The sequence below is a fragment of the Aquiflexum sp. genome, from assembly GCF_041751335.1.
Lineage (GTDB): Bacteria > Bacteroidota > Bacteroidia > Cytophagales > Cyclobacteriaceae > Aquiflexum.
In genome coordinates this window covers 1-40,847 of the sequence record NZ_JBGSXS010000058.1, presented here as the reverse complement: position 1 = coordinate 40,847, position 40,847 = coordinate 1, and the positions used below count along the sequence as shown (strand labels likewise).

At 38.9% G+C, this 40,847-nt stretch carries 37 protein-coding genes and 1 pseudogene; 18 read left to right on the top strand and 20 right to left on the bottom strand.

The window, feature by feature from the left end; translation table 11 throughout:
• Position 1: 1 nt before the first annotated feature.
• The 5 genes from ACEW8U_RS03485 (at position 2) to ACEW8U_RS03465 (ending at position 5,775) form a co-directional block, all read left to right on the top strand.
• Positions 2-1,951, top strand: a complete 1,950-nt coding sequence (locus tag ACEW8U_RS03485; RefSeq protein WP_373520641.1) for a prolyl oligopeptidase family serine peptidase — start codon at positions 2-4, stop codon at positions 1,949-1,951.
• Positions 1,948-3,231, top strand: coding sequence for a D-alanyl-D-alanine carboxypeptidase (locus ACEW8U_RS03480; protein ID WP_373520640.1), 1,284 nt, complete (start codon positions 1,948-1,950; stop codon positions 3,229-3,231). Before ACEW8U_RS03485 ends, ACEW8U_RS03480 begins: the two co-directional genes overlap by 4 nt.
• Before the next feature lie 267 nt (positions 3,232-3,498).
• Positions 3,499-3,894, top strand: coding sequence for a DUF2116 family Zn-ribbon domain-containing protein (locus ACEW8U_RS03475; protein WP_373520639.1), 396 nt, complete (start codon positions 3,499-3,501; stop codon positions 3,892-3,894).
• A gap of 92 nt (positions 3,895-3,986) precedes the next feature.
• Complete coding sequence (locus ACEW8U_RS03470; RefSeq protein WP_373520638.1) at positions 3,987-4,736, top strand: EcsC family protein; 750 nt, start codon at positions 3,987-3,989, stop codon at positions 4,734-4,736.
• Between the two features lie 418 nt (positions 4,737-5,154).
• The gene (locus ACEW8U_RS03465; RefSeq protein ID WP_373520637.1) at positions 5,155-5,775 is read left to right on the top strand and encodes a hypothetical protein; all 621 of its coding nucleotides are present in this window, start codon (positions 5,155-5,157) and stop codon (positions 5,773-5,775) included.
• A gap of 64 nt (positions 5,776-5,839) precedes the next feature.
• Here the strand turns inward: ACEW8U_RS03465 and ACEW8U_RS03460 are convergent, their stop codons facing one another.
• Complete coding sequence (locus ACEW8U_RS03460) at positions 5,840-6,607, bottom strand: DUF1080 domain-containing protein (protein ID WP_373520636.1); 768 nt, start codon at positions 6,605-6,607, stop codon at positions 5,840-5,842.
• Between the two features lie 126 nt (positions 6,608-6,733).
• On the opposite strand from ACEW8U_RS03460, the gene ACEW8U_RS03455 reads away from it, so the two are divergent.
• Positions 6,734-7,645, top strand: coding sequence for a DUF1684 domain-containing protein (locus ACEW8U_RS03455; RefSeq protein WP_373520635.1), 912 nt, complete (start codon positions 6,734-6,736; stop codon positions 7,643-7,645).
• 151 nt (positions 7,646-7,796) lie between these two features.
• Here ACEW8U_RS03455 and ACEW8U_RS03450 read toward each other — a convergent pair whose 3' ends face one another.
• A complete protein-coding gene (locus ACEW8U_RS03450; RefSeq protein WP_373520634.1) occupies positions 7,797-7,964 on the bottom strand; it encodes a hypothetical protein in 168 nt (55 codons plus the stop codon).
• Between the two features lie 137 nt (positions 7,965-8,101).
• Here ACEW8U_RS03450 and ACEW8U_RS03445 point away from each other — a divergent pair, with 137 nt between their 5' ends.
• Entirely contained in the window at positions 8,102-8,233 is a 132-nt protein-coding gene (locus ACEW8U_RS03445) for a DUF2256 domain-containing protein (RefSeq protein WP_373520633.1), read from the top strand.
• A 49-nt stretch (positions 8,234-8,282) separates the two neighbouring features.
• Here ACEW8U_RS03445 and ACEW8U_RS03440 read toward each other — a convergent pair whose 3' ends face one another.
• From ACEW8U_RS03440 to ACEW8U_RS03430, 3 genes are all read right to left on the bottom strand, one after another.
• Positions 8,283-10,748 carry a zinc-dependent metalloprotease gene (locus tag ACEW8U_RS03440; protein ID WP_373520632.1) on the bottom strand — a complete coding sequence of 822 codons (2,466 nt, stop codon included), beginning with the start codon at positions 10,746-10,748 and terminating at the stop codon, positions 8,283-8,285.
• A 62-nt stretch (positions 10,749-10,810) separates the two neighbouring features.
• The gene (locus ACEW8U_RS03435) at positions 10,811-12,910 is read right to left on the bottom strand and encodes a helix-hairpin-helix domain-containing protein (RefSeq protein WP_373520631.1); all 2,100 of its coding nucleotides are present in this window, start codon (positions 12,908-12,910) and stop codon (positions 10,811-10,813) included.
• Positions 12,907-13,734 (bottom strand): hypothetical protein, encoded by an 828-nt coding sequence (locus tag ACEW8U_RS03430; RefSeq protein ID WP_373520630.1) that lies wholly within the window; start codon positions 13,732-13,734, stop codon positions 12,907-12,909. The genes ACEW8U_RS03435 and ACEW8U_RS03430 overlap by 4 nt, the downstream gene beginning before the upstream one ends.
• A gap of 1,453 nt (positions 13,735-15,187) precedes the next feature.
• Between ACEW8U_RS03430 and ACEW8U_RS03425 the strand changes: the two genes are divergently transcribed.
• Positions 15,188-15,511 (top strand): nucleotidyltransferase domain-containing protein, encoded by a 324-nt coding sequence (locus ACEW8U_RS03425; protein WP_373520629.1) that lies wholly within the window; start codon positions 15,188-15,190, stop codon positions 15,509-15,511.
• A 323-nt stretch (positions 15,512-15,834) separates the two neighbouring features.
• On the opposite strand, the gene ACEW8U_RS03420 is transcribed toward ACEW8U_RS03425, so the two are convergent.
• Entirely contained in the window at positions 15,835-17,451 is a 1,617-nt protein-coding gene (locus ACEW8U_RS03420; protein ID WP_373520628.1) for a POTRA domain-containing protein, read from the bottom strand.
• Between the two features lie 63 nt (positions 17,452-17,514).
• Between ACEW8U_RS03420 and yidD the strand changes: the two genes are divergently transcribed.
• Positions 17,515-17,736 (top strand): membrane protein insertion efficiency factor YidD, encoded by a 222-nt coding sequence (yidD, locus tag ACEW8U_RS03415; protein ID WP_373520627.1) that lies wholly within the window; start codon positions 17,515-17,517, stop codon positions 17,734-17,736.
• Here yidD and ACEW8U_RS03410 read toward each other — a convergent pair.
• Genes ACEW8U_RS03410 through ACEW8U_RS03390 form a run of 5 tightly spaced genes read right to left on the bottom strand, consistent with a single transcriptional unit; the run spans position 17,733 to position 23,028 of the window.
• Complete coding sequence (locus ACEW8U_RS03410; protein ID WP_373520626.1) at positions 17,733-18,842, bottom strand: prolipoprotein diacylglyceryl transferase; 1,110 nt, start codon at positions 18,840-18,842, stop codon at positions 17,733-17,735. The genes yidD and ACEW8U_RS03410 overlap by 4 nt on opposite strands.
• A 40-nt stretch (positions 18,843-18,882) precedes the next feature.
• Positions 18,883-20,730 (bottom strand): NAD(+) synthase, encoded by a 1,848-nt coding sequence (nadE, locus tag ACEW8U_RS03405; RefSeq protein WP_373520625.1) that lies wholly within the window; start codon positions 20,728-20,730, stop codon positions 18,883-18,885.
• A 44-nt stretch (positions 20,731-20,774) separates the two neighbouring features.
• Positions 20,775-21,515, bottom strand: coding sequence for a ribonuclease III (rnc, locus tag ACEW8U_RS03400; protein WP_373520642.1), 741 nt, complete (start codon positions 21,513-21,515; stop codon positions 20,775-20,777).
• Between the two features lies 1 nt (position 21,516).
• Positions 21,517-22,770: a beta-ketoacyl-ACP synthase II gene (gene fabF, locus ACEW8U_RS03395; RefSeq protein ID WP_373520624.1), complete on the bottom strand. Its 1,254-nt coding sequence runs from the start codon at positions 22,768-22,770 to the stop codon at positions 21,517-21,519.
• Between the two features lie 21 nt (positions 22,771-22,791).
• Positions 22,792-23,028 (bottom strand): acyl carrier protein, encoded by a 237-nt coding sequence (locus ACEW8U_RS03390; RefSeq protein WP_008629501.1) that lies wholly within the window; start codon positions 23,026-23,028, stop codon positions 22,792-22,794.
• A 149-nt stretch (positions 23,029-23,177) separates the two neighbouring features.
• On the opposite strand from ACEW8U_RS03390, the gene ACEW8U_RS03385 reads away from it, so the two are divergent.
• The 6 genes from ACEW8U_RS03385 (at position 23,178) to ACEW8U_RS03360 (ending at position 29,323) form a co-directional block, all read left to right on the top strand.
• A complete protein-coding gene (locus ACEW8U_RS03385) occupies positions 23,178-23,606 on the top strand; it encodes an IPExxxVDY family protein (RefSeq protein WP_373520623.1) in 429 nt (142 codons plus the stop codon).
• A 14-nt stretch (positions 23,607-23,620) separates the two neighbouring features.
• A complete protein-coding gene (gene pyk, locus ACEW8U_RS03380; protein WP_373520622.1) occupies positions 23,621-25,051 on the top strand; it encodes a pyruvate kinase in 1,431 nt (476 codons plus the stop codon).
• A gap of 485 nt (positions 25,052-25,536) precedes the next feature.
• Positions 25,537-26,928 (top strand): fasciclin domain-containing protein, encoded by a 1,392-nt coding sequence (locus ACEW8U_RS03375; protein WP_373520621.1) that lies wholly within the window; start codon positions 25,537-25,539, stop codon positions 26,926-26,928.
• Positions 26,929-27,183: 255 nt separating this feature from the next.
• Positions 27,184-28,236, top strand: a complete 1,053-nt coding sequence (locus ACEW8U_RS03370) for a sensor histidine kinase (RefSeq protein ID WP_373520620.1) — start codon at positions 27,184-27,186, stop codon at positions 28,234-28,236.
• Entirely contained in the window at positions 28,187-28,957 is a 771-nt protein-coding gene (locus tag ACEW8U_RS03365; RefSeq protein WP_373520619.1) for a LytR/AlgR family response regulator transcription factor, read from the top strand. Before ACEW8U_RS03370 ends, ACEW8U_RS03365 begins: the two co-directional genes overlap by 50 nt.
• Before the next feature lie 3 nt (positions 28,958-28,960).
• Positions 28,961-29,323: a hypothetical protein gene (locus ACEW8U_RS03360; protein WP_373520618.1), complete on the top strand. Its 363-nt coding sequence runs from the start codon at positions 28,961-28,963 to the stop codon at positions 29,321-29,323.
• 30 nt (positions 29,324-29,353) lie between these two features.
• Here ACEW8U_RS03360 and ACEW8U_RS03355 read toward each other — a convergent pair whose 3' ends face one another.
• Genes ACEW8U_RS03355 through ACEW8U_RS03335 form a run of 5 tightly spaced genes read right to left on the bottom strand, consistent with a single transcriptional unit; the run spans position 29,354 to position 33,103 of the window.
• Positions 29,354-30,925 carry an NFACT RNA binding domain-containing protein gene (locus ACEW8U_RS03355; RefSeq protein WP_373520617.1) on the bottom strand — a complete coding sequence of 524 codons (1,572 nt, stop codon included), beginning with the start codon at positions 30,923-30,925 and terminating at the stop codon, positions 29,354-29,356.
• 2 nt (positions 30,926-30,927) lie between these two features.
• The gene (locus tag ACEW8U_RS03350; RefSeq protein WP_373520616.1) at positions 30,928-31,689 is read right to left on the bottom strand and encodes an MBL fold metallo-hydrolase; all 762 of its coding nucleotides are present in this window, start codon (positions 31,687-31,689) and stop codon (positions 30,928-30,930) included.
• Positions 31,686-31,964: a hypothetical protein gene (locus ACEW8U_RS03345; RefSeq protein WP_373520615.1), complete on the bottom strand. Its 279-nt coding sequence runs from the start codon at positions 31,962-31,964 to the stop codon at positions 31,686-31,688. The genes ACEW8U_RS03350 and ACEW8U_RS03345 overlap by 4 nt, the downstream gene beginning before the upstream one ends.
• A 6-nt stretch (positions 31,965-31,970) precedes the next feature.
• Positions 31,971-32,357: a response regulator gene (locus tag ACEW8U_RS03340; RefSeq protein ID WP_373520614.1), complete on the bottom strand. Its 387-nt coding sequence runs from the start codon at positions 32,355-32,357 to the stop codon at positions 31,971-31,973.
• Positions 32,354-33,103: a response regulator gene (locus tag ACEW8U_RS03335; RefSeq protein ID WP_373520613.1), complete on the bottom strand. Its 750-nt coding sequence runs from the start codon at positions 33,101-33,103 to the stop codon at positions 32,354-32,356. Before ACEW8U_RS03335 ends, ACEW8U_RS03340 begins: the two co-directional genes overlap by 4 nt.
• 50 nt (positions 33,104-33,153) lie before the next feature.
• Between ACEW8U_RS03335 and miaA the strand changes: the two genes are divergently transcribed.
• Entirely contained in the window at positions 33,154-34,083 is a 930-nt protein-coding gene (miaA, locus tag ACEW8U_RS03330) for a tRNA (adenosine(37)-N6)-dimethylallyltransferase MiaA (RefSeq protein ID WP_373520612.1), read from the top strand.
• Between the two features lie 7 nt (positions 34,084-34,090).
• On the opposite strand, the gene ACEW8U_RS03325 is transcribed toward miaA, so the two are convergent.
• The 3 genes from ACEW8U_RS03325 to ACEW8U_RS03315 form a co-directional block, all read right to left on the bottom strand.
• Positions 34,091-34,459 (bottom strand): hypothetical protein, encoded by a 369-nt coding sequence (locus ACEW8U_RS03325; protein WP_373520611.1) that lies wholly within the window; start codon positions 34,457-34,459, stop codon positions 34,091-34,093.
• A 9-nt stretch (positions 34,460-34,468) separates the two neighbouring features.
• The gene (gene pfkA / locus ACEW8U_RS03320; RefSeq protein WP_373520610.1) at positions 34,469-35,443 is read right to left on the bottom strand and encodes a 6-phosphofructokinase; all 975 of its coding nucleotides are present in this window, start codon (positions 35,441-35,443) and stop codon (positions 34,469-34,471) included.
• Positions 35,444-35,633: 190 nt separating this feature from the next.
• Positions 35,634-35,981 (bottom strand): single-stranded DNA-binding protein, encoded by a 348-nt coding sequence (locus tag ACEW8U_RS03315; protein ID WP_373520609.1) that lies wholly within the window; start codon positions 35,979-35,981, stop codon positions 35,634-35,636.
• A 280-nt stretch (positions 35,982-36,261) separates the two neighbouring features.
• On the opposite strand from ACEW8U_RS03315, the gene ACEW8U_RS03310 reads away from it, so the two are divergent.
• Both ACEW8U_RS03310 and ACEW8U_RS03305 read left to right on the top strand, forming a co-directional pair.
• Positions 36,262-37,767 carry a S10 family peptidase gene (locus ACEW8U_RS03310; protein WP_373520608.1) on the top strand — a complete coding sequence of 502 codons (1,506 nt, stop codon included), beginning with the start codon at positions 36,262-36,264 and terminating at the stop codon, positions 37,765-37,767.
• A 282-nt stretch (positions 37,768-38,049) separates the two neighbouring features.
• Positions 38,050-40,521: a carboxypeptidase-like regulatory domain-containing protein gene (locus tag ACEW8U_RS03305; RefSeq protein ID WP_373520607.1), complete on the top strand. Its 2,472-nt coding sequence runs from the start codon at positions 38,050-38,052 to the stop codon at positions 40,519-40,521.
• On the opposite strand, the pseudogene ACEW8U_RS03300 reads toward ACEW8U_RS03305, so the two are convergent.
• Positions 40,518-40,847 (bottom strand): annotated as a pseudogene (locus tag ACEW8U_RS03300) (hypothetical protein); the annotation flags it as partial. The gene ACEW8U_RS03305 and the pseudogene ACEW8U_RS03300 overlap by 4 nt on opposite strands.

Sequence of the window (40,847 nt, the reverse complement as noted above, 5' to 3'; positions counted from 1 at the left end):
AATGAATGAAAAAGGATTGAGAAACATCTATGTTGCGCAGTATCCGGACTTTGAGGCCAGAAAGATTACCTCGTTTGACAAAGATGATGGACAGGAAATCACTAGCCTGCAATTTTCCAAAGATTCTGAGTGGCTGGTGTTTGTAAGAGGTGGAGAACATGGGAGCAATTGGGAATATAATGTTGGAATCAATCCTACCCAAGAACCGATTATCCCAAAAGTCGAAATATGGAAAGTACCATTCAATGGAGGTGGAGAGCAGGTTCTGTCTATCGGAGATAATCCAAAATTATCCCCTTTGGATAATACCATTGCTTTTATAAAAAATAGACAGATTTGGAGCATCCCACTCTCTGGTGAAAAGGATTCTCAATTATTTGAAATTAAAGGAAGTACTACAGATTTTGAATGGTCGCCAGACGGGAAAAAGCTTTTGTTTTCGGTAAACAGAAATACCCATTCTTTGATTGGTGTTTATGAAGTAGGGTCAAAAGCCATCCAATATATTGAACCTTCTTTTAGTAGAGATGGCATGCCTAAATGGTCTCCGAATAGTGAACAGGTTGCTTTCATCAGGAGGCAGGGAGGTAAAGGAGAAGTCCATCCCATTCTGGAACCAAGGCATGTTCCTTGGGAAATATGGGTGGCAGACGTAAATACTAGTGAGGGGGAATTGAGATGGAAAGCACCTGAAACTTTAAGGGGATCAGTGCCTACTACACATGGGGGTTTCAATCTAAATTGGGCCAATGACAGTACCCTTGTTTTTCTTTCGTATCAAGATGGTTGGCCTCACATGTATGCCCTTAATTCCCAGTCAGGACTTCCAAGACAACTTACCAAAGGGGATTTTATGGTGGAACATGTCAGTTTGAGCCAGGATGGATCCTATTTGGTCTTTTCTGCCAATACCGGACCTGAAGAAGAGGATATAGACCGCAGGCATATATGCATGGTGCAAATATCAGGTGGTGAAATGGAGCTTTTGACCAAGGGGAAAGGGATAGAAGCAATCCCGATTGTGTTATCTGATAATGACCATGTAGCTTTTCTTTCTTCTACAGCTCAAAGACCTTTGCTTCCTGCAATTTCCCGCAAATCATCTGGGGAAATCAGGTTAATAGGTCAAAACCTGATCCCTCCAGATTTCCCGTCAATAGACTTGGTAACGCCAAAACAAATCAAATTTAAGACATCTGATGGGTTTACCGTGCATGGCCAACTCTTTGAAAAAGAAGGAGGTCCTGAAAAGAAACCCGCAGTACTGTTTGTACATGGAGGCCCACAGAGACAAATGCTACTCGGTTGGCATTATGGTGATTATTATTCCAATACTTATGCTGTTAATCAATATTTGGCCGAAATGGGATTTGTTGTGCTATCTGTCAATTTCCGATTGGGGATAGGTTATGGATATGAATTTCATAAACCTGCAAGGACCTATTGGCAGGGAGCTGAGGAATATATAGATGTTAAAGCTGCCGGAGATTACTTGGCAGGGTTGCCACAGGTAGATCCAAAAAGGATTGGAATTTATGGTGGATCTTATGGAGGCTATTTGACAGCCCTTGCTTTGGGCAAAGATTCAAAACTTTTTGCAGCCGGGGTGGATATTCATGGTGTTCATGAACTTTCAAGCAGACTTCAGATGCCCGAGGGCTATGAAAAAGCATCTGATTTTGATAAAGCCATGACAACAGCATGGTACTCGTCACCACTTGCTTATCTTGAAACTTGGAAATCACCTGTACTTTTTATTCATGGAGATGATGATCGCAATGTTCAGTTCAGCCATACTGTTGATTTGATCAGGAGATTTGAAGAAAAGAAAATGCCCTATGAATACTTGATCATACCCGATGATTCCCATCATTGGATGAAACACTCAAACTTGGTCAAGGTCAATAAGGCGACTGTGGAATTTTTAAAAAAACAACTTAATCCAAGATGAAAAAGACTTTTTCCATTTTGATAATTTTACTTTTTGCAATCACTGCCCAATCCGAAGCCCAAAAGCTAACAGAACGAAAGGTGCGCAAAATGTTCATGGGATCAGAAATTATGCAGGAACATTTTGTGGGTTTTATTCTTCAGGAAGAAGATGGCAAAATAGTTTATTCGCAACATGAGGATATCCATTTTGTACCCGCCTCCAATACCAAATTGCTTACCTTATATACAGCGATGAATATCTTGGGGGATTCCATTCCGGCTTTCAAATACACAATAGAAGGAGATTCGATGATTATTTGGGGAACTGGGGATCCATCATTTCTTCATCCAAAATTGGACAACCGTAGAACCTATGATTTTCTGGCAAATACTCCTTATCAGATTTTTCTGGCAAATGAACCTGATCTGGATTTTGAACCAAGCTATTGGAGATCAGATCTAAGTTATTTTCCTATGTACGGAAATCTTGCAACAATTAAATCCGACACCACATTGGGACTATCTGTTTTCCCAAAACCAATTTCTAAATATGTGGTGCAGGATTCGACAATAATCCCAACAAGGTTCAATATCAACCGATCAAAAACGGGAAAGGAATTGGTATATCCCAATATGGCAATTCCGGAGGATTTCCAAAGGGCCATACCGTTTCCGATGGATCTACAGGTGACACGCATATTGCTTCAGGATACGCTGAAAAAGGAGGTCAACATGATCATTAAGAAAAAGCCAATAGAAATTAGTACCTATTTCAGCATACCTTCTGACAGCCTTTATAGAAATATGATGCTGCCCAGCGATAATTTTTTGGCAGAGCAGATCCTTTTGCTTTGTTCGGGGATGCTATCAGACTCCTTAAATGTAAAAACTACCATTGCATTTGGATTGGAAAACCATTACAAAGATTTCAAAAATCCCCCAGTTTGGGAGGACGGCTCCGGACTGTCCCGATTTAACCTGTTCACTCCAAATACAGTTCTGGAAGTTTTGAATCTTTTGGAAACTCTAATTGGCGATATGGATAGGCTCAAATCATTGTTGCCAGTTGGTGGGGTGAGTGGCACACTTAGGACAGCCTATAAAACTGATAATGGCAAACCCTTTGTTTGGGCAAAAACAGGATCTTTGAGATACATGCATCTTCAGAGCGGATGGCTTGAGACCAGAAAAGGTAGCATATATCGATATGTTTTTATGAACAATAATTTTGTCCGCCCTACCTCAGAAGTAAGAAATGAAATGGTAAGGATCATGACGGAGATACATGAAAGGTATTAGGGAAATTTTTCATTTTTTGTCCATTCTTCTTCAATGTCATTGATCTCGGTGATATGTAATTAAATGCTTTTCAATGAAAAAATAAAATATCTGTATTAATAAATGATCAAGTTGAATTGTTCTGAATCTTTATAAAAGGCTAGTATAATTGATCGATTTTAATAATTTTTGGTAAAAAATACCCTGTTTACGGGATTGTTTGAAGTACTTTTAGTTGTTAAATTTGATTTGTAACAAGTATTTTCCGGTTTTTAAAATATCATTTTTATGTACATCGAGAGAAAACATTGTGAATACTGTGGCAAATTGGTTCATGGTAGATCAGATAAAAAATTTTGTGATGATTACTGCAGGAGCAGTTTCAATAATGAGCGAAGGGTCGTGGATTCAAAAGAGATGAGAAATACTATCAATATCTTGAAATTGAATCGAAATATCCTCGAAAGTATTGTTGCCGGAGGGGTTGAAAAGGTCAGGGTGCCAAAAGAAAAGTTACTTCGTTTAGGCTATAATTTCAGATACCACACAGAGACCTTTACCGATTGGAAAGGGAATTTTTACACCTATTGTTTTGATTATGGTTTCCTTCAATTGGAAAATGACTGGTTATTGGTTTTTCGGGTTATCAAAGATGAAAGCTACAATGAGGACGAAGAATCCTAAATGGACTTATTTTTGCTGGTGTTTTGTTCAATAATAGATTCGGGTACTTCAAATTATTTGAAGTATTTTGAATTTAGTTTTGACACAAACAAATGACCAATCCAAGATTAAAAATTACAGATTTATATGAAGAAATCGCATTTGCAGAACTCACTGCATGGTTGTACAAGATAAAACAAAAACCCTCCATATTAAATAAACTTACAAAAGGAACTCAAAGAAGAATTAATAATCTAATACCTGAAAAAGTACATAAGGTAATTACCTATGCTATAGAAAAAATGGTGAAGGGTGTCTTGTTCGGAACCAAGTTTCTTACCCCGAAGCCATTGCGTGAAAATCGGTTGGAGTTGCGGGAGGTGAAGGTCAATGAAATTATAAAGATTTATAGAAATTCTGCATCTGCTGAAGGCGCTATTACCGGTGCAGGGGGGATCTTAATGGGATTCGTAGATTTTCCAGCTTTTTTGACCATTAAAATGAAAATGCTTTTTGAAATATCGGCAGCATACGGTTTTGATGTCAAAAAATTAGATGAAAGACTATTTTTATTGCACATCTTCAAATTAACATTCTCAAGTCAGGAAACCAGGAAAAAAACTGTAGACATTATTGAGAATTGGAACGATTATGTACAGACAATTCCAAAAGATGCTGAACAATTTGATTGGAGGGAATTTCAATTGGAATATAGGGATTATATGGATTTGGCAAAACTTGCTCAATTGATCCCCATCATTGGTTCTGGAGTAGGGGCTGTTGCCAATTATAGTCTTGCTAACAAACTTGGGAAAACTGCAATGCAGTGTTTTAGGTTAAGGCATTTTAAACAAGATCATTGAGTTTAATTATGCTATCGTAGAAATTACAGCATCATAATTTTCTTCGCTTCTCAATTTAATTCCGTGGTAGGAACAGCATTCATTTAAAATCAACTAGTTAAAGTTGTAAAGGACCTTTAAATTGGTATATTTTTAAACACAATTAAATTTTGCTGTTTTTTTGCATTATTTTTGAAGATGTTTGAAAATTTTAGTCTTCGAATATTCTCTACTTAAAAATTTGGAAGATACTCTAACAAATGCCTATTGCCACCGTTTGATTTCATTTATTTAGGGAGAATTAGTCTTATTATCTAAAAGAGATTTAAAAGAATAAATTGACGGAATAAAAAAAAGAATTTAAAGGATAATTATAATTAAAATTTTATTTACTTTTGTACATCAAAAAACGTATTTTATTTAAACAAAAATGTATATCATGATTAAGAAATCAAATTTATCAATTCTCGCTATTTTAACATTATTTTGTTTTTCTTTAGTATTCTCTTCTTGTATCAAGGAAGAAGACCCTAAAGAAGTAATAGTTGGAGAGCCTTTTCAGGGTGGAGTAGTAGGTCATGTTTTCGGGCCTGGTGATCCGGGGTTTGTTTCAGGGGAGACTCACGGTATCATCATTGCTCCGGTTGAACAGGTATTTGAGGCACAATGGGGATGTCAGGGTTCAGCTGTTACAGGTACATCAACACAAGTAGGATTTGGAAGGAGTAATACTGAAAAAGTTTTGGCTTTTCATGATGCCTTACCTAATTTTTACACTAACCCTACGCAATGTCATCCAGATAATGATGGAACGGTTGCTGCAAGACTGACCATTAATTTTGAAAATGGAGGTTATAAGGATTGGTTTATGCCCAGTTTGGAGGAAATGAATTTTTTGTATGATAATAGAGATAAAATTGGGGGGTTTTCAAATGTTGAATATTGGAGTTCTTGTGAATCCAATGCGACAAATGCCTGCGTGATGTCTTTTATTACTGGGGAACAACTTTCTATGCCTAAGAGTCAACTTCGGAGGGTTAGAGTTATAAGATTCTTCTAAAATTTTAAAATAAAGAAACAAAAGAGGGTCATGAAAATCAATTTCATGACCCTCTTTTGTTTCTTTAAAAATCAGTCCCCGCTTTGCCTAATTCCAATTCCTGAATCCAAATATTTCGGTAAAGGACATTGTGGCCCTCAGCCTGTAATTTGATTCCTCCTGGACGGTCTGTGATGCCTTTTCCGCCATCATTTCCGCCATCTTGGCCAGAATTCGGTCCGCCCCAAACCTGACTGATCTCCTTATCTTCATGAATTTGGATCCCATTAAAGTAAATGGTGACTCTGGCTTTTTCGGTTAATTTACCGTCTTCAAATCTTGCTGCTCTGTATAGCATGTCGTATGCATTCCATTTGCCCACGCCATTATATGCCTCTTCTGAGGGTAGATGTTCATTGATGATGGCAGCCATACCGTGAATTCCATAATCTCCATCGAGGATCTGAATTTCATGTCGGTTTTGTAAGTATACACCTGAGTTTCCGCCTTCTTCCTGAACCAAAAACTCAACATGTAACCTAAAGTCTCTAAATTCTTCTTTGGTTACGATATCAGCCGCACCATATAATCCTCCTGCTGCTGCAGGATCGTTACTATTCATAACATTGCCCTTATTAACAGGGTCTTTAACAATTTCCCATTTGATGGGTAATTGGGCTTTCAGCCTTGGGCCCTCCCAATAAGTCCAATTTTTTTCCAACATTTTTTTACTTCCATCAAAAAGCATTTTTGCCTCCTTGGGTTTTTTGGCACCTACTCCAACTTGGGAAAAGCACAAGAAGGGAACTGCCAGCATCATGATTGTTAGTCCGAATTTTATTGAGTTATTCATAGTTTCTAATTTTGAGTTTGATTGATCAATTTAGTCAGGATTTTTCAGAAATGTTGATAGAATCAATCCTAAAAATTATAAACAAAAGATCTTTATCTTGCTTTTTAATTCCAACTGTGTCTGTTTATGAAAAATGTAATGTCAGTCGCCTTCATTCTACCCTTCCTATTTGGTTTATGTTTCTGCCATAACCCAGAAAAATCATTCGAATTTACTTTTGAAGAACATCAGGCTGATGTTGAGAATTGGTATTCAAAAAGGGTTGCCTCTTTAAAAGCAGAAGAAGGCTGGCTCAATTTGATTGGATTATATTGGTTGGAAGAAGGGAAGAATTTATTCGGGTCGGGTCCTCAATCAGATGTACTGCTCGAATCAGAGATTTTCCCGATTGCTTTGGGGATTTTTGAATTGGAAGAAGGAAAGGTGTTTTTTACCCCAAAAACAGGAGGGATAAAAACCCAAGAAATGGAAATAGAAGAAAGAACGCTAATTTTTGATTCTGATAACAAGATCTCCATGAAGCTTTCCTATCAAAGTTTAAGATGGAATATCATTAAAAGACTGGACGCTTATGGTGTGCGTCTTAGGGATTTGGAAGCTAAGGAAGTTACTCAATTTGAAGGGATTGAAAGATACTCTGTTTCTTTGGACTGGCGATTTGAGGCCAAATTTATCCCTTACGAACCTGTTAGGCAAATAGCCATTACCAATGTATTGGGTCAAACAAGTCAAAATCCCTGCCCTGGCTACGTAGAATTTCAAAAGGATGGCCAAAATTATCAGATTGACGCTTTGGAAGAGGGAGATGAGTTGTTTTTGATTTTTGCGGATGGCACGAGTGGTGGAGATACGTATGGAGGAGGAAGGTACATCTATGTCAAAAAACCCAAACCTAACGGAGTCACCACATTGGATTTTAACAAAGCCTATAATCCTCCTTGCGTTTTTACCCCACATGCAACCTGTCCTTTACCACCAAGACAGAATATACTTGATTTGGCGGTAACTGCAGGGGAGAAAAATTTCGGAGAACACTGAAATTAAAGGATGAAGGCTGAATTGTGAAGGATGAGTTTGGTTTTGTACTAATTAAGGTGTGGGAAGAAAGTACCCTGAACAATGTACCAAGAACCAAGATGCGAGAACAAGCTTGCCCCGAGTATAGCCGTGAACTAAATCAGAGCAGCCGTCATGCTGATCCCGATAGCTCGTGGAGAAAGCCTGCCCCGATGCTTTCGGGGCATCTCACTAGGATCAGGAAAGTAAGATAAACATAAATAGAACCTCTGGAGATCCTTCGTGCCTCAGGATGACGGCTGCCTAGCAGGTAACTTGATGTCATTCCTTTTCTGAACATTTTTTAATGTTGGGGACTAGGGATGACGTAAATGTTGGAGTCGTCACTCTGAATAAAGACTCGGGGAACTAAAATACAAGGTTCTTATACTTAAATTGAAAATTTGCATCCGAGTTGAGGTCAAGTGAAAAGTAAAAATGAAAAAACAAAACCTTCCGACCAAAGTATGCCCTGTCTGTAACCGACCTTTTGCATGGAGGAAAAAGTGGGAGAAGAATTGGGAAAATGTGAAATACTGCTCAAAAAAATGTGCAGGAAAAAATCTTTGAGTAGCCCTCTTGGAGTTTTTCTCCAAGTGGGCTACTCAAAGATTTTTAATCAATATTCAAAATCGCAAGTCAGATCAGTAGTACCGATGGGTGCACCATCGGGGATGGCCAACTCTGCTGGGATGCTGAATTCTTCTTTTTGGTTGAGGAAAGTATTGATTTTATCGGCCAAAAATCTATGAAAATCCTCGTTGGTTGCTTTAGAATACAACGATTTGGAAGCATCGCTTTTGGTTTTTGAATCCTTGTTCCAATACAAATAGGCAATTTCCCTGAGTTTATTTCTGCTAATGGCCTTGACTGAGGCAGTTGCCCTAGGGTCTTTGGACAGGTTGATCAAATGGTCTGTCATCTTGTTCTGCACCATCAGGTTGATTTCTCCCTGGTAAGTGCCGTCAAAGTAACTCCCAAAAACCTGCTTAATAGTCTTGTCCAAAACCTCTGTAAAAGAGGGCAATGCATTGTCAAACAACTTTTGTTGGTGCATTCTATTTGCCCGACCTGCTTCAAACAGAAATCCGAAAGTCATGTCAACGATGTTTTCCCCGGGAACCAAAGGATCAAAATTCAATCCGTTTCTGGATGGGAATGTTTCCCTGTTTCGGGAATAGCCCATGGGACGGGGTGGAAGTCTGTCTATGATTTGGTTTGGAACTGCCAATTGGTAGGGATGAATAGTGAATAGCAGAGCATCTAAAGCACCATTTTGCTTTGAAGCTTCCAATCTGGATTGGACTTTTTGGTTGTCCCCTTTTATCTTATAAGTGTAATCCAACCCTCCCAAAAGTTTACTAGTGGCTTCTATCTGATATCTGTGCATCAAAAACAAGGGCACAAGTACTTCTTCCATCAAGGCCTCCGGTTGGTTGTTATCAATGGCGTTCAATCCAAAAGTCTCCAGTTTTTTGGTGCGCATTTCCAACATCCTCATCAATTCAGCAGAAGCTGACTCGCCGTTGTCCCAAAGATGGGAAGTAGGATGGCTACCACTCGGATGTCTGGAATCTGTATCTGAAATAAATGTGTGGCCTGCGGCATAGGTGTCTTGAAGTAGTTTTTTTAAGTGATCTCCCTCAGTTTTACCTTCTGGAACAGTCTCATAACCATACCTGATGGCCCATTTGTCCCAATCCCCGATTTTATCATCATAGGCTTCACTCAGGTCGATATTTCCAGCGGCATCCATTTTGATTAAGGGGTATGGATAATCCATCACGGAAGCCCTATTGGTTGGTGAGGACGCATAAGAATGTGCCAAGCCTATGGTATGCCCGATTTCATGGGCAGAAAGCTGTCTGAGCCTAGCCAAAGCCAACTCTAGCATTTCAGGGTTTTTGGGTTTTCCATCTTCAAAGGGTTGCAATAAACCCTGGGCAATCAAATAATCCTGTCTGACTCTCAGGGAACCAAGGGATACATGTCCTTTGAGGATTTCACCAGTTCGCGGATCTCTTACGGATGAACCATAGGACCAACCTCTAGTGGAGCGGTGAACCCATTGGATGACATTATACCTCACATCCATGGGGTCCATGTCTACGGGAGCCAATTCTACCCTATAAGCATTTTTGAATCCCGCAGCTTCAAATGCTTCCGCCCACCAATTTCCGCCTTCCAATAATGCAGAACGTACCGGTTCGGGAGTTCCCCTGTCAAGGTAATACACGATGGGTTTGACAGGTTCTGAAACTGCCGCTTTGGGATCTTTCTTTTCCAGTCTATGTCTTGAGATGAATTTTTTTTCCATTGGACCACCAATGGGAGAAGTAAAGTCCATGTAGCTGATATTGAAATACCCGGCCCTTGGGTCAAATTCCCTTGGTTGGTAACCATCGTCTGGAAGTTCAATAAAAGAATGCCTTTGTCTAACCGTAACGGATTCCGGTGAAGGAGTAACCGACCGGATATAACCTCCTGTAGGCGTGCCGGTCACAGTCACAATCGCCTCTACTTCGGTATTTTTCGGAAAGTTTTTGGTCATGGGGTAATGCAATGCACTTCTGCTGGGCTCGGGCTTGTACGTCCCCTGCTTGGTCCTTCCAAGAGTTTCCACAACCATGTGTGCATCCTGCATGTAGAATGTGGTGGCGTCAATCAGGTGTTTTCCTCCTTCTGAATTGCTGATTTCAAATCCCCAAAGCACAGATTCTGCAAAGGCATCCCGAACGGATTTGACCTCAGCGGGATTGTCACTAAAAGCCCTAAAGTCATAATTCTTATGGACCAACAATAATTTGTTACCGGCTTTTCGGAACTCCACGATTCGGGTCCTGCCAAGCTGACCACGATCAAGACCAATGTCATTTGATCCGATGCCTGCCGGCATGGAATTGACATAAAGAAATTCATGGTCAAGTTTATCGATTTCCAAATAAATCTTTCCCTTGTCTTCATCGGTGTAAAAGGTAATGAATCCTTCTTTTTTAGATAACTTACTTTTATCTATACTTTGGGAAAAAGACGGGATGATGGAATAAAATCCAAGGCAAAAGAGCAATAGTAATGTTTTTTTCATGATAGGTGGTTTTGTTTCGAAGTTAAAAAAAAGCTCCGACAAGGCTTTACCGATAATGGAAATTATCTATTGAATTGATACCTCATCTGAAAAACCGTTTCAGTCTGCCTGAATCCCTTGATTTGTTGGAGCCCTGTCCCGATGACTTCCCGGTCTGTGTAGATGGTTCTGGAAAACCTGGCCCAAACACTCAATTTTGGACTCAGCCTATATTGTCCTAAAACATAATACCTCATCCCCTGACCGCTCAAAGCAGGAATGGAAAATTGCCAAAGCACATTCCTTTCATAGATAAATTGCCTATTGTCCCAATCTTCTGTATCAAACAATGCCACTCTCGAGGAGATTCTCCATCTCTGAAAATCAACATTGACATCCTGACTGATGGCAAAACCTGTGGTCTTATTTCTATTGAAATTAAATGAACTTGCCATGACCCGGGATTTGATACTCCAATGCTTATCGATCCCATAATCCAGATTGAATACATAATTCCATTTATTTCCCTGACTGAGCAGATAGGAGGATTGAAAAGACGGGTATTCACTGATGTTCCTGGCTTTGGATTCCTCTCTGATTTGGACAAAAAGCAGCAGCTTTCTGGAAGGGGAATAGGCAAACCGGGTCAACCATTCATGTCCTGAGGAAGGTGCATACATCCTGTAACGCAGCCAAGGAAACCTAAAGTAGTCATAGTAAAATGACCAAGTGTATTTTTGGTTGGGCTTGAAGTTAAGGCCAAAATATACCCCATGTTCGTTGATTGGTCTTGTGCCTTCTAAGAATGCATTTCCATAAAAACTATGGAAGTTTCTGTCAAACCTCCTCCAAAGTACAGAAAATCCTAATTTGGGATGTAGGGAACTCATCATTCCCAGGATATTACCTGAGCCTCCACTTTTGGAAATGGCAGATTCTCCAAAGAAAAAGTAATTCTGATAATTAAAGGCAAAATAGAAGCTATGGACATGGTTCTCCTGTCCATAAAATTCAAATTGATTGTAGATCTGAGGATTCCTGATGAAAGGTTGTCCGAATCTGGTGAAGAGTGAATTGACACCGATTTGAAGGCTTCGGTTGGGACTGTTATAGTGGATATTCCCGCCAAGGGTACTTTCCCGGATCCTGCTTTTGTTTGCGATTTCGGTTGGGGTGCGGTGTAGCCCATTGCTATGAAGTGAGGTGATGATGGCTTCTTCCCTTTCCAAGGTATCGATCAGAATACTCACATTTCCATCCCTTGGGGCATTTGATGCCATGAATGTAATGTTAATCGGTCCCGCCTGATAAGTGGTTGAGATGCCCCTGAAAAAACCAAATTCAAGTCCTGCTGTGTATGGCCTGATGCCTATGGAACTCCTTCGGACAGTGGTGATGGTTTCCCCTCCTTTGCCCACGGCGAATCCGGCACCGTACACCAAGCCCTGCCCAAATTGCATTTGGAAGTCTCCTACTGAAATTGCTTTCCACTTCCCTTGATTGTAAAGGGTGGCATGGTAAGAGAAAAAGTTGAAACCATATCGTTTGGTAGCGGTATCCCAAATAAACTGCTCACCAGGGTCTTTGTCTATGGTAAACCCAAAGCTGAAATCCTTGGAGTGTTGTACCCGAAACCTTCCATACAGGTTATTGGGGTCACCAAGGTACCTGTTGCTGAGTCTGCCACCACTCAAGGTGTCGGGCGGCGTGAAGCCTCTTCTTGTCTCCCAAACCCTGCTATGTCTAAAAATAAAATAGGCATCCCTTGATTCCATGATCCTTTGGAAAAGCGGACCATGGATTTTTTCACTGTCATCCAGAACCATAAAGGGCAACAGTTGGTATATCGTCTCCAGATCGAATTCGGGAATTGCCTGTAGTTCATATAAGGATAGGAGTTTGCCAAAGTTTTTCCGGTATTCAAAAAAACTATTGATCTGGATTGGACTCAAAATGTAAATGGATTTTAAATCTTCAGGATCGGTCTTATTGAGGTTGATGGGATTTAAAAAAACCTGGAGCAAACTTTCATACAGATCTTCATAATTATCGTCTGTTCGCTGGATGCCAAACAATTCCTCAACAAAGTTCTCCAAATTGATTTCCCCTTTTCTATAGGTCTGGGCTGCTCCTGAGAAACAGAAAATGATTACCAAAAAACCTATGGACAAAAGAACTTTCATTTTTGGGCAAATACATAATTGAAAGAAAAATGATGGAAATTCCCCAAGGTAGGATGTTGGGTGATGGCATAGTCAAGGTGGAAATTGCGAGGTTTGAACCCAATGCCGAAAAACAATTTCCCCGGATTGGTATTCATTCCTGCCCTTGTCCAAAACCTGTCCAAAAGGTTATATTCGACTCCGGTTTTGATCAGAGGATCCAGCAGGATGTCTTTTTCGGCTTCAATATTGACCATGACCTTTTCGGATGGGCGATAGGAGATTCCGGTCTTTACCACTGTAGGTAATCTTTCCAGGGAGTTTTTTCCATATTTTGACATGGTAATATTGTGCACATGTGCTCCAAAAAACAATTCGGGTGTCAGTTCAGCCACCCCACCAAACTCCAGCAATGGACTTGCACCTCTACCAAATCCCTCGATGCTGGTCTGAAAATAGCTGACTTTGAAGCCCAAGCTAGTGATGCCCAATTGGTTTGAAAATCCGATCCCAATTTGTTTTTGGGAAAACAGTTCGGATCCAAAACTTGAGACTCCCAATCCAAATGCTGAATTCTCCCCCTTTATCACTGCACCTGCTGAAAGCGTGGTCAGCTCGTTCATATTCATCCGATGGTCATAGGCAAAGGTGACTTGGGAGGAAGAAATATAGCTCAGTGCTCCGATATTGTTAAAAATACTCCAAGCATCACCCAAAGTGGTATGCGCATTTCCGATACCCACACTTCTTGCGCCTCTGGGCAGAGCTTCCAGTCCGGATTGTGCCAAAACCTCCACCTTTACAAGGACAGCATATAAAAGAAATATAAAAACAAGTCTTCCCATGGTTATAAAAATTATGATCCAACAAAAAGCCAACAGAATAAATTTAAAAAAGCTGGATTTCAGAAAAAAGTAAGGGGCTGATATTATCCGTTTAATTTTAAAGTAGACCTTAAAAGTTAAATCAATTCCCTCTTTCCGTCAATGTTTGTGTCTTAATAAACATCCCTCTAAAGAAGAAGTGAAGTTTCCCCAAAACCATCAAGGATTCAAACCTTCCCTGTTTTTGGCGGAAAGCCTAATTCACATTTCATATTGTTTCGGCCAAAAACCGGAGCCGCTGTTTAACTCTAAGCCCCCGGATTTTATCCGGGGTAAATAACCTATTGGTATTCAACCCCTGCCGGGGTTTGGACTAGTGGCTTCAACCTAAACAAATCAATTTGGCAATAGAATTCCATCGCCGATGTTTGTGTCATCCCAAACATAACCACCCCGCCAAGCCAATGCTGACAACTTTTCCTGAAGGGATGGACAAAAAAATCATTTGGCTAAAGCCGTGTAAAAAGAGGCCTTCTGTAATCGTCCAGCTAAAGCAGGACGCAATTTATAGATGTCTGATAGCAAAGTTTTTGTCCCAAAATCGGAGTTTTTATCAATAGGAATCAGCCCATTCACAAAGAAATAATAAAAGTTAATAGGCTTTAGCCAAAAGTAATTTTTTTCCCGTTTTCCACTGAGTAATTAATACGATGAAAAACCTTTTCATGACTCCAGGTTTATTACATCTATTTCCACTTCAGAAGATGGACTCTTCGCATACTTGATTGTTTTGTTCCAAACAGGCAACAGTTGAAAATATTAAAAGTAATGTGATTATGATTATTTGCTTATTTCTCATGGTACTATTCCATCCTAATAAAATACTTTAAAGGCTCATCAACTAGGGCCATATTAAATGTCATTATTCTTCCCTCAATTTCGACCCGCCATTGGTAATTCTCTAACTCCAGGATAAATTGGGTTTCATTATCGGCGGGAGGAATAAATTCATAATCATAGGTTCCGGATGCTACAGTTTAATGGAAATTATTTTGTTAAAGATAGAAATCTGATATATTTTGTACTTTTGAGTTTATGGAAAGCAATGATTTTAATAAGGACAAATTGATTAAATATTGGATTGAGGGCTCGGATGAAGATTTTGAGACCATGATCGCGATGTTCGAATGAAATAGGTGTAGTTGGTCGCTTTTCATCGGTCATTTAATGATTGAAAAATTACTTAAAGCATATTATGTTAAGATAAAATCAGATTATCCTCCTTTTTTCATAACTTATTGAGATTAGCTGAGAAAGCAAATTTGGATCTAACCGAAGACCAGAAGGAACAGCTAGTGACGATTACAGCCTATAATATAAATGCCAGATACGATGACTATAAAATGAGTTTTAAGAAAAAGTGTACCTTTGAATATACAGATGTATGGATTTCCAAACTAAAAGAATTAAGACCGTGGATAAAAACATTGATATTGCAGTAGCTAAATATCTTGATTTGGTCAGGGGCAAGTATTCAGAAATAGAGAGTGCTTACATATTTGGTTCTTATGCAAAAGGAAAATCAAATGATGATAGTGATATTGATTTGGCTTTGATTTTTACGAAATTGGATGATTCAAAACGTTTTGATATACAAGTTCAATTGATGTTGTTGGCATCGGAGATTGACTCTAGAATAGAACCACACCCAATTTCTATTAAGGATTTTAATTCAGGGAATCCTTTTGTTGATGAAATCAAAAAGACAGGTATTGAGATAGATGCTAAAGCCTTATAATCCCCATAAATGGAGACTGTGCCTTTACAAACATTCTTAACCTTAATTGTGGTAGAGGGAAGAGAAATTCATTTGGCTAAAGCCATGAGAGGATAGGATCTTCTGAAATCGTCCAGCTAAAGCAGGACGCAATTGATGGAAGGCAAATTGTTAGTGTATTATCCTGAAAGGATTTCTCAAATTACCATTAAAACGTACAAATCCTCTAAATTAACCACTGACCAAGTCTTGTTTCCCCGATTCTCGGGACAGGCTTTGGCTCTTGTCTCTCACATCTAATCTCTCGCTTCTCGCCTCTAATCTCTCGCATCTCGCTTCTATCCTCAAAAAGGTGCCCGGAAATTGAAGAAAAATGCACCTTCATTTTGGTTGTTGAGGGAGTATTCAAATCTGAAAACCATGTCGTAGAGGGTGACCAGGTCGAGGCCCAGTCCATAGCCAAATAGGTATTGGTTGGTCAGTCTTAGGTTTTCAGGAAGCTTATTTTTGTCATTGACAAAGCCATGGTCAAAATTACCACTGAGGTAGAGTTTAATGGGGAAATAAGCAAACTCCTCAAAGGGCACATATTGACCTATATCATAACCTACATTGATCAGATTGAACCGGAGACTGTTTTTGTGGACAACGGTCTGCTGCCCCTCGACCACATTCAGTTCATAGCCCCGGATAAAAAACGGATTGTATCCAATACCCCTTACCAAGGTAAATGGCTGTCTATCTCCCAAAAAAGTATTTAGTGAAAGTCCAGATACAAAATGGAATTTTTCATTGAACTTCAGGTACTTGTTTGCATTGATGGTAAACTCTGTGTCTTTTACATCATCACTGCCAAATAAGCCATATCTCGTTAAACCAATATTTAGCAATTGGCCTTCTGTGGCATATTGTACATTGTCCCTTTTGTCATGCCTGAAATTATATCCCATGACAAAATAATTCAGCCTGTTGCTCCCATGGAGGAAATAATTGGGGTTTTGGGTAAAAACATCCTCATTGATCAATGTGTTGTTGAATCCCAAAGTAACCAAGTGGAAGTTGTAATAACTGCCTCGGAATGTATATCTAAGAAAAGCAGATCGGTTTCTACGCAATACATCTTCGTTTTCATTGGTGTAGAAAACCTGCCGGTTGTTTGCAGACCTCACGTGTATGGTTTTTTGGGTAAAATAGGTCAACTGTGCAGCGATGCCATGTTTTTGTTTTTTGTCAATATAGGGGATACTGTAAAGCATCTCGAAGGCTTTGGTAAATCCCAATTGACCACCGATACGTAATTTTTCATTTCTTCCCCCAACATTATTGTGCATGAGCCTTGCTCCATAATTCACACGGGAAAAATCCCTGTTTTGGTTGATCCACCATTCTGCAAGGTTCCTGTCGGCAAGATTGAATATGATATTGGGCAAAATATACCATCGCTCTGTCACCGCTACCAAAAGTTCAATGTCTTCTGTTCCGGTAAAGAGGGGCGTGATTTCTACATTATTGAAAAGCTGAAGGTTATATATTTTCTTTTGATCTGCCTCGATCATCATCAATAATTCCTCCCAATCATAAGTGATTCCTGTCTGCAGGTCTATTTCACGAAGGATGATGTTTTTCTTGGTTTTCTCATTCCCTATGATAAAAATATTATTGATCACAACTTTATCGGGAATCTGTAGACTATCATATACATCATTTCCATCCTGGGCATAGGATGTTGGTACTTGGTCTATGCCGAAGCAAATCAAGTAAAAAAGAAGGCCATATAATCTGATGATTTTCAATGGATATGTTAATCTATAATGATTGTACGAAATGATGCCAGTAAAATAGCAATTCAATATAATTCTTGTCAGGAGATTGAAATGTATGGTACATCGGTCTTCCGACTTCGGTCTTCCGTCTTGTCTGTAGTAGAATATTGGGTTACTTGCAAAGAAGCGGATATCCATTTAATCTGTTTATAATTTGGAACTATTGAAGACCTAAATGTTTTATTTCAGAAATATCAAGACTTGAAAACATTAATCCGCAAAATCGCTATTTTCCCTGTTTTGGTGTATCAATACCTTATATCTCCATTATTGCCTTCAAACTGTAGGTACACGCCCACCTGTAGTCAATATACGAAGGAAGCCATTTTAAAGCATGGCGTGCTGAAAGGAGGTTGGTTGGGAATAAAGAGGATTGCAAGTTGCAACCCCTGGGGAGGTCATGGTCATGATCCCGTTCCTTAATTTTTTTCAGGTTTGAAACCCTTTTTCAAAGCCAAACCCATCAAAACCAATCCGCCGATTACCAAAGGGATACTCAATGCCTGACCCATATTAAAGGTCAATCCCTCTTCAAACTCCACTTGGTTTTCTTTAAGAAACTCCCAGATAAATCTCATTCCAAATACGGAGACTAGGAAAAATCCGAGAAACAAGCCATCGGGAAGCCGGGATTTATATCGGTTCCATGTGAGATAGAGTATCAGAAAGATGATGAAATAAGAGATTGCCTCATAAATCTGCGTGGGATGCCTTACAACCCCCTGCGTATAAACTGTAGCTAAGTAGTAATCACCTTTGTCGCTCAAGTCCATTTTCAATGGTGACGAAGGGTCTTCTGAAAGGTATTTCTGGGAACTCTTGAAGCGTGTCAGTACATATTTGACATCCGTCTCCAAGGCAGTCCTAAGATCACTTTCGCTGTATCCGCCTTTTTCAATTTTGATTTCAAAATTGACAGGAACAATTCCGTTGCCTGTAAGCTCCTCTTGTCTATTGTCCGGTTTATAAGCATTGACGGATTCGACTGGGATTCTGAGTGTCTCCATAATTTCTTCCGCATCTCTTGCAAATACAAAGCCACTGTCATTACCCGTCGGCTTGCCGCCAATCTCTGAATTCATTAGGTTTCCAATACGAATCATGGCTCCTACCATGGCCACTACGATGACAATCCTATCCACCACCCATAGGTAGGTCTGTGTTGGGATTTTCCTGGCATATAGGTACAATGCAAACAAAATCGCTATGGCAGCACCATGAGAGGCCAAACCGCCTTCCCATACTTTGAGAATGTCTATCGGATTGCTCAGGTATTTTTCAGGTTCATAAAACAGCACATGCCCAAGTCTTGCACCTATGATGGTGGCAATGACCATATATATCGTCAGTCTGTCTACCAGTCTTTCATCCTGGGCTTCTTTTCTGTAGATGTAAATCATGATCTGTTGGGAAATGATAAATCCCAAAGCAAATAGGAGACTATACCACCTCAGCCTTTCAAAACCAGAAAAAACCGCCGGATCCGGACTCCAGACAACATAACTCAATATACTTTCAATATTCATCATACTGTGTTTTTGTAAACAAGGTGGTGAAATTAACTTTTGTTCAGTAAGTATCCAATTCCTTTAATTCTTCCTGAAATCCTCCCGACAATATCGGAAACCTGCACCAGGTTTTTGGATCAATATTGAATTCATCCAAATGGAAGGATGGTGCGAGTCTTTCCCTTTTCCACTGATTTTGTGCCCAAAGTCGGAAGAATTTTTTGATATAAGATTTCAATAAAGTACTATCTACGTCCAATTCTTCTTTTAGGATCAGAAATACATCCATAGGTGATCGTCGGTCCCTGATGGCCAACCTTTCTATTTCCACAATGATGGCATAGGGCATCAGGTCGGTTTCATCGGTCTGCTGGTTTTCCGCAGGTCTTAATTCAGCCGTGGGCTGTAGGCCGTTTACTTTTTGCAGGCCGGTGTAGTTTAGTTCTTTCTCTGCCCACCTTAGCCATTGCAGTACAAAGTATTTGTCTACAGCAGCAATCGGTGAAATACTTCCACTCGTATCCCCATCCATAGTGGTATAACCTACATCGCCTTCGCTTCGGTTTGAAGTACTCAGTAGGAGGGCGTTTTTTACATTTGCCAGCATCCAAATAATCGGAGAACGAGCCCTTGCCTGAATATTCTGCAATGCAATGTCATCTGTTTTCCAAGTCATTCGTCTGCCGAGTGCTTTTTCTATTTTTTCGGTATACGATTTTACTTCATCCCCGATTTCCCAATTCAAAAAAACAGCACCAATGCTTTCAGATAGCAACTTGGCACTTTGAAAAGTGGCAAAAGACGAATTTTCAGAAGACTGATAAGCAGTGGTAAATAGCTGGCCTACGATCTCTTTGACAGGGTTGTTGGTTTGGGGAATATAGGTCAATCCCAGTTTTTTCAGGAAAAGGGTGACTCCCAGTTCCTCTACTCCTCTTTTGACCATTTCTGAAACCAATATAGCAATGGTGGAGGAATCCGCACCACCGCTCAATGAAAGTACAAAACCCTTGCTTTTGCTTTTCCTCAAATAGTCGAATAGCCCCAAAGCCGAAGCTTTGGCAAATTCCTTATTTTTATCATGGTGGCTTTCAACCTCCTGATTGGTTACATTCCCTTTCTGGTATTCAAAAACCTTGATCTGGAAATCTTCAAAGGAAAGCAGTTCATTTTTAAGTAATAATTTACCTTCATGCGCTACCATGATCTCCCCGTCAAAGATCATCCTTCCGGCCTCATTTCCCAACAAGTTAAGGTAGAAATAAGTGGCATTGAGTTCGACTGAACTTTCTTTGACCAGTTCTTCTCTCAAGATACTTTTGCCTATAGCAAAATGACTTGCACTTGGATTAAAGATCAAGTCTATATTTCGGTCTTTTAATCTATAGCCAGGTCTATGGGATGCTCGCCAAGCGTCTTCGCAGATTTCAAATCCATAGGAAACATTGTTTTTTTCAAAAACCAAGTCACCTAATTGGACACTTTGACCAAAAAAATCTATATCAATCACTTTGCCATGTTCCCAAGGAGTAAACCATCGAAACTCATAATGGACACCGTCAATGGCCATAAATTGTTTGGCCACAAAACCCTTCAGTGCCGCGTCCTCTATGATGGCCATACAGTTATAAACTTGAGAATCAATCCTTACTGGAACACCCACTGCCACTGTAATGCCGGTGCAAAGAGGAATCAGTTCCTGAAGTTTCTGGAGTGCTTTTTTGGGATACCAGTAACTCAGAAAAAGATCTTCACTTCCATAACCGGTTATTGCTAATTCCGGAAAACAAAGGAGGTCCACTTGCAGCTTTTGGGCTGAATTGACCGCTTCAAGTAGATGATTGAAATTTCCTGCCCAGTCCAAAGGTGTTTGATTGACTGTAGCACACGCTATTTTTAATATTGACATTCGTTGGTTCCAAAAAGATAAAACTCCATTTCAAAGATACTGTTCTAAATGGCTATATTAAGTATTTCACAAGCATTTTTAGCGGCTTCTTGTTCTGCCTTCTTTTTGGTAGCACCTTTGCCCGTCGCAACCACTTCGTTGTTGACATACAAGTCAACTAAAAATTCCTTAAAACGTTGATTTCCGCTCACGGATACTGTCCTGAAGTCTACTTCGAGACTTTCTTTTTGGGACCATTCTATTACTTTACTTTTGAAGTTCGAAGTCGTTCTGATAATACTGTCCAGATCAAAATGAATGATGATTCTCTTCAAGATAAATTTTTTGCAAAAATGATATCCTCTGTCCAAATACACTGCACCTACCATTGCCTCTAAAGCATCGCCATAAAGTGATTTGTGAGCGCTTAAATTTCTTCCTTTGTATTCTTCTTCCATAATTTTGGAAAGGCCGATTTTAAGGGCGATTTGGTTGAGGACTTCCCTGTTTACCATTCGGCTTCTGGTTTCGGTGAGAAACCCCTCGTCTCGAAAGGGAAATTTTATAAAAAGAAACTCTGCTACAACAGCACCTAATATTGCATCACCAAGATACTCCAATCGTTCATTGGAGATTTTCATACCATTGATGGATTCTTCAGAGGAAGAGGCATGTTTGATGGCAAGCTTGTATAAAACCAAATTAAAAGGCTTGCTGCCTACCATATGTTTAATGGAGGCTGCAAGCCTTTTTTCATATTTTGAATAAAATAGAGACCTAAGTCGGAGTAATCTGGAAAGTTTCAATTTACTCACTGATTTTTTTGAATATGACAGAACAATTGTGTCCTCCAAATCCAAAAGTATTACTTAATGCCGCCCTGACTTCTCTTTTTTGGGCTTTATTGAAAGTCAGATTTAATCTTTTATCAAATTCCTCGTCATCAGTGAAATGGTTGATGGTAGGAGGAATAAGGTTGTTTTTAACAGCAAGTATAGAAGCAATAGCTTCAACGGCTCCTGCCGCACCAAGCAAATGACCTGTCATAGATTTGGTACTGCTTATATTAAGATTAAAAGCATGTTCTCCAAAAACCTTCTGAATTGCCTTTACTTCACTGACATCACCCAAAGGAGTGGAGGTACCGTGTACATTGACATAATCAATATCTTCGGGCTTCATACCTGCGTCTTCAAGTGTCTGAAGCATCACATTGCTAGCGCCTTCTCCGTCAGGATGTGGGGCTGTGATGTGATAGGCATCAGCTGTCATTCCGCCACCTACCAATTCAGCATAGATTTTTGCTCCACGGGCTTTGGCATGCTCATACTCTTCCAGAATCAGAATTCCTGCACCCTCCCCCAAAACAAACCCATCACGGTCTTTATCAAAAGGTCTCGATGCAGTTTCCGGAGAATCATTTCTTTGAGACAACGCTTTGAGGGCATTGAAGCCTCCAACACCTGCTTCTACTACTGCTGCTTCTGATCCACCACTGACAAAAATGTCAGCTTTTCCCAGACGGATATAATTGAATGCGTCAATAATGGAATTTGTAGCTGAAGCGCAAGCTGAAACGGTTACAAAGTTTGGTCCTTTAAATCCATATTTAATGGAAATAAAACCTGCACTGATATCTGCAATCATTTTCGGTATAAAGAATGGATTAAACCTTGGAGTTCCATCTCCCAAAGCAAAACCAGTAACTTCATCTTGAAAAGATTTTAATCCTCCTATTCCAGCACCTAAAATGACACCTACTCTTAAAAGATTTGTTTTTTCAAGATCCAAACCTGAATCTTTGATAGCCTCATCAGCAGCTATTAAGGCATACTGGGCGAAAGGGTCCATTTTTCTAGCCTCTTTCCTTTCAATGAATTGGTCTAAATCCAAACCTTTGATTTCACAGGCAAATTGTGTCTTAAAAAGCGAAGCATCGAATTTAGTAATAGGTGCAGCACCACTTACACCGTTTGAAAGACCCTTCCAAAATTCAGGGACAGTATTTCCAATCGGTGTAAGGGCACCAAGACCTGTTACTACAACTCTTCTTAAATTCATAAATGAATTTTGAGTGATTTATTATTTAACGTTGGCTTCCAGATAACTAATAGCCTGACCTACAGTACCGATTTGCTCAGCCTGATCATCCGGAATAGAAATGTTGAATTCTTTTTCGAATTCCATAATGAGCTCAACTGTATCCAGTGAGTCTGCACCAAGATCATTAGTGAAGCTAGCTTCAGGAGTTACTTCAGATTCTTCAACGCCTAACTTATCTACGATAATGGCTTTTACTTTTTGTGCAATTTCAGACATTTTTTGATCGGTTTAATTTAAAACACTTCGCAAAGAAATATATTTAAAACCTTATTGCCAAAAAAATGTGGTACCTAAATCAAGATAATATGGTAGAACCTTGAAGTTGAGAGATTATTTTTACCTTTGCCTGACCAAATTCTTCCAATATGAAGAAAACAAAATTAATCGTTGAACACCATTATGATTTTGATCTTTTAGGTCTTATAGCGCCTGTAAAGGATCATAAAATGGCTTGGTTGATCAATAATGCGCTGGGTACAAAATTGGTGAAAACGGATGATTTTGAACTTGATCTTTTGAATCAAGCAACTTTGAAAATTTCTAAATATTTTCAAGAAAAAGAACACGGTTTTGTACAACTTCTTAAAAATAGGTCTTATGCAGAAGAATCAAATTCATTGTACCTAGTCCCTGAACTTAAGGTGATGGACTACTTTCTTTTGTTACAGGATTACACTTTTGAAATGGATTTAAATCACTATATTGAAAATCTTTCAAGAAGTCAGTTTGTTCAGAGTGTAGTCAAACTTGACATCTCTAAATTAAAATCAAAAGATAATTTACTTACCTATTAACCCCTTATTTACAAATGAGTATTGCAACTTATAACAAAACCAAAATATTAGCAACAATAGGCCCCGCTTCCAATAACCTTGATGTTTTGAAAAGTCTGGCCAAAGCTGGAGCGAATGTTTTCAGATTGAATTTTTCACATGGGGATCATAAAGGCCATGCAGAGGTCATCAAAATGATCAGATCTATCAATGAAACTACCACTAACAAAATCGGGATTTTGCAGGATCTTCAAGGTCCTAAAATCAGGGTAGGAGAAATGGAAAACGATGGTGTTGAAATTTTGCCAGGACAAAAAATCACCATTACCAATGACCCTGTTGTTGGAAATGCCGAATTGGTTAGTACGGTGTACCAGAACCTTCCCAATGATGTGAAATCAGGTGACAGGATTTTGATTGATGACGGAAACATAGAGTTGGCTGTTAACAATACGGATGGGAAAAATGTCAGGTGCGTTGTAATTCACGGGGGAATCCTTAAATCAAGGAAAGGAATCAACCTACCCAATACCAGGGTTTCGGCGCCTTCACTTACAGAAAAAGACATTGAAGATCTTGCATTTGGACTTGAAAATGAGGTAGACTGGATTGCATTATCATTTGTCAGATCGGCAGAAGATATTATAGACCTGAGAGAAAGAATCAATAAAGCTGGAAAGCATTGTAAAATAGTTGCCAAAATTGAAAAACCGGAAGCACTAGAGAATATCGATGAAATTATCGAAGCAACCGATGCAATCATGGTGGCAAGAGGTGATTTGGGGGTTGAGGTTCCAATGGAGAAAGTGCCATTGTGGCAAAAGAAAATAGTTCAAAAATGCAAATTAGCATGTAAACCTGTGATTATAGCCACGCAGATGCTGGAAAGTATGACAACCCATCCCCGACCTACAAGGGCTGAAACCAATGATGTGGCCACTGCGGTTCTAGATGGTGCAGATGCTGTGATGCTTTCTGCTGAGACAGCCTCTGGTCAATTTCCCATCAATTCGGTAAAAGTCATGAGCAGCATTATCTATTACATCGAAAATAATACTGATGTGTTCCACCATCTTTATAAAATCCCAGTAGATGACCCTAATTTTTTAAGCAAAAACCTGACATTGATGGCTGCCAGATTATCAAGAAATGTGAGCGCTAAAGCGATCGTTGGAATTACAACTTCAGGTATGACTGCATTGAGGTTAGCTTCTTACCGTCCTTTGGCGAATTTGCTGATTTTTACAAGAAACAAAATACTCATGAACCAATTGAGTTTGGTATGGGGGGTGAGAGCCTATTATTATGAAAGTAATACTTCTACTGATGCCACCTTTATGGATATCCAAAATCACTTAAAAGATGAAGGATATGTCAAAAATGGTGATATTATCATTAACACAGCAAGTATGCCTTTGAAAGCTAAAGGAAAAACGAATATGTTGAAAATACATATTGTGGAGTAGAATTTGATTTGGAGTTAACTGTTTTATTGGAATTAATAGCTCGAAGTCCGAAATAGGAAGTCTGAAGATGACGATAATTTAAAATTTAACCTAGAAATCAGATCAGTCAATCTCTTGCCAAAACTATAGGGAATAAATTCAATTGTTCTACAACATCATAAAGCCTCCGCATGGAGGCTTTATGATTTACCCTATTTTTTAGATTTGAAGTTCCTTAATTATTAGATTCACATTAGATAATTGTGCATTTAAAAATATTAGGGACTCCAAATTACTGTCCTCTTTTCATCCTTCATCCTTCTCAACTTCCATCTCCTTCTAAGCTTTCCTCCCCCTACAGTTCATATATCTTTATTGACAGTCCATGGTATAAAAATAACAATTCAACTAGGTTTGAATAGTCACTTTCTGAGATTATATGTTTATACACCAAACTAAACATCATAACTATGAAAAATTTTCTAAAATATCTTTTAACAGGATCCTTGCTATTTGCAATCTACTCTTGCAAAGACGATGTTGATCCAATGCCGCAACCTGCTGCTCCTAATTTGGTTCAGGCCGCAAATGCAGCAGGTTTAACCACATTGCTTTCCGCTGTTGAGGCTATCCCAGGGCTAGGCGCAGATTTAACAAGTGCTCCTGCAATTACAGTTTTCGCGCCAGATAATGCTGCATTTACTGCTGCACGAGAAGCCTTCGGAGCTACAGATTTAAATGATTTGGTAGTCAAGTTAGGTGGTGCACAAAATCTAGAAACCGTATTAGGTTTTCATGTCGTGCCAGCAGTTGCTTTTTCAACTGACTTAGCAGCTACCAATACTTTTACAACTATCTCAGGGCAATCAATTACAGTTAATTCCTCAGGTGGAGCTGTGACCGTAGTTGATGCAGCTGGAAATACAGCAACTGTCACTACTGCGAATGTGGAAATTGATAATGGTGTTGTGCATGTTATTAATCGGGTTTTGCTTCCTGAAATCGATCTGCCAGTTCCAAACTTGGTGGAAGCAGCTACTGATGCAGGACTTACAGTTCTATTAGAGGCAGTTACCGCAGTTGATGGGTTGGCTGACGATTTGCTGGATGCTGAAGCAATTACAGTTTTTGCTCCGAGAAATGAAGCTTTTGTAGCTGCTCTGGAACTTTACGATGCCGCAAATTTAGACCAATTGGTCGCTAGGATTGGTGGAATTGGAAATCTGGAAACCATTTTGGGATTCCATGTTGTCCCCGCAGTAGCTTTTTCAGGGGATTTAGCTGAAACAAATACTTTTCCAACTTTGGGAGGTCAAAATATAACAGTAACTAGAACTACTGAAGGTGTCACTGTCACTGATGCCTTAGGAAATACAGCTAATGTTGTAGCAGCAGATGTTGCGATTGATAATGGTGTTGTACATGTGATTGATAGGGTATTATTACCTGAATTTACCTTACCAGATATAGTTGAGGCTGCCACTGCAGCTGAACTTACTATATTATTGGAAGCGGTAACCAAAGCTAACCTGGGCGGCGCTTTATTGGATGCAGAAGCAATCACTGTATTTGCTCCAAGAAATGAAGCATTTGTAGCATTACTGGAAGCGCAAGATGTTGATACTTTAGACGAATTGATTGCTAAATTAGGTGCTGACAATATTAGTAAAGTGTTGACCTACCATGTTGTTCCAGCAGTAGCCTTCTCATTTGACCTTGCAGAAGGTCCTCAGTCTGTTCCGACACTGGCCGGAGAAAACCTGACAGTAACCAGAACTACTGAAGGAGTTACCGTCACAGATACCAACGGTACTACTTATAATGTTATAGCAGCTGATGTTGCTATCGCAAATGGTGTAGTCCATGTGATAGATGGGGTTGTACTTCCAACTTTATAATAATATTTAACTACCCTTCATATTGCTTTTACAAAAGGGGGATTTATATTCCCCTTTTGTTTTTATAAGCCTTTTCAATTTATGTTTTATGTATACCTTCAAGTCTGAAAGTAATTCGTTTGAAAATCTTAAATCAAGGATTAGTGCTATAAATTGCGTTCCGATAGCTATCGGAATCGGACTTCGGACTTCCATACATTTTTCAAAAGAAAGGCAGTTTTCAGGTAAGAAGTAGTTTCTCAAAAGAAAATAGAAATGTTTGACCATAGGTTTAAGTTTATATTTCCAGCTTTGTTAGCCATTTATTCTTTCTTGAATATTTTGGTTCTGGAAGGAGATAGACTATACCAAGTTGAATTACCTGCGGTTAGCTTACTTTATATCATATTCTTTCTAAGCTATGCGGTATGGTTTGCCAATTTTGGCATTGAAAAATTTGTGATTAAAACCCTTCATAGTATACATCCACTTTTAGTACAATTTGGGTTCAGTATTTTTGCGGCATTATTAATCAGTTTAATGTCTGTTTATTTCACAGGTTTGATTTTGGGTGGGCCATTCACGTATTCTTGGCAAAATTTCCTCTTAACGAGTGGATTCACATTTAGAATCAACCTATTTTTGAACTGTATCAATGCCATTTATTTTTTCAGCCAAAGATTTAAAGAAAAGGCTGTAGAGGCAGAAAAACTACAAACACTCAATGTAGCTGCAAAATTGGAGTCTTTACATGGGCAGATCAATCCACATTTTTTCTTTAATAACCTCAGTGCATTATCGGTATTGATCCATCAAGACATAAAGGCAGCGGATGAGTACTTACAAAAGCTTTCAAATATCTACAGGTATATTTTGAATAATAAAGATCAAGAACTTGTAATGCTTTCGGAGGAAATGAATTTTTTGGAAAATTATATTGACCTATTGTCCATCAGGTTTCAGTCATCTTTGACCTTTAATCTTGAAGTTGACAAACAATGCACCCAATTCCTTATACCTCCCGCAGTCCTTCAGTTATTGGTCGAAAATGTGGTAAAACATAATTATTTCACCAAATCAGAACCCTTGGAAGTAGTCATTAAATCAGACTGTGAGACGATTTCAATTTTCAATAAAAAGCAATTGAAAGAAGCATTGGAATTATCAACCGGGATAGGTTTACAAAACATATCGGATCGTTATAAGTTCTTAAACTACGATGTTCTTGTTTTTGACACACCTGATTATTTTAAAGTTGAACTTCCATTGATAAAAACCCATGAAAATAGTGATCGTAGAGGACGAACCTTTGGCCTTGCAAAGAATTAAGTCCATTATTCATGAAAATAAAGTTTCCTGGGAAGTAGTTGGCGCCGCTCAAAGCATTAAAGAACTTGTTGCAATCTTTGAAAATGGTTTGGTTTTTGACCTGATGATTTGCGATATCCACCTTGCGGATGGTTCGAGTTTCAAAGCGTTTAAAGGAAGGGATATCAATTTTCCTATTATTTTTATTACTGCTTTCGATCAATACGCGCTACAGTCGTTTGAATATAATTGCATTGATTATGTTTTGAAACCCATTCAGGCAGAAAGACTTCTAAAAGCATTTGACAAACTTGAATCCCTCACTTTAAGTAATTCCCCTACCAATTTTAATTCGGAATTTGTTGAAAATTTTTTGGATACCTATTCCCAGAAAAATTTTAAAAAACGTTTCCTCTCCAAAATAGGTAATAAAATTCGATTTGTTCCTGTAGAAGATGTTGCCTATTTTTATTCGGAAGGCGGGATTACTTATCTTGTTGAGAAAGACTCTGCAAAAAAGTATATAGTTGATTTTAATTTAAGCGAACTGGAAAACCATCTTCTTGACCCAATGAGATTTTATCGTATCAACAGGTCGATGATCATCCATTTGGACAGCTTGGTGGAGATGAAGCCTTACTTCAATGGTCGTTTGATGTTATATATGAGTGCAGCCTCTGAAAACGACATCGTAGTCGCCCGCGAGCGTGTCAATGAATTTAAAAACTGGATAAACCAATAAACCATGCTAAAGATTTACATAACCACATTTTTTGCTTTTTGGATATTCTTTAATGTGAATGCACAATCAAAGGAAAGTCCAACTCTTGATTCATTGGTCAACGCAGTTGTCAATTTGGAGAAAGAGATATATGAAGTAAAGTTGAACCTACATCAATCCCAAAAACAATTGAAGACAGGTATTTTGGTAGCCACCATCGGGTATACGGTCACAATCATTGGAGGCCAATTGTTGGGAACCCGTCCAGAACTAGGAGAAGCTTTGTTGTACACTGGTGGGGCTATAGGAATTGCCGGGACAGTAGTGCTGGTAAAAGGATTTAATAAAATCAGTTTGGGTCCACCAAGAAAGCCTCGGAATTATTGAAAATTCATTGGTTTACCATCGGGTTTGTTTTTATGTCACCTCTTCCTGAGGGCCTTTTGGTGGTACCATCAATACACTTTCTTTATCGACCATAACAGCCCCAGGTGCAGAACCTTTGATTTTTCTGACATATTTTGAAGGCGTGTAAATAACCGGTGCGAGGCTATCATTTTTGTTTTTGGAATAGTAGGCTGCCAGTTCCGCAGCCCTCTCAATTACTGTTTTTGGGAAATTAATACCGGATCTATGTTTGATGAGGACATGAGAACCTGAAACATCTTTAGCATGAAGCCAAAGGTCTTCCTTCCAAGCGAAATTCCTTAACAGTTCGTCATTGCCCTTAGCGGATTTTCCCACCAAAATCTCAAAACCTTCTATTTCAAAACGCTTGTAGGGTACTTGATCTTCCTGTCCTTTAGATTTTGGGGTTAGGTGGTTTCTCTTGATAAAATCTCTTAAAGACCTGAAATCGTCAAACTCTTTTATTTCTTCTATCCATGATGTAGTTTGATCCAGAAGTTTTTCTTTTTCTATCAGGTTTTGAAAAAGTTGTTCGGTTTCCTTTTTCCTGTTCTTGGATTTCCGGTATAGGTTTTCAGCGTATTTCTGAGGTGTCTGATCTCTTTTGAGTTTGAAAAACTCCTGTTTCCCACTGTAAAAATTGAGCAGTTCGATTTCCTCTTGCCCCCTTTCAATTTGGTGTAGATTGGCCATAATGATATCAGCAGTTTGGGAAGGAGAAATCTCATTTTCCAATAATTCAAGTTTGTGGGTCGTTTTATGAATGTATGCAGCTGTCCTTTTTTTCTGGTCCTCAAGTTGTTTCAGCCAATGATTTTTTTCTTTTTCAAAAGCTTGAATGACTACCCTGTACCTAAAAAGTTCATTGCAGGCTTTGATAGGATCTTCTGTTTGAAACAATGAATCAGGTGATGGCAAAAGATTCAGCAAATATTCATTGCCCAGTTGGACAATTTGGTAAAGCGGACTTTCCAACATATCCAAAAGGTTTGTCATCAAGTGCCATTTTTCGGCTAATCCTACCTCAAGGTATCCATTGGTTTTTAACCATTCTCTAGGGATTTTTCCTAATGTAGGCAGGAATTTTGAGGCATTGCCTTCCAGGGATTGGAAGGTTTCGTAATCCAGGGTCAGCTCTTTGGCTAACTCATTTATTAGGATTTCTTTATCGTCTTTGAGTTCATTTCTGAATAAAAGACCCGGTGTTTTTGATCCGGAGTGGTAATAAAGGATATTACTGCGGGTCCCATGAAGCTTAAATAATAAGGAGCTGTTGTCGGAAAGTTTGATCAGAAAAGCCCTTTCGAATTTGATAGGATCTATGGCCATTATCTTTTTGCCGATCAATTCTGGAAAAAGTGAAACTGTATTTTTTTTACTTCTTTTGAATCCATCGGGGAAAGCCAGGCAAGAAACGGAGGGTAGTAAATTGGCTCTGATATAAGCCTCTTCATTTTGTCCTGAACAACCAACGACCAACTCATCTTTATTTTGGGAAAAACATTCCATAATTTCCATACCCACAAATTTCTTCACTAATGCTGGGATCAGGAATTTCAAAAAGTGATAATTAAAATGCATGGCTATATTTCTATTTGAAGTCCGTCATAGCCAAGACGGATATGAGGAGGCATGGTTTTCTCCACTTCATCATGTGTCCCCAATTTATGGCTGATATGGGTGAAATAGGCCCTCTCAGGTTTCAAAAAATCGACCATTTCAATGGCCTCTTTCAAAGTGAAATGGGAAATGTGATGGGTTTGCTGAAGTGCATTCAAAACAAGCACTTTTGTCCCTTTGACTTTTTCAAGCTCTTTTTCATCGATATATTTTGCATCAGTGATGTAGGTGAAGTCACCAAATCTGAACCCGAATACAGGCAAACGGTAATGCATGACCTGAACCGGGATTACTTGAATACCTTCCGCTTCAAATGGCACATTGGTGATTTCATGTGTAACTACAGACGGGACTCCTGGATACTTGACCTCTTCAAAAATGTAGGAGAATTCCCTCTTGATTTGGTCAAGCACATTTTGTGTCCCATATATCGGCATGTCCTTTTTCTGAAGGAAATTATAGGATCTGATATCGTCCAACCCAGCTGTATGATCTTTGTGTTCGTGGGTATAAAGGATGCAGTCGAGTTTTTGGATTCTTTCTCTGAGCATCTGCTGTCTGAAATCAGGACCTGTGTCAATTACGATGCTTTTTTCATTGATTTCAAGATGGATGGAGCTTCGCAATCTTTTGTCTCTATAATCCAAAGAGCTACATACCGGACAATCACAACAGATTACCGGAACGCCTTGTGAAGTACCTGTTCCTAAAAATGTGACTTTCAAAGTTTCAGTTCAGTTTGTTTCAGTTCAGAAATCAGATCCTGCAGTTTTTTATCCGAAAAATCCTTGGTGTTAAAACCAATTTCCTTGATGATATCTATCAAAGTATTGATTTTGCCATCTAGGGTGTAATATTTATTAATGATAACAATTTTGTTTTCTTTGAGAATGCAATAACCTGATTTGAAATTTCCTTTTTCATATCTCAAAATATACTCTGAGGAAGCAAATAGATTTTCAAGTTTATCCAGAAAATTTTTGGTGTACTTGATTGTCATTTCAGATCATTCTGTTGATGTTAGATGTTTTTTTACTGTTGCCAATAAATGATCATAGTCCAATGGTTTTTGGATATAATCATTTAAACCAGCTTTTTTGAAATCATCCAAAGTATAATTTTTATAATTTCCCGTAATGGCAACAATTGGAATTCCGGATTTCTTTTTGTCATCTAAAGCCCTGATGGCTTTGGTACAATCAATGCCATCCATCACAGGCATATTGATATCCATTAGTATAAGGTCAAAATCCTCTGAAGCAAGTTTGTCCAAGACCTGTTTGCCATTTTTTACGGCAGTGATATTGTATTTTTCAAACATCAACACATTTTTTGTAAGGTTGATGATAACTGAACTGTCTTCGGCTACCAGAACTTTTTTGCTTTCTGTCATGGATTTAACAATTGAGAAGTTTGTATTTTGGATTTGAATAATTGTATAAGGGTGTTCAAATATAGAGATTCTTCTAAAGTATTTTCAAAATTGAGGGTTTTTATGTTTTTTTCAAATTTTTGGCTGAAGTTATATATAGCCGTAGCACCCAAAGTCCCGGAATTTCCTTTAATAATATGTATTTTTTCCCCAATCTCATCAAATTGTTTATTTGCAATCAGATTTTCGACATCTGAAAGAATCTGCACAGATTCCTCAATGAACTCATCATAAACCGAACGGATATTTTCAGGAGTGTTAAACTTAAGAAGCTGTTTGACTACTTTAAGATCCAATTCGGAATTAGAATCCTGATCAGCAATGGACGTTAAGGCAGCATCATTTTTTCTGATGTGTTGATCGATACATTCCAAAAGTAATTTTGGCTTGATTGGTTTTGGTACAAAATCGTCAAAGCCCGCTGCTAAAAAATAATCTCTGTCACTTTCGTTAGCGTAGGCAGAGACAGCAATGATAGGACATTGACAAATCTGTTCGTTTTTGATGATTTTGAGTGTATTTATCCCATCCAAAACAATCATCTGTATGTCCATAAGGATCAAATCGAACTTCCCTTTTCTTAATTTTTCCAGTGCAACTTTGCCATTCTCTGCAGTTTCATATAGGTACAATTGGCCAATAATGTGTTCAAAAACCTTTCGGTTGAGTGCATTGTCATCCACAATCAACACCTTTGTGTTATTCATTTTATTTTATTGGTAATTTTAAAACTTACTCTGAAAACTTCTTTTCAATTTTGAATTCGAAAAATAAACATTTATTAGTAATTGCAGGTCCAACAGCTGTCGGAAAAACAGCAACTTGCATGAATCTTGCCAAATTTTTCAATACAGAAATCATTTCCGCTGATAGCAGACAGTTTTATAGGGAAATGGATTTGGGTACGGCAAAGCCAAATCAGGAAGAATTGTCTGCGGCGCCTCATCATTTTATCAATTCGCTTTCAATCTTTGAGGATTACGATGTCAAAAAATTTGAGCAGGATACATTAAGCCTTCTTCGAGACCTTTTCCAAAATCATGATTTGGTTTTAATGGTCGGTGGCTCGGGATTATACATTGATGCCGTCTGTCATGGATTTGATGACATTCCTGATATCGATCCTTCTATAAGAAGTCAATTGATACTGGATTTTAACGAAAAGGGAATCGGGTATTTGCAGCAAAAGTTGGCGGAAGAAGATCCTGTATATTATGATATTGTCGACAAAAAAAATCCTCAAAGATTGATGAGGGCATTGGAAGTTTGTATTGGTTCTGGAAAACCTTACAGTTCATTCAGAAAAAACAAAAAAGATATCCGTGACTTTCATATCATCAAGATCGGGCTTGAAAGAGACAGAGAGGAACTATACCATCGAATAGATCAAAGAATGGATTTGATGATTGAAAGTGGGTTATTTCAAGAGGCAGAGAAACTTTTTCCTGTGAGGCATTTAAACTCCTTACAAACGGTAGGTTATACTGAAATATTCGGGTTTTTGGAAGGTAAATATGACCAGAATGAAGCCATCCGCCTTTTAAAAAGAAATTCGAGAAGATATGCCAAAAGGCAATTAACTTGGTTTAAGCGGATTCCTGACATGAAATGGTTTCATCCTGATCATTATGTGGAATTGCTTGAATATATCAATACTGTAGTCACACAAATGGATAGTAAAAAGTAGCAGAAAATCATAGAATTTTATGACCCATTAAGCTGGCCACAAAACTGTAGGGCCTTTTACCAATTAGTTTATTGTATTGGGCTTTGGTAAGTTTCAATGATTGCAAGGGGGACTTTACTTCAGTTTCAAATGAAGTAACATTTTTGTCGCCAAGGGTTAATTTGGTTTTTCTATACTCTGCTTCAATCAATACAAATGTGTTGAGGTCAACATTAGGCTCAGCGTTGACATGGTTTCCGAATTTTGATAATCCCTTTATTATTGAATTTTGATATTGAAGGATTGCCTTTTTCTTTGAATTCAAAGAATTATTGACAACCATAAAGAATAAGGCTACTACCGCGGCAAGGATGATAATTAAAGGAATGTATCCCATTTTATTATTTTAGATACTTAATATTTCGATAAGTTTTAGATGGTCGCCATTGAGTGGTTTGGTTTTGCTGATACAGTCATCAAATGGTGTGTATAAGACATCTCCGCTTACCACGCCGGCCATGCAATTGGATTTTCCATCAATGAGGCCTTCAATCGCAGCCATTCCACATCTTGAAGCCAATACACGGTCACGGGCTGTAGGGTTTCCTCCTCTTTGAATATGACCCAATGTAGTAACTTTGAATTCCTTGTCCTCATCTTGGATTTTGTTTTTGACCTTTTCCATGATCTGTTCGGCACTGCCTTCTTCATCCCCCTCGGCAACTACAATGATACTTGAGGATTTGGTTTTTCGAAGGGTTTTTAAAGATTTCACAACCTTTTTGATATCTGTTTCAGTTTCCGGTACCATTACAAATTCAGCACCTCCGCCAATACCACATTCGACAGCTATATAGCCACTATCTCTTCCCATCACTTCCACAAAAAATATCCGGTCATGCGCTGCGGCTGTATCACGGATTTTATCTATGGCTTCCAAAGCTGTATTGACAGCGGTGTCAAATCCAATGGTGTAGTCTGTTCCAAATATATCATTGTCAATGGTACCGGGGCAACCTATCACCGGAATACCAAACTCTTCAAAAAATACTTTTGCTCCTGTAAATGTGCCATCACCTCCTATAGCTACCAAACCTTCGATGCCGTGGGTGCGAAGTTGGTCATAAGCTTTTTTTCTACCTTCTTTGGTCATGAATTGCTCACTTCTCGCTGATTTGAGTATGGTTCCACCTCTCTGAATAATATTGCTGACAGAATGGGAATGCATTTTTTTGATATTGCCATTTATCATCCCATCATATCCATAGCTGATCCCATAAATCTCCAATCCTTTAAAAATTGCTGTCCTGACGACTGCTCTAATACATGCATTCATTCCGGGTGCATCACCACCTGAAGTATAAACTGCTAATCTTTTCATGGTCAATAGGTCTTTCGAGCTTTAAAATTACTCATAAAAAGGTGCTTTTGTTTATTCAATCGCAAAACTTTTAACTTATTTGGAATTTGATGATTAATTGGTCTGGAGTTTCAGAATAGTGAAATGGATTGATTTGAGTGAGGTAAAAATTAACTGGTCAGCAGTTTAGGATATCCGCTGACCAGTTGTTTCAGACTGTAGTGATTTTATCTCCCAAAAGCAACACTTCATCAATCTGCACCTCTGAAATGTACTTTTTGTTTCCGTCTTTATCATTGTAAGATCGATTGACAAGTTTTCCTCCTACAGCAACCTCAGAGCCTTTGTCTGTGTATTTTTCGATGATTTCTGCAGGAAATCCCCAAGCGACTATGTTGTGCCATGTGGTTTCTTCCACTTTTTCACCCTTATTGTTTTTAAAAATTTCTTTGGTGGCCAATTTAAAATTTGCCTTGGTTGTCCCTGTGTCAAAATGTTTGACTTCTGCCTTGGCACCCAATCTCCCGATCAGCTGTACCTGATTTCTCATTCTGTTCATGATTTTTTTGTTTTGGTTTGAAAAAAGAACTTTGGTTGCCTTGTAAATATAAGCAACACAACAAATTTGAATCAAAAGGCCAAGATTAGTCGGGTTTCATTCGATTGTATCCGTTTGTAATCGTTTGTGATACGGATAATCGGAGGTTTTCTTGCCTATCATGCCTCTCAATTCGGTTTAAAACAATATTCAAAAAGGGCATTTGTCCTTTATCAAAAATCGGATGGTGGTATTCATGAAATTATTTAGCTTTAAGCATCATTCAACAAAAATATCCTTTATGAGAAAATTAATATTAATGCTCAGTCTGTTTGTCTTTTTTGAAGCCCAATTGGTGGCACAGGAAAAAACTGCCGAAAAAGCCATTCCCGAGGCAGAGGTTTTTACTTCAACACAAACTGTTAGAATCAACAATGTGACACATACCCTGAAAACCCGTGCAGGAACACTTCAGCTTAGGGATGAAAACAATGAACCAATTGCCCTTCATGGTTTTACAGCTTATTTTAAAGAAGACGGACCTTCCAAAAGACCGATTATCTTTTCTTACAACGGTGGCCCCGGGTCATCTTCCTATTGGTTGCATATGGGCGTAATGGGACCTAAGAGGATTGTGGTAGAGGATCCCGGTTACACTCCGGCTGCTCCCTATCAATTGGTCAACAATGACTTTTCGATTTTGGACGTGGCGGATGTGGTCATGATGGACCCTATTGGCACAGGTCTAAGTATGCCTATTGGCAAAGCAGAGGGGAAAGATTTCTGGGGCGTTGACCAAGATATAAGGGCGATCAGCTTATTCATTATGCAGTTTTTAAAAGAGTATGATCGATTACAGTCTCCCAAATATCTCCTTGGTGAAAGTTACGGGACTATGAGAAATGCCGGTGTGATGAGTTATCTGTTAGATAAAGGTTATGCGCTCAATGGAGTGGTAATGGTCTCCTCGGTTTTTGATATTCGCTCATTGGCTTTCCCTGTGCAGGAAAGCACTTCCTATCTTGTACATTTCCCTTCCTATGCCACTACTGCCTGGTATCATGATAAGCTGGCAAACAAGAATCCAAATCTGGAAGCCTTTGTCGATGAAGTGAGGGAATTTACAGAGCAGGAATATTTACCTGCCTTGTTTAAAGGTAGTAGGCTAAGTGATGCAGAAAAAAGCAGTGTCGCCGAAAAAATGGAAAAATACGCAGGTATACCTAAAGATATCTGGAAAAGAAATAACCTGAGAATGACCGCCAGGGAATTTTTCAATGAATTGCTCAGGGAAGAGGGCATGACTGTAGGCCGTTTGGATTCAAGGTTTAAAGGGATTAATCCTACTCCCCAAAATCAATATGCCATTACTGACCCACAAAGTGATGCCATTTCGCCGGCTTATACAGCAGGTTTTCTGGATTATTTTTACAGGGAACTTGGTGTAAGTAAAAAATTGACCTATAGAACATCAGCATACTCCGCACCCGGTTTTAAATGGGACTGGTCTCATAAAGGAAATGAAGGTTGGGGAAGCATGATTTCCGTCAATACGGCCATTGATATGGCCGATGCGATGAACAAAGATCCAAATTTGAAGGTGTTGATGATGAATGGATACTATGACTTGGCTACAGTGTTCTATGGAGTGGAACATACCATTGATCAAATGAACCTAAGACCTGAACTCAGAGACAACATCATCATGACGTATTATGAGGCAGGTCATATGTTTTACACCCACATGCCTTCTCTGGAGAAGTTTAAAAAAGATTTAGCGGATTTTATAAAAGATACCAGCAGATAACTACTTGAAAGGGATAGTTAAATAGAAAAAACTAAAGGAGGACTGAGTTCAGTCCTCCTTTTATTGTTTATGACTAATTTTAACTTCTGAATTTGTAGGATATGAAAATAAAAAATTTTGTATTTTTGATTTTTTCGAAGGTAAAATTCTAAATTTAGAAAATGTAATGACCTTTAAACATTTGGACTAAAGACTTACAGGACAACTGGAAAATATAAACCCTAATTTTTATCTAGGCACCTGAAAATTTAAATTTATAACTTAAAACCATTCTATCACCTTATGAGCAAGAAAGTATTGATTCTCACTGTGTTGATGTGCATCTCCTATCACTCACTCTTTGCACAATCCATCACCCAGACAATCAGGGGAAAAGTTATTGATACGGATGCAAAATATCCCCTGATTGGTGTGACTGTTTTGCTCGCTGATGACGGTCTGGACAAACTGGTAGGTACTGTTACGGATTTAGATGGATATTTCAGGCTTGAAGATGTGTCCTTAGGGAGGCACAATCTCAAGTTCAGTTTTATGGGATACAAGGATGTCGTACTCAGTAATCTGATCCTGACCTCCCAAAAAGAACTCATATTGGAAGTGAGTATGGAGGAAATGGCCATCTCCCTAACGGACGTAGTCGTCCGGGCTACCCGTTCAGGAGAGGCCCAAAATGAAATGGCCATAGTCAGTGCCAGGGCATTTACAGTTGAAGAAACGGACAGGTATGCAGGTAGTAGGGGAGACCCGGCTAGGATGGCATCCAATTTTGCCGGCGTACAGGGTGCAGATGACTCTCGAAACGATATTGTGATTCGGGGCAATTCACCAGGGTCGGTCTTGTGGCAATTGGAAGGCGTCAATATCCCTAACCCTAATCACTTTGGTGCTTCAGGTACTGCGGGAGGTCCGGTGAATATCATCAACAATAAAATTTTGGCAAGTTCCGATTTTTATACAGGAGCTTTTCCTGCTGAATTTGGAAATACTGTTTCAGGAGTTTTTGATCTCAAATTCAGAAAAGGCAATAATGAAAATCATGAAAAAAGCTTCCAGTTGGGATTTATGGGAGCGGAGCTATTCTTGGAAGGTCCCATAGATAAGGAAAAGAAATCCTCATATCTCATTGGGTATCGATATTCAAGTTTACAACTTTTTACTGCATTGGGAATAGATGTGGGCACCACTGCCATACCCAAGTATCAGGACTTCGCTTTCAAGGTAAATTTTCCAACAAAGAACAATGGTAACTTTTCTGTTTTTGCTGTGGGCGGCAAAAGTGATATTGCCATCAAAGTGTCTGAGGAAAACATTGCCGATAGAAACCTTTATGGTGAAAAGGACAGAGATCAGTATTTTGGATCAAGGATGGGAATTCTCGGGGTTTCTTATGAAAAGATCCTAAAAAACAACACTTTTATGAAAGCCACATTGGCTGCATCACAGGAAAATGTTTCGGCAGACCATTATTACATAGTAGGCACAGTGAAACCGGACGGATTTCTGAATATCCAGGCCATGCCTCCGATCTTGGGATATGATTTCACGACCAACAAATACTCTCAAGTTGTCAGTTTTTTCAAAAAGGTGGATAACAAAAATACCATCAATTATGGTTTTCAAAACGATATATTTCAATACAATTTCCTTGATTCTGCCCGGCAAGTGACCATTTTGCCGAATCAGGGCGGTGGGCAATTACAATTTGAAACTACCCCTTGGGCATTTCGATGGACTACCTCGGGAGATGCCGCAGTCCTTGCGCAGCCCTATGTGCAATGGAAGCATAAGGTCAATGACGAAGTATCATTTGTGGCAGGTTTGCACAGCCAGTATTTTTCATTGACCAATAGTTGGTCAATCATAGAACCTCGTGCAGGCCTGACCTGGCGTTTGCCAAATAACCAAGGGATCAATTTTGGATTGGGAATGCACAGCCAAATCCAATCTCCTTATACTTACTTTTATCAGTTTACAGATGAGGAAAGACCAGAAGCAGGTTTTAGGCAGCACAACAGGAATATGGATTTTACAAGGTCCAAGCATTTGGTATTGGGATATGATCGGATTTTGGGAACTCAAGTCAGGATGAAGTTGGAGACCTATTACCAAAGCCTCAGCAATGTACCTGTGGAAAATCGTCCTTCTTCCTTTTCATTATTAAATACTGGTGCGAGTTTCAATAGGCTTTTCCCTGAAGTGGGATTGGTCAATGCTGGTTTAGGAGAAAATTATGGTGTTGAGCTTACTATGGAAAAGTACTATAGCAAAGGTTATATGTTTCTGTTTACGGGATCACTGTTTGAAGCCCGGTACAAAGGAAGTGATGGGGTTTGGAGGGATACGGAATTCAATGGGAATTATGCCTTCAACCTGTTAGGAACCAAGGAATTTAAGACCAGAAGAGGACTTATTGGTGTAGGAACCAATCTTACAACAGCGGGTGGTAGAAGATATGGACCTGTGGATGTCATGAGGACCCAAGAGGCACAGGAAGTGATATTTGACGACGCAACAAGAAACTCCTTACAGTTTGACCCTTACTTCAGGGCAGATCTTCGGATCAATTATAGGATCAATACCAAAAAACTCAGTCATGAAATTGCTTTGGACCTGATCAATATATTAGGGACCAAAAATGTACTGAACCTTACCTGGGCCCCAAATGATATCGAGAATCCAGATCCGGAGAAATCTATTATTCAGAATTATCAGTTGGGATTTCTCCCGATCTTCTATTATAAGATTGATTTTTAGATATTAAAAGACACATTCAACATTATTAATCTTGGTAATAGAGAATAGGTAGTCATATTTTTTACAGTATTGGAAAGATTCAGAAATGTGAGTTCAGAGTTGTTAAAAATATTAGTTCCGTTGAATTGTATGTGGATACCTCTGTTTTTCCAAGGAGTATAATCAACCTGAACATCCAAAAAGTCAATCTTTCTATCTTCCCATAAAATCTGTTCATATGAAAATTTTAGCTTTAGATTTTCTAATAAATTATAGGTAATGGATCCTTGGTGATGGAAGTTAGAAATTGAAAAATTCCAATCTAAGTTCTCTGAGTTGATTCTGGA

Bases quoted from the DNA above. Each gene is read 5' to 3' on its own strand.
- ACEW8U_RS03430 (WP_373520630.1), bottom strand. From the start codon at position 13,734: ATGGGAAGACTTGTTTTTATATTTCTTTTATATGCTGTCCTTGTAAAG.
- ACEW8U_RS03305 (WP_373520607.1), top strand. From the start codon at position 38,050: ATGAGCAAGAAAGTATTGATTCTCACTGTGTTGATGTGCATCTCCTAT.
- ACEW8U_RS03345 (WP_373520615.1), bottom strand. From the start codon at position 31,964: ATGACAATCAAGTACACCAAAAATTTTCTGGATAAACTTGAAAATCTA.
- ACEW8U_RS03335 (WP_373520613.1), bottom strand. From the start codon at position 33,103: ATGAATAACACAAAGGTGTTGATTGTGGATGACAATGCACTCAACCGA.
- ACEW8U_RS03480 (WP_373520640.1), top strand. From the start codon at position 1,948: ATGAAAAAGACTTTTTCCATTTTGATAATTTTACTTTTTGCAATCACT.
- ACEW8U_RS03360 (WP_373520618.1), top strand. From the start codon at position 28,961: ATGCTAAAGATTTACATAACCACATTTTTTGCTTTTTGGATATTCTTT.
- ACEW8U_RS03385 (WP_373520623.1), top strand. From the start codon at position 23,178: ATGAAGAAAACAAAATTAATCGTTGAACACCATTATGATTTTGATCTT.
- ACEW8U_RS03340 (WP_373520614.1), bottom strand. From the start codon at position 32,357: ATGACAGAAAGCAAAAAAGTTCTGGTAGCCGAAGACAGTTCAGTTATC.
- ACEW8U_RS03440 (WP_373520632.1), bottom strand. From the start codon at position 10,748: ATGAAAAAAACATTACTATTGCTCTTTTGCCTTGGATTTTATTCCATC.
- ACEW8U_RS03450 (WP_373520634.1), bottom strand. From the start codon at position 7,964: ATGTTCAGAAAAGGAATGACATCAAGTTACCTGCTAGGCAGCCGTCAT.
- ACEW8U_RS03470 (WP_373520638.1), top strand. From the start codon at position 3,987: ATGACCAATCCAAGATTAAAAATTACAGATTTATATGAAGAAATCGCA.
- ACEW8U_RS03465 (WP_373520637.1), top strand. From the start codon at position 5,155: ATGATTAAGAAATCAAATTTATCAATTCTCGCTATTTTAACATTATTT.
- nadE (WP_373520625.1), bottom strand. From the start codon at position 20,730: ATGTCAATATTAAAAATAGCGTGTGCTACAGTCAATCAAACACCTTTG.
- ACEW8U_RS03410 (WP_373520626.1), bottom strand. From the start codon at position 18,842: ATGATGAATATTGAAAGTATATTGAGTTATGTTGTCTGGAGTCCGGAT.
- pfkA (WP_373520610.1), bottom strand. From the start codon at position 35,443: ATGAAAAGATTAGCAGTTTATACTTCAGGTGGTGATGCACCCGGAATG.
- ACEW8U_RS03325 (WP_373520611.1), bottom strand. From the start codon at position 34,459: ATGGGATACATTCCTTTAATTATCATCCTTGCCGCGGTAGTAGCCTTA.
- ACEW8U_RS03445 (WP_373520633.1), top strand. From the start codon at position 8,102: ATGAAAAAACAAAACCTTCCGACCAAAGTATGCCCTGTCTGTAACCGA.
- ACEW8U_RS03460 (WP_373520636.1), bottom strand. From the start codon at position 6,607: ATGAATAACTCAATAAAATTCGGACTAACAATCATGATGCTGGCAGTT.
- ACEW8U_RS03390 (WP_008629501.1), bottom strand. From the start codon at position 23,028: ATGTCTGAAATTGCACAAAAAGTAAAAGCCATTATCGTAGATAAGTTA.
- ACEW8U_RS03420 (WP_373520628.1), bottom strand. From the start codon at position 17,451: ATGGATATCCGCTTCTTTGCAAGTAACCCAATATTCTACTACAGACAA.
- ACEW8U_RS03355 (WP_373520617.1), bottom strand. From the start codon at position 30,925: ATGCATTTTAATTATCACTTTTTGAAATTCCTGATCCCAGCATTAGTG.
- ACEW8U_RS03370 (WP_373520620.1), top strand. From the start codon at position 27,184: ATGTTTGACCATAGGTTTAAGTTTATATTTCCAGCTTTGTTAGCCATT.
- ACEW8U_RS03485 (WP_373520641.1), top strand. From the start codon at position 2: ATGAATGAAAAAGGATTGAGAAACATCTATGTTGCGCAGTATCCGGAC.
- ACEW8U_RS03455 (WP_373520635.1), top strand. From the start codon at position 6,734: ATGAAAAATGTAATGTCAGTCGCCTTCATTCTACCCTTCCTATTTGGT.
- fabF (WP_373520624.1), bottom strand. From the start codon at position 22,770: ATGAATTTAAGAAGAGTTGTAGTAACAGGTCTTGGTGCCCTTACACCG.
- ACEW8U_RS03435 (WP_373520631.1), bottom strand. From the start codon at position 12,910: ATGAAAGTTCTTTTGTCCATAGGTTTTTTGGTAATCATTTTCTGTTTC.
- ACEW8U_RS03365 (WP_373520619.1), top strand. From the start codon at position 28,187: ATGAAAATAGTGATCGTAGAGGACGAACCTTTGGCCTTGCAAAGAATT.
- ACEW8U_RS03475 (WP_373520639.1), top strand. From the start codon at position 3,499: ATGTACATCGAGAGAAAACATTGTGAATACTGTGGCAAATTGGTTCAT.
- ACEW8U_RS03315 (WP_373520609.1), bottom strand. From the start codon at position 35,981: ATGAACAGAATGAGAAATCAGGTACAGCTGATCGGGAGATTGGGTGCC.
- ACEW8U_RS03310 (WP_373520608.1), top strand. From the start codon at position 36,262: ATGAGAAAATTAATATTAATGCTCAGTCTGTTTGTCTTTTTTGAAGCC.
- pyk (WP_373520622.1), top strand. From the start codon at position 23,621: ATGAGTATTGCAACTTATAACAAAACCAAAATATTAGCAACAATAGGC.